Below are 57,671 nucleotides of genomic sequence, written 5' to 3' on the forward strand. Positions count from 1 at the left end.
AAGGATCTGCGCGGCAACCTGACCGAGAATTTTTACGATTCCGGCCACATGATCTACCTCGATCCGTGCTCGCTCAAACGCGTCCACGATGATGTTTCCGCGTTCCTGAAGGATCGTCCAGAAAACTGATTTTTCGTATTTTTCCCGGTGCTTGCGCCGGGAAAAACATCTTGAGTCGCCAGCCGCGTCTAAAGATCACTTGATATTATTTAACACGCTAAATATATGAGTCGCATCATTGCACGGGAGAACTCGCAAAGTGGATAAGCGCTCGCTCGCTCTCGCACAGATTTCCGCATATTCCAGCGCTCCGCTGGGACATTTCATCGCCGGTGTCCCGGTCGCGGGGCAGGGGGAAGCGTTCGACGTGTTCGAACCCGCCACCGGTGCCGTTCTCGGCCAGGCCCGCGATGCCACGCAGCAGGAACTGGATGCTGCCGTCGCCGCGGCGAAGGAAGCCTTCCCCGCCTGGGCTGCCACACCGGCCAACGAACGCCGCAAGATCCTGAACCGCGTTGCGGACCTGATCGTGGCGCGCGCCGATGAAATCGCGGCGGTCGAATGCCTCGATGCGGGGCAGGCATGGCGTTTCATGTCGAAGGCGGCCATTCGCGGTGCCGACAACTTCCGCTTCTTCGCCGATCGCGCGCCCTCCGCGGCGGACGGTCAGGCGCTGCCCTCGGCCAATCACCTGAACTACACCACGCGTTCCCCGATCGGGCCGGTGGCGGTGATCACGCCGTGGAACACGCCGTTCATGCTGTCGACGTGGAAGATCGCGCCGGCGCTCGCGGCGGGCTGCACCGTGGTTCACAAGCCGGCCGAATGGTCGCCCTATTCGGCGCGCATGCTGGTCGAGATCGCCCATGAAGCGGGGCTGCCCGCAGGCGTGTTCAATGCCGTCAACGGGCTTGGCGAGACCACCGGCAAGCGTCTGACCGAGCACCCGGACATCAAGGCCATCGCTTTCGTGGGCGAATCCCGCACGGGTTCGGCGATCATGAAGCAGGGCGCCGATACGCTGAAGCGCGTGCATTTCGAGTTGGGCGGCAAGAACCCGGTGATCGTGTTCGACGATGCCGATCTCGATGCCGCGCTCGATGCCGCGATCTTCATGATCTACTCGCTCAACGGCCAGCGCTGCACGTCATCCTCGCGCCTGCTGGTGCAGAGCTCGATCTATGATGCGTTCATCGCCAAGGCTGCCGAGCGCGTAAAGAAGCTGAAGGTGGGCGATCCCTTCGATCCGGCCACCGAAGTGGGTCCGCTGATCCATCGCCGCCACTTCGAGAAAGTGTCGAGCTACATGGGGATCGCCACCGAGGACGGTGCGCGCATCGCCGCGGGCGGCGCGCCGGTTGCTGGCGCCGAGGGCTATTTCTTCCAGCCGACGCTGTTCGCCGATGCGACGCAATCCATGCGCGTCGCGCAGGAAGAGATCTTCGGCCCGGTGCTCACCGCCATTCCCTTCGAGGACGAGGCCGATGCGATCGCCAAGGCCAACGACGTGGAATATGGCCTCGCCGGTTATCTGTGGACCCGCGATGTCGGGCGCGCTCTGCGCGTTTCCGAGGCGCTCGAAGCAGGCATGGTCTGGGTCAACAGCGAGAATGTGCGCCATCTGCCCACGCCCTTCGGCGGCGTGAAAGCCAGTGGCATCGGCCGTGACGGCGGCGACTGGAGCTTCGATTTCTACATGGAAACGAAGAACGTCGCGCTGGCCAAGGGCACGCACAAGGTGCCGCGCCTGGGGGTATGATCCGGTGGCCAGCACTCTCAAACCGGCCGCGTGCCTGATCGACGGTGAGTGGGTGACGGGAGCCGATGTGCGGCCCGTCACCAACCCGGCCGACGACAGCGCGGTGGGCCACGTCCCCTGGCTGGGCGCGGAAGCTGCGCAGCATGCGGTAGCGGCTGCCGAGCGCGCCTTGCCGGCATGGCGGGCCCGCACCGCGGCCGACCGCGCCGCGATCCTGATGCGGTTTCACGCGCTGATCCTGTTCAACGAGCAGGCGCTGGCGGAAATCCTGACGGCGGAACAGGGCAAGCCGCTGGCCGAGGCGCTGGGTGAAATCCGCTATGCGGCGAGCTTCATCCAGTGGTTCGCGGAAGAGGGCAAGCGAGCCTATGGCGATGTCATCCCCTCAGCGGATCCCGACAAGCGCATCGTCGTCCTGAAACAGCCGGTGGGCGTGGTGGCGGCGATCACGCCGTGGAACTTCCCGGCGGCGATGGTCACGCGCAAGATCGGACCGGCGCTGGCGGCAGGGTGCACAGTGGTGCTGAAGCCGGCGGAGCAGACCCCGATGACCGCCCTGGCGCTCGGCGTCCTGGCGCAGCAGGCGGGGGTTCCGGCCGGCGCGCTCAATATCGTCTGCGGCGAACCGGGTGAAATCGGCAAAGTGCTGACGAGCAGCCCGTCAGTCCGCAAGCTGACCTTCACCGGCTCCACCGAAGTGGGCGCATTGCTCTATGCCCAGTGCGCGCCCGGCATCAAGAAACTGAGCCTCGAACTCGGCGGAAACGCGCCGTTCATCGTCTTTGACGATGCGGACATCGACGCGGCGGTTCAGGGCGCGATGCTCTCCAAGTTCCGCAACGCCGGCCAGACCTGCGTCTGTGCCAACCGCTTTTTCGTGCAGGCCGGGGTCCATGACCGTTTTGTCGAAGCCTTCGCCGAGGCGGCGGCGGGGCTGGTGGTCGCGCCCGGGAACGAGCCCGGCGCCGCGATCGGCCCGCTGGTCGACGATGCGGCGGTGGAAAAAGTGCGCGCGCATATCTCCGATGCCGTCTGCCAGGGCGCCAGCGTCGTGACCGGCGGTGACGTGTCCGACAGGGGCGGGCGGTTCTTCCGCCCAACCGTGCTGGCAGGTGTGCATGGCGCGATGAAGGCGGCACAGCACGAAACCTTCGGACCTCTGGCGCCGGTCATCCGCTTCGAAAGCGAGGAAGAGGTGATCGCGCAGGCCAATGCCACGCCCTTCGGTCTCGCCGCCTATTTCTATTCGCGCGACATTGGCCGCGTCTGGCGTGTTGCCGAGGCGATCGAGGCGGGAATGGTCGGGGTCAATACGGGCCTGATCTCCACCGAAGTTGCCCCGTTCGGCGGGATCAAGGCTTCCGGGCTGGGGCGGGAAGGCTCGCGCTACGGCCTCGACGACTATCTGGAAATCAAGACGTTGAGTCTGGCGCTGTGACCAGGCCGCCTGAAATGCTCGAAAATCGAAACGGGAGGGACAACGATGACCGTTAGCGGTTCCATCTATGGCGTCGTGTTGAACGACCGCGCGGAACGGGAGGGCATGCAGCCCCAGTTCGCGCAGAAACCTTATCAGGCCCCGCCGGAAGCGCCGGTGGTCTACATGAAGGCGCGCCAATGCGTGGCGCGCGGTGAGGCACGGCTTCCCGAGGGAAAAAGCGTGCGTGCCGGTGCCACGCTGGCCCTGCTCTTTGCCCGCGACGCCTGCCGCGTCGATGCTGCGAATGCGCTGGCCTGCGTCGGCGGGGTGGCGCTCGCGCTCGATCTCTCGTTGCCGCAGGAGAATTATTACCGCCCGGCCATTGCCCAGAGCAACCGGGACGGTTTCCTGCAGCTTGGCGCCTTCGTCGCTCCCGTCTGGCCGGAAGAGATCGTCACGCGGATCGACGGCGTGGAAGCGCATCGCTGGCGGCTGGACCGGCTCGTCAGGCCCGCAGCCGACCTTATCGCCGCGCTTTCCGGTTTCATGACCCTGCGCGCGGGAGACGTGCTGCTGATCGGGCTGCCCGGCGATGCGCCGATGATCGGCGCCGGACAGGATGCACTGGTGGAAGCGGCGGGGCTGCCCGCGCTTTCGGTCCGTATGGAAGCGGAGATTGCAGCATGAAGCGCGCACGCATTGCCCATCGCGGTCGCGACCTCTGGGTGACTGTCAGCGACGATGGCCAGCGGCTGACGCTGCCCGACGGCACGAGCCTTCCGGCGCAAGGCGCGCACTGGCTGCCGCCGGTTCAGCCCGGTGCGGCGGCTTATGCGCTCGGCCTGAATTACGCGGATCACAACAAGGAGCTGGGTTTCGCGCCCAAGCTGGCGACGCCGCTGATCTTCATGAAGGGCGGCAATTGCTTCGTCGGCCACGACGGCGACACGCCGCGCCCCGCCGATGGCAACCAGATGCACCCGGAGTGCGAGCTGGTGGCCGTGATCGGCACGCCGGCGCGCAAGGTCCGTTCAGAAGACGCGCTCGATCACGTGCTCGGCTACACGATCGCGAACGATTACGCGATCCGCGAGTATCTGGAGAACTACTATCGCCCCAATGCGCGGGTGAAGAACCGTGACGCAACGACGCCGATCGGTCCCTGGATCGTCGATGCGGCGGACGTTCCCGACCCGCAGGCCCTGGCCATGTCCACCAAGGTCAACGGCGTTCGGGTGCAGGCCGGTTCGACTGCCGACATGATCCTGAGCGTGGCCGATCTGATCGCCTATCTTTCCGACATCACCACGCTGATGCCGGGGGACCTGATCCTGACCGGCACGCCGCACGGCGTCCATTTTTGCGCTGCCGGAGACACGGTTACCAGCGAGATCGAGAAGATCGGGCGCCTCACGAACCATCTGGTGACAGCATGAGCCTCTATACCCTTTCCAAGCTGCTCTACGAGCTCAACCGCAGCGACGAGGCGAAAGCCCGCTTCCAGGCGGACCGCGAAAGTTTCACGCATGAGTTCGCCCTCGACGACGAGGAACGTTCGGCCATTCTGGAGGGCGATATCGGCCTTCTCTACGTGCTGGGCGTCAATGGGCAGATCCTCATGCACTTCGCCGCGCTCATCGGTGTCGAATGGGCGGACTATCTCCAGCAGATGCGCGACGGCGTGACGCGGTACGGACCGGTCCGTGCCGGGCTCTACGCGATGACCACGCGTTCCGACGAAAAGGTGGCAGGTCTATGACTCTGGTATATTCTGGCGTGTGCAGCCACGGGCCGGGGATCACCGGCCGTGCGGACCTGGCGGACCCGGCGCTGCGCGATCCGTTCTACGCGGCATTCCATGCGATGCGCGACGAGATCGCCGCGACCAAGCCCGACGCGCTGATCGTGCTGGCGGCCGAGCATTTCGCCAACTTCTTCATGGACAAGATGCCGTCCTTCGCGATCGGCATGGGCGAAAGCTATACCGGACCGATCGAGGACCCGGACTGGCTGAAGATTCCGCACCGAGCAGTGAAGGGCGATCCCGATCTCTCGCGCCGCATCATTGCCGAAATGATGCAGACCGTGGACCTGACCTATTGCGAGGAATGGCGCTTCGATCACGGCATCATGGTGCCGCTGCACTTCCTCGATCCGGCCAACGAGCTGACCGTGATCCCGGCGAACATAAACTGCCAGGGGCCGCCGCTAGCGCCGCTGCACCGGGCCTGGGCATTCGGAGAGGCGCTGCGCCGCGCCGCTGATGCCGTGCCGGAACGGATTGCGCTGGTCGCCACCGGGGGTATCTCCCACTGGCCGGCGACCCCGGACAGCGGCAAGATCAACGAGGAATGGGACCGCGAATTCATGCGGCGCTGGGTCGCCTGCGACAAGGACGCGATGCTCTCCTACACCGACGAGGAAACCTACCGCGACGGCGGGCAGGGCGGTTTCGAGATCCGCGCCTTCATCGCCGCTGCCGCCGCCGCGCAGGGGCAGGGCACGCTGCATTTCTACACGCCGATTCCGATCTTCGCGGTCGGCTGCACCATCGCCAGCATGGAAATTGCCTGAGGAGGACAGTGCGCCATGGCCCACGCAACCGTGGAATGGACCGATAATCTGGAAGGCGAGTTCGACCTCAAGGCACTGCTTTCGCTGATCGCGGAAGAAATGCGCGAGCGCTCGGACGGTGTCTTCCCCGTAGGCGGCATTCGCGTGCGCGCGATCAGGCTGACGGACTATGTCATCGCCGACGGGAAGGGGGCGGACGACGCCTTCATCAATATCGACGTGAAGATGGGGGCGGGGCGTTCCGAAGCGTTCCGCAAGGCCTTCTTCCAGCAGATGTTCGATGCCGTGAAGGCGCAGCTTGGCGATCTGTTCGAACGCCGCCCGCTCGCGCTCTCGCTCTACGTCGAGGAAGCGGAAGGGTGGAAGCACAACACCATCCATGCCCGGTTGAAGAAAGCAGGATAATGGCTCTTTCCCCGAAGATCATAGACGAACTCGCCGCGCGGCTGGATGTCGCCGAAAAGACCCGCACGCAGGTGGGGCAGTTCTCGCTGGAACATCCGGAGATGACGCTGGAGGACGGCTATGCCGTCAGCCGCGCCTGGGTGCGTCACAAACTGGCCGAAGGGCGCAGCGTCATCGGGCACAAGATCGGCCTGACCAGCCGGGCGATGCAGCGCTCGTCGAACGTCGACGAGCCGGACTTCGGCACGCTGCTGGACGACATGCTGTTCCTCGACGGGCACGACATTCCGATGGACCGCTTCATCGAACCGCGCGTGGAAGTGGAACTGGCCTTTATCCTCAAGCAGCCGCTCAAGGGGCCGGGCTGCACGCTCTACGACGTGCTCAACGCCACCGACTACGTGACGCCGGCGATCGAGATCATCGATGCGCGCATCGAGCGCATCGACAAGGCAACGGGCAAGACCCGCAAGGTGTTCGACACGATTTCGGACAATGCCGCCAATGCCGGGATCGTGCTGGGCGGACGGCCGGTGAAGCCCGATGCGGTGGACCTGCGCTGGGTTTCAGCGCTGCTCTATCGCAATGGCGTGATCGAGGAATCGGGCGTCGCGGCGGCGGTTCTGAACCACCCGGCGAACGGTCCCGCCTGGCTCGCCAACAAGATCGCGCCGCATGGCGAGCAGTTGGAGCCCGGCCAGATCGTGCTGGGCGGCAGCTTCACCGCACCGGTCTTCGCCCGCGCTGGGGACAGCTTCCATGTCGATTACGGCCCGCTGGGCAGCATTTCGGTGAGGTTCGTATGACGAGCGCGAACACCTTCATCGCCCGGCTTGGCGAAGGGCAGGCGCTGCTGGGGCTCTGGCAGGCGCTGGCCAATCCCTATACGGCGGAGATCTGCGCCGGTGCCGGATACGACTGGCTGCTCTTCGATGGCGAACATGCGCCCAACACCAGCCAGACCCTGCTGGCGCAGCTGCAGGCCGTCGCCCCGTATGACGTGGAGCCGATTGCCCGCGTGCCGGTAGGCGAACCGGTTGCGATCAAGCAGTATCTGGACATCGGTTTTGCAACGCTGCTGGTTCCAATGGTGGACAGCGCCGCCCAGGCCGAAGCGGTCGTTGCCGCCTCGCGCTTTCCGCCTCTCGGCGTGCGCGGCGTGGCCAGTGCGACCAGCCGCGCCTCGGGTTTCGGTGCGCGGGCGGATTATCTTGCCCGCGCCCATGAGCGGGTCGCGCTGATCGCGCAGATCGAGAGCCGTGCCGGGCTCGATGCGATCGATGCGATTGCCGCCGTGGAAGGGATCGACGCCCTGTTTATCGGGCCGGCCGATCTGGCCGCCTCGCTCGGCCATCTGGGGCAGCCGGGGCATCCCGAAGTGCAGGATGCGGTCGCGCATGCGCTCGCCCGGATCACCGCGGCCGGAAAGCCTGCCGGCATCTTCGCGCTCTCTCCCGAAGATGCTCGCGCCAAGATCGCCGACGGCTTCGCCTTCGTGTCGGTCGGCACCGACATCGGCCTTCTCGCCAAGGGAAGCACGGCCCTGCTGGAGCAGGCGAAGGGATAGCCGCCACACGCACCCGGAAAATGAGGGGCGATCCGGCCGAAAGCCGGCTCGGAGCGCCACTTGCAAAACATGTGAAGCAAATATATAACGCGTTAAATTAATTGCGGGCGAGCGAATCCGCTGCGAGAACAACGCGTTGGATGAAGGGGAATAACCATGCTGAGCGCATATTCGATGCCCGAAGGGCAGTACGAGGCGGGACTGACCGAGGTCGGGCGTGGAACGCCGATGGGCGAACTGCTCCGCCGCTACTGGCATCCGGTCGGCCTCGTCGAGGACGCCTGCGCTACCCCCCGCCAGATCAAGGTGCTGGGCGAGGACCTCATCCTCTTTCGCGACGGCAGCGGCAGGCCGGGTCTGCTGCACCCGCGCTGCGCCCATCGCGGATCGTCGCTACTGTATGGCCGCACGGAAGAGCGCGGCATTCGCTGCTGCTATCATGGCTGGCTGTTCGACGTGGACGGCAATTGCCTCGAGCAGCCCTGCGAGCCGAAGCAGGGCGCGGCGTCCTGTTCGAGGGTCCAGCAGCCGGGCTATCCGGTCGAGGAGCGCTACGGTCTGATCTTCGCCTACATGGGGCCGCTTGAGCGCAAGCCGGAACTGCCGCGTTACAACGTGCTGGAAAATCTGGAGCCGGGCGAGATCATCGAGGCCGACGACAACAGCATCGGCAGCGGTGGCCCGGTGATCGTGCCGTGCAACTGGCTGCAGCATTTCGAGAACGTGATGGACCCGTTCCACGTGCCGATCCTGCACGGGTCCTTCAGTGGCCTGCAGTTCAACGCGCAGATGGGCCTGATGCCCGTCGTGAAGTTCAGCGAAACCGATCGCGGCATCCTGTCCATTCAGCGCCGTGAACTGGGCGAAGGCAAGGTGCACCGGCGCGTGACCGAAGCCGTGATGCCGACCGTGCGGGCCGTGGCCAGCCCGCGCGCCAAGAAGGACGGTCCCTGCACGCTGCTGGGCTGGGTCCTGCCGATCGACGATACGCACTTTCGCATCTATTCCGCTGGCCGCGTGACTGAACCCGGCACGCTCAAGACCATTCGCACGCACCACAACGGCAAGCTCTGGCATGATCTGACCGAAGCGGAGCACCGCGATTTCCCCGGCGATTACGAAGCGCACGTCAGCCAGGGAGACATCACTTTGCATTCGGCCGAACATCTCGTGACCTCCGATCGCGGCATCGGAATGCTGCGCCGGATGTTGCGCCAGCAGGCCAAGGCGGTGGCCGAGGGGCACGATCCCATCGGTACGATATTCGATTCCGCCAAGGCCCTCGTCGAGCTCGATGCGGGAACGGAAGTTGTTGAGGAAAGTGCTGCCAATGCGTGAGATCAAGGGCGGCTACATCGATGGCCGATGGACCGAAAGCGCCGCGTCTGGCCGTATCGACGTCACGAACCCGGCGACCGGGCAAGTCATCGGCCGCGCGCCGCTGGGCTGCAAGGACGATGTCGCGTTCGCAGTGGCTGCGGCCAGCAATGCCTTTGCCGACTGGGCCGCGCTTCCGGTAGCGGAACGTATCGCCATCCTGCGTCGCGCGCGTGACGGCATAGCGGCGCGCGGCGAGGAGATGGCGACGCTGATTACCGAGCAGATGGGCACGCCCATCGGCTTTTCGAAAGCGGCGCAGATCGGCCTTCCGCTGCGCAATTTCGACGTGACGCTCGCGGCGATGGAAGACATCGCCGGGGAAGAGGTGTCGCTGGGCCGTTCGCGCATCGTGCGCGATCCGGTCGGCGTTGTCGCGGCGATCACGCCGTGGAACTTTCCGCTGCACCAGATCGTCGCCAAAGTCGTGCCGGCCTTGCTTGCAGGTTGCACGGTCGTCCTCAAGCCGAGCGAACTCACGCCCTTCGATGCGGCTGTTTTCGCGGAAATCCTGCACGATGCAGGTGTGCCGGCGGGCGTCTTCAACCTGATCTTCGGGGGCGCCGATACCGGGGCGGCACTTGTCGAGCATCGCGATGTCGACATGGTCAGCTTTACCGGTTCGACCCGCGCGGGGCGCTCCATTGCCGCAGTTGCGGGCGGCAAGCTGAAGAAGGTGTCGCTCGAACTCGGCGGCAAGTCGGCGAACATCCTGCTCGACGATGTGGACTTCGACAAGGTGGTCCCCGCCGTACTGGGGCAGTGTTTCGTCAATGCCGGACAGACCTGCGCGGCGCTGACCCGGCTCATCGTTCCGGCACGGCACAAGGAACGGGTGGAGCAGCTGGCGGCACAGTTCATCGAGGCCTGGCAGCCCGGCGATCCCTCCCAGCCGGACACGCCGATGGGGCCGCTGGCGTCCTCGACGCAGCAGGCGCGCGTGAAGCGCAAGGTTGCCGTGGCCCAGATCGAAGGCGCGCGGATCGTTGCCGGTGGAGGCGAACTGCCGGAAAGCCTCTCTGACGGGGCATACATGGCACCTGTCGTACTGTCCGACGTGCATCCCGACATGGAAATCGCACGCGAGGAAGTGTTCGGGCCGGTCCTGTGCATTCTCACCCATGAAGGGGACGAGGACGCGGCGCGCATGGCTAACGATAGCGAATACGGGCTTTCCGGCGGCGTCTGGTCGGCGGACGAGGAAAGAGCCGTTGCCGTCGCACGCCGCATGCGCACGGGACAGGTCGTGCTCAACGGCGCGATGCTGGATCTCGAAGCACCGTTCGGCGGCGTGAAGCAATCCGGGCTGGGGCGCGAATACGGCCGCCACGGCATCGAGGAATTTTTCAATCTGAAAGCGATCACGCGTCCCTGACGCGGCGAGGCGAGGTTTACGCATGAAAGACTACGGTAATCCGCTCACCCACGTGGTTTCCATCCCGCCCTATCCTCCGGGGCGGCCCACCGATGCCGTCGCGCGCGAATTCGGTCTCGATCCCGCGAGCATCGTCAAGCTGGCGTCGAACGAAAGTCCGCACGGTGTCGCGCCGGGCGTGATCGCGGCCCTGGCCGAGGTCGATGCGGCATCGAACATCTATCCCGATTTCGATTGTTACGACCTGCGCCACGCCATTGCCGCCGATGTCGGCATGGCACCCGATCAGGTCCTGCCCGGTGCAGGATCGAGCGAGATCATCCTGCTGGCAGCTCGCGCCTATCTGGACGGCACGCGCAAGGCGATCATTCCGCAATACGGGTTCCAGTCGTACGAAGGTGCGGTGCGCTCCGTCGGTGCCACGCCGGTCTTCGTGCCGGTGAAGGACTGGGTGCCCGATATCGATGCGATGCTGGCGGCCGTCGATGACGACGTGCATCTCGTCTATCTCGCGTCGCCCAACAATCCGACTGGCACGGTGCTGCCGCGCGCCGAGATCGAACGCTTCGCACAGGCTCTGCCGCCGCACGTGCTGCTGGTGCTCGACGAGGCCTATCGTGAATTCCTGGCGCCCGAGGATCGTCCCGATATCGCGCGCCTGTTCCAGATGCGTCGCAACCTCATCGTCATGCGCACGTTCTCCAAGATCCACGGGCTGGCCGGTCTGCGCGTCGGCTATGGGCTGGGCGACGGCGAGCTGCTGCAGGTCCTGCGCAGGTTGCAATTGCCCTTTTCGGTCAGTGCCCAGGCTCAGGCCGCGGCGATCGCGTCGCTCAGCGACAGCACTTTCCTCGAGCGCAACCGGGTTGAAAACGAGAGCGAGCGTGCACGCGTGGCCGCCGCGCTCGAGAAGGCCGGTGTGCGGATCCTGCCCTCGGGCGGCAACTTCCTCCTGCTCGAAGTCGGCGACGGCCCCGCCATCAGCCGCGAATTGATGCGGCGCGGCGTGATCATCCGGCCCGTCGCGAATTACGGCCTGCCGACGTGGATCCGCGCCACGATCGGCCTCCCGCGCGAAAACGACGTGTTCCTCGGCGCGCTGGACGAAGTGCTGCGCGCCGCCGGGTGAGCACCGGCCGTTTCCCAGTTTCCAGTTCCTGAAATCGAAAGACCCGAATGACACATTATCAAGCCGTGGAGCGAACCGGCGGGCAGGCCCTCGTCGCACAATTGATCGAAGAGGGCGTGGAGCACGTGTTCGGCATTCCCGGCGTCCAGCTCGACTGGGCGGTGGAGGCCCTGCGCGAGGCGAAGGAACGCATCCGTTTCGTCGTCCCGCGCCATGAACAGGCCGCATCCTACATGGCCGATGGCTATGCCCGTTCGACCGGGCGCGAAGGCGTGTGCATGGTGGTGCCCGGGCCGGGCGTGCTGAATGCGCTTTCGGGCATCTCCACGTCGCTCGCCTGCAATTCGCGCGTGCTGATGATCGCGGGTCAGATCACCTCCGAGAAGATCGGCAAGGGCTTTGGCCTGCTGCACGAATTGCCCGACCAGTCCGGTGTGCTCAAGTCGCTGACCAAGTGGCACGGCATGGCGACGCGGCCGGAGGACATCCCGGCGCTGGTGCATGAGGCTTTCGTCCAGCTTCGTTCCGGGCGCCCCCGCCCCGTCGCGATCGAGGTGCCGCCGGACGTGCTGGAAGCTAAGGCGGAGATCGCCCTGCTCCCGCGCGCGCAGGAGAGCCGGACCGAGCCCGATGCTGGCCTGATCGCGCAGGCCGCCGCCATGCTGGGCGGCGCGCGTCTGCCGGTGATCTATGCGGGCGGCGGCGTCATGGCTTCCGGTGCGACCGAAGCCGTTCGCGCGCTGGCCGAGCGGCTGCAGGCCCCGGTGCTCATGACCGAGGGCGGGCGCGGGACGCTGGATGACAGGCACGAACTGGCACTGACCAGCCTTGGCGGCCGGGTACTGCTGCCGCATACCGACGTGCTGCTGGTTGCAGGCAGCCGCTTCGTCGACGGGATCGCCCGTCCGGCGTTCACCAGCGATGGCTGCAAGATCATCTACCTCAACATCGAAGCCGGAGACATGGCCGGGCCGCGCCAGTCGGGGCTGGCGATCGAAGCTGACGTGCTGACGGGTGTGGAAGCGCTGCTCGCAGCGCTGCCCGAGGGCATCGAGGCACCGAGCCGGGCTGGCATTGCCGATGCTGTGCGCCAGTGGTGCGATACCCAGGTCTCCGCCATCGCGCCGCAGAAGGATTATGTCGCCGCCCTGCGTGGCACCATGGCCGACGACGACATTCTCGTGAGCGAGCTGACCCAGATCGGTTACTACGCCAATATCGCCTTCCCCGTGCACGGTGCGCGCAAGCTGATCACGCCGGGCTATCAGGGCACGCTGGGCTACGGTTTCAACACCGCGCTGGGCGTGGCGGTTGGCAATCCCGCACAACGTGTGGTTTCGATCAATGGTGACGGCGGCTTTGCCTGGGGGATGCAGGAGCTCTCGACCCTGGCGCGCGACGGGCTCGACCTGTCGCTCGTCATCTTCGTCGATGGCCGCTATGGCAATGTCCATCGCATCCAGAAGCGCACGTTCGGGGAGACTTTCGTCACCGATCTGCGTAACCCCGACTTTCTGAAGCTTGCGGCCGCCTACGACATTCCGGCGGAAGCCGTCGATACGCCGGAAGGGTTGGCGCAAGCGCTCCGGAAAGCCAAGGAGCGGGGTGGGCCCGCGCTGATCGCGGTGCGCGTGGAAGAGATGCCCAGCCCCTGGGCGCTGATCCACCCGTTCGTCCCGCCGGTAAGCCCGCCGCCGCCAAACCCGCTCGGATGAGCCAGAGAAACGAAGAAGCACACACGTGAACGGTCCGGGGAAAAGCGGTATGGAAAATCAGATAGACAGGGACGGCGGCCGCGCTGCGTCCGGGTACCGCTATGGATGGTACACCACGGCAGTGCTGATGGTGGGCTATACCTTCTCGTTCCTGGACCGTCAGATCCTCAATCTCATGGTCGGCCCGATCAAGGCGGACCTGGGCATTTCCGATGTCCAGTTTGCCATTCTGACGGGCGGCGCGTTCGGCATATTCTATACGATCATGGGGCTGCCGATCGGGTGGCTGGCCGATCGCTATCCGCGCAAGTGGATCATATCCGGCGGCATCGCGGCATGGAGCCTGATGACGGCGATGTGCGGTCTGGCGCGGACGTTCCCGCAGCTTGTTCTGGCCCGGATCGGTGTCGGCGTGGGGGAGGCGACATTGTCGCCATCGGCCCATTCGATGCTGTCCGATCTGTTCGACAAGACGCGCCTGCCAAAGGCCATGAGCCTCTATACTATCGGCATCTACATCGGTGCCGGCATCGCGATGATCGTCGGCGGCACCGTCGTGGGCATGATCGACCGTACCCCGGACGTCGTTTTGCCCGTGCTCGGCCACATGCGGTCCTGGCACATGGTGTTCATCGCCGTGGGTCTGCCGGGTCTGCTGGTTGCGCTCTGGGTGGCGACCTTGCGCGAACCCAAGCGGATGTTGCGTCGTGACGAGACGGAAGAGTTGACGACGCAGGGTTTCTCGCTGCGCCGCATCTGGGCTTTTCTGTCCGACCAGCCGCTGATGTCGGTTTCGCTGTTCCTGGGCGCGGCGACCTTTTCGGTTCTGAGTTATACCGACAACTGGTTTCCCGAACTGTTCATCCGCAGCTGGGGCTGGGGGCCGCAGCGCACGGGGCTGGTGATCGGTTCCGTATCGCTCATCGCCGGGCCGCTGGGAATGCTGTCCGCGGGCTGGTGGTCCAGCCGGATGATCGCGCGCGGACAAGCGGACGGCTGCCTGCGTCTCACGGCTTATGCCGCAGCAGCCATTGCCGGACCGGCGGTCCTGATGCCGCTGATGCCCAACCCGATGCTGATGGCCATTCTGGTCGTGCCGATCAAGTTCCTCGGCGGGTTCACGCCGGTGCTGATCCCGGCCGCCATCCAGATGATCGCACCGGTCGAACTGCGTGCACAGCTCGGCGCGTTCTTCATGTTCACCGTCGGGATCGTCGGCGTTTCCTTCGGGCCGATCCTGCCGGCCGTGCTGAACGACTACGTGTTTCACGACGAGATGGCGCTCCATTATTCGCTGGCCCTGACAGCCGCGGTCGTGGCGCCTCTGGCCTTCGTGCTGCTGTCGATCGGGATGCGTCAGTATCGCGAGCGCCTGGCGGTGCTGGAGCGTAGCGAGGCTGCTGCCAGGAAAGGAGGCCCACTTGCGATTCGCTGCCTGCAGAGGCGGTGACCGTGCGCGGTGGCCCTTTGCAGCGGAAATATAATAAGTCTTTGAAAAACAAAAATATAAAATAGAATTCGCTGATATATTTATCACGTTAAACTCTCTTGCGAGAAACATATAACGTGTTAAACTATTTCAATCTGATGACCATTTTGCCATGGAGATGTCATCCTGGGCCAGGCCGTCAGATCCAGTTTCAACGATACCGCCAGCGCCATCGCGCGACGAGAAAAAGGGGGGTAAAATGAACTTGAGACAGTCACTTGGCGTTCTGATGACGGGCGCCGCATGCATCACTGTTCCGGCCTATGCGCAGTCTGCACCGGAAGAAATCGGTTCGAACGAAATCGTGGTGACCGCGCTGAAGCGGGAAAACCAGAAGATCCAGGATGTCCCGACCAGCATCGCGGTGCTCGGCCAGGACCAGCTCGAAACCCGCGGCGTCGCGGAATTTTCCGACTTCGCGCGCAGCGTGGCCGGCCTCAACTTCATCGACAGCGGTGCCGGCGACAAGCGCTACATCCTGCGTGGCATCAACGCCGCGGGTGAGGCACAGACGGCGGTCTATTACGACAACATCCCGATGACCGGCATCGGCGGCGCCGCCACCGACTTCGGCGGCCGTCAGCCAGACCTCCAGCTCTACGACGTGAAGCAGATCGAAGTTCTGCGCGGCCCGCAGGGCACGCTCTACGGGTCGAACTCCCAGTCGGGCGTGATCCGCTTCGTGACCAACAAGGCGGATCCGAGCAAGTTCGAAGCCACGGCCCAGGGCGAGCTTTCGACCACCAAGGACGGCGGCGAGAATTTTGCGATTCGCGCCATGCTCAACGTCCCGGTCGTGCAGGACCTGCTGGCGGTGCGCGTCGTCGGCTACACCGAGGACTACTCCGGGTTCGTCGACAACATCTATCGCGACGAGAAGGACTTCAACGATACGCAGCGCGAGGGCATTCGCGCCAGCGTCGTCCTGACGCCGGACGACAAGACGACCATCACCGGGCAATACTTCTACCAGAAGCTGAAGACCGGCGGCCGTGCCTACACGCGTCCCTACGACATCTGGATTCCGGCGAACGATACGGAGAACGGCAATTTCTTCCCGGCTGCCGGCGAGCGGTCCATTTCGCAGATCGGTCGCGAGGAGCGCCGCGATGAGATCAATATCTACGCGCTGACGGCCGAACGCGACATCGAATGGGCAACCGTGACGGCGTCGGGCTCCTATTTCGATCGCAACGTGACCGACAACACGGATAACGGTCCTTCGTTCCGCTATTTCGAGTATCTGCAGCGCATCGGTGAGTTCCCCGACGTTGCCATCCCGGAAGGCAGCATTTCCTATTCGCCCCAGAAGTCGAAGATGTGGTCGGGCGAGCTGCGTATGGCGACCAAGCTGGACGGTCCGGTCAACGGTGTTGTCGGCGTCTTCTATTCCGACCGCGACAACAAGTTCATGACCGCCACGACGGTCGTCGACCCGATCAGCGGCTATTCGGACTTCACGCAGGACTTCATCTCCCAGCGCAAGTTCGCCGACAAGACCAAGGACCTGGCCGTTTTCGGCGAGGTCACAGTGGACCTGACAGATCGCCTGTCCGTTACCGGCGGGGCGCGCTGGTTCCAGACCAAGCGTTCGCTGGTATCGGAAACGATCGTGCCCTTCTTCGGGCTGGGCGCGCCCGGCACGACCTCGGCCAAGGCCAAGAATACCGATACCATCTTCAAGGGTGTGATCTCCTACAAGATCACCCCGGATGCCATGGTCTATGCGCAATATGCGGAAGGGTATCGTTCGGGCGGCACCAACGCTTCGTCCTATTCGGGCGTGCCGGCGCAGTATGATCCGGACTCGACCGTCAACTACGAGATCGGTGCCAAGACGAGCTGGCTGAACAACGCGCTGACCTTCAATGTCGCCGCGTACCTGATCGACCTCCAGGACCTGCAGGTCGAGCAGCGCTTCGGACCGGGCGGCGCCTTCTCGGGCGTCGGCAACATCGACGGCAAGGCCGCGCGTTCGAAGGGTGTTGAGGTTGACCTGACCGCGCGGCCGTTCCACGGCACCACCCTGGTCTTCGCGGGCAACTACACCGATGCCAAGCTGACCCGCGACATTGGCGAGCTGGGCAACGATGCCCTGAAGGGAACGCGCCTCACCCGCGTGCCGAAGGTGAACTTCAGCGTCTCGGGCGATCAGGAGTTCCCCGTGTCGAGCACGGTGGACGGCTCGGTCGGCTTCTCGGTCAGCCACACCGGCCGGATCCAGAACAGCTATTACGATAGCGACTTCAACCTGCCGACCAAGAGCTACACACTGGTGGACTTGCGCGGCCAGGTTCGCTTCGAGCACTTCCGGCTCGACCTCTACGTGAACAACCTGTTCGACAAGGCGGCCGAACTGACCGTGTTCAACACGATCAACGATCCCTACGTCGTCCTGGCCAACAGGCCTCGCACAATCGGCGCGCGCTTCAGCTACAACTTCTGAAGTTCGTGATAGATTGGCCGGCCCGGATGTCCCTTCCGGGCCGGTTTTGCTTGTACCGAGGATATCCCATGCGCCTGCGCTTCCTTCTGCTGCCTGCCTTGATGACAATCGCCGCGCCCGTTGCGGCCGAGGACACAACGCTGAACGAGGAGGTGCGTTCGCGCGCCGATCAGGTCGAGCAGAAGGTAATCGCCTGGCGACGGGACATTCACGAACACCCGGAACTCGCGAACCGGGAATTTCGCACCTCGGAGCTGGTTGCCCGCCACCTCAAGGCGCTGAAATTCGATGAAGTGCGCAGGCATGTCGCCCATACCGGCGTCATCGGCGTCCTGAAGGGCGGAAAGCCGGGCCCCGTGATCGCGCTGCGCGCCGACATGGATGCCTTGCCGATTGTCGAGCGCACCGGACTGCCCTTTGCGTCCAAGGTCAAGACGATGCGCGGCGACCACGAGGTCGGCGTGATGCACGCCTGCGGCCATGATGCCCATACGGCGATGCTGATGGGGGTGGCCGAAGTCCTCTCGGCGATGCGCGAGGACATTGCGGGCACGATACTTTTCATCTTCCAGCCGGCCGAGGAAGGCGTTCCCGACGGCGAGGAGGGCGGCTCCAAGCTCATCCTCAAGGAAGGCGCGCTCGACGGTGCATACCGGCCCGAGGTGATTTTCGGCCAGCACATCTGGCCGGGCGAGGCGGGCACTGTCTTCTACCGTCCGCGCGGGCAGATGGCGGCGGCCGATCGCCTGCGTATCAAGGTGACGGGCGTCCAGAGCCACGGCTCGCAGCCCTGGCACGGCGTGGATCCGGTTATCACGTCGGCGCAGATCATGATGGCGCTGCAACTCATTCCCAGCCGCCAGCTCAACGTTTCCAAGGCCCCGGCGGTCATCACCATCGGCCAGATCGAGGGCGGGACGGCCAGCAACATCATGCCCGAAAGCGTGGAGATGGCCGGCACCATCCGCACTTTCGATCCGGACATGCGGGAGGACCTGCTGGCCCGCGTGAAACGCACGGTGGAAAGCATCGCGGCGTCGGCGGGCGCCAAGGCGGAAGTGGACATCGCCTCGTATGCCCCCGTGGTCTACAACGATCCTGATCTCGTGAAGCGTATGGAACCGACTTTGCGCAAGGCCGCAGGCGATCACTTGCAGGAAATGGGCCTGGTGATGGGATCGGAGGATTTCGCCCATTACATGAAGGACATTCCCGGCCTGTTCTATTTCCTGGGCGTCAACATGCCGGAAGCCGAGCGGAACGGGCCGGTTTCCGATGTGCACTCTCCCACTTTTATGCTGAACGAGGCCGCGCTCAAGCAGGGCGTCGTGACCATGAGCATGCTGGCGCTGGAATATCCGTCGACGGCGCAGGAGAGAGGAAACCATTGATGGCCGAGGCGGCCTGAAAGGGCGTCCGTCGGCTAACTTGACGGCGTCGCGTGGCGGGTCAGCCAGTACATGGGATAGACGCCGTATCCCTTGGCCAGCTCGATCCTGCCGACATACCTGCAGCGGTGTCTGCCCGGCGATTCGAGCGCAAGAATGGCAGCGAAGGGCTCGGTGACGAAAACCTCGCCGGGCGGTGTGACTGGCTCGATACGGGCGGCGCGGGAGACTTCCGTGCCATAGAAGTTCAATTGGCCGGTAATGTGGTCGATCATGCGGTAGGCGGGGCCGTAATGCGCGCCGACCCGCATGCCGCTGCCCTGGGCGAGGCCCAGCGTGGTATAGTCGAAACCGCGAAGCCGGTCCTGAAGCTGCAACGCGATGTCCGCTGCGGCCTCGGCGCTGGCGGCGACGGCATAGAGCGCGTCTCCCCAGCTGTTCTTGGTCAGGACATCGTCGCTGTGCTCGTCGAGAACATCGGCGATGCTGCGCATTACGCCATTCCAGAACGGCGGCAGCGCTTCTTCGGGTAGCTTCGAGAAACCGGGGAAATCGGTGAAGATGATCGCTGTCAGCGTGCGTTCGTCGCCCACGCAATCGCGGGCCGGCGGGCGCTTCAGGTTACGATCGACCTCGCCGGGGTCGATGATGAATGTCTCCCCGCCATGCTTGCGCCAGACCGACACGTCGGCACCCGTCCCGGCCGGGCCATCGGAGCCCTTGCCGTCCCACACCGCCAATTGGAGAGCGGTATCGCCCAGATGTTGGCTGCGCAGCGTCGCCAGTCCCATGGCCACCTGACTGGCATAGGCGAATTGCCGAGGGTCGCCGACATAGGCCATTTCGGTCGCCAGTGTCTTGCTGGAGGCGGCTTCCATACAGCGTTCGAAACGGGCGACCCACGCGTCCCCGGCGGGGCGAACCGACTGCTCGACGAAGTCCTCCATGGCAAAGGGCAGGACGATATGAAGTTCGCCCCCGCGCGCCAGCACGGCCTCCGCGATCAAGATGTCGGCGCCGGCCGCCACGGCACCATAGGCGAACCCGATGTTTCGTTCTTCCAGAAACGCGTCGATCCCGGCACGCAATCCGGTTTCCGCCTTGTCGTCGGAAGCGAATATGTGGCCGCAGAAGTGGAGGACGCGCGGCGGTCGGATCGGTGCGAGCAGGCGGGCTGCCTGCTTTTTGTCGAGCCCCATGTGTTCTGTCAGCAGTTCCAGCTGACGGCAGGTCGTGGACGAGGCGCCGTGATCGTTCCCGATCATCTCTGCGGCCTGCCGCAAGCTTGCGGCGCAGTCGTCGATCCGTCCGGTAAGCAGCAAGGCTTCGGAGCGGGTCGCGGCCGTGTAATAATCGGTGGGCCCGGCGACCCGGGGATCGTCCAGGATTTGCGAGGCGATTTCGACGGCCTGCGCCGTCTTCCCGCAAAGCGCGGAAAGACTGGCCGCGTTGATGCCGGGGTAGGGATCACCCGTGTCCGTGAAGATCGCAAGATAGGCGTCCGACGCCGCGTGCAAGGCGGAATCCCTTGCGGAACCGTCCGGCAAGGCCAGCGCGCGGTCCTTCAGCAGGCGCGCTCCGATCGCCTGCTGGTGCGGGTCGTCCGAACGATCCAGACCATAAGCCTGGAAGAGTTCCATCGCCCGATCCGTGTCGCCCATCCGCGCGAGAGCGAGAACCTGCTGATGTCGGACACCCAGAGAATCGTCACCCTGCGCCATGGCCGATACGGCCTCGTCATAGGCGGTTATCAGATCGCCGCGGGCGATGGCGGCCTTTGCACGCTTGGCGGCGGGCGTCATCACGCAATCCTTTCTCCGTATCGGGCCTTTTCGATACCGGGCGGTGCATCTTGCGCGTCTGCGTCAGTCCGGAAGCGCAAGTCCCTCCGTTTCGCGGGCCAGCGCGCTGCGCTTTCGCAGGATCTTCATGGTGATGATAACGGCGGGGACGAACAGGGCGGCGATGCCGAAACAGATCCAGAAGACATCTGCCAGCGCTCCCCTGCCATTCATCAACTGGCTCAACGGTTCCCAGCAGAACCAGATGGCGACAAACCACAGAAGCGCGCAGATATAGAGGGCGAGGCGATGGCCCAGAACGATGCCAAGGCCCGCCAGTCCGCCATCGTCGAAGCCCGAGTTGCTGCCCGATGCGGCCCGGAAGCGCGACAGTTCCGTCTCGGCTTCCCGCAGCCCGTTTCGCGTATCCTCAAGCTCGCCGCGCAGTCGAACGAGTTCTCGGGCATTGGTGGTGATCTCCGTCGACCTTGCCCTGGACGCATCGACATGCTCGGCAAGCTCCGCTTCCAGCGCAGCGCGCTTGGTGCGCTCGCTGGCGAGTTGCTGCCGCATGTCCGGCATCGCGCGCTCGACGATGCCGTCGATGGCGTCCGGGGCCAGCGGGTCGTCGGGATGCCTGGCAAGCCAGCGTTTCCAGTCGTCGAGGCTGCCTTCGGTGCAGATGCGGGCATATTCGGCAAGGCCCGGCCGGCCCGTCAGTTCGCCGATGCGTGAGAGGATGCCGAGCCAGGTTGCATGGGCGGTGCCCTGCGCGCCGTCGGGAAGCACTTCGGCCTGAACCGACCGGAATTCCAGCGGGAGCTGGCAAGGTTCGAGCTGGACGGCGACAAGACCGCTCCGCTCCTTCCCGGTGCGCGCTTCATTGCGCACCCAGTCGGAATCGACGGACTGCCCTGACCACAGGACGAGAAGGGCGGTGCATGCCTCGATCTCGCGCTCTATCTCGCGATCGAATGACGATCCCGCACCGATTCCGGTATCGGACCAGACGCTGACCTTCAGATCCTCAAGCGCCTTGCGGATCGCGGAACAACGCTCCCTGTCACTCCGCGAATAGCTGATGAAAATGTCTGCCATGTTCCCCGCCGCCAACTATCTTCGCCAAACTGGATAGCACTCGCAGTGCCGCAAGGACAATTGGCGCCAAGAATATATTGGAATGCGAGGCGGGTGCTGATCGGAATTAGCTTCTTCGGGCGGGAAGCTGACCAGATTGCGGCATGAGGAAAATGACAAAGCCTGATAATAATTGGCATCGTGGCGACTAGCCGCACTGTCGGCTTTCGCGAGTGGGGGGTGCGGCAGGCTCAGGAGATGAGCCGCTTCTGATGGGAAGAGTCGATATTTTCCGCAGGTTTAATCTGATCCTCCGATAACAATGACGAGAAAAATCGATTCTGCGCAGATGCCGGCAAGCAGTAGCCCTGCTGCGACGCATGGAACGTTATCGACAATGTCATCGACAAGGAGAGGGTATGATGAACAGGACTTCCGTATCGATGTTCGCGGTTCTCGCTGCCGCGATGGTGCCCGCAGTCATGGCTGGCCCGGCCCACGCCGAGGAAAAGGCCATGTCCAACCAGGACTGGTGGCCTAACCGTCTGGACCTGGCGGCGCTGCGACAAAATGATCCCGGTTCAAATCCTTACGGGGCCGACTTCGACTATGCTGCGGAGTTCGCCACGCTCGACCTCGCTGCGGTCAAGGAAGACATCCGCAAGGTTCTGACCACGTCGCAGCCATGGTGGCCGGCGGATTACGGCCACTACGGTCCTTTCTTCATTCGCATGGCCTGGCACAGTGCCGGCACCTACCGCGTCGGTGACGGGCGCGGCGGTTCCGACGGCGGCGAACAGCGCTTCGAGCCCCTCAATTCGTGGCCGGACAATATCAGCCTGGACAAGGCTCGGCGGCTCGTCTGGCCGATCAAGCAGAAATACGGCCGCAAGCTGTCGTGGGGCGACCTGATGGTGCTCGCCGGCAATGTCGCGCTTGAAGACATGGGTTTTGAAACCATCGGTTTTGCGGGCGGTCGTGTCGATGCCTGGGAGCCCGACTTGGTGTTTTGGGGCCCCGAGACGAAAATGCTCGGGGCGGACCGCTTCGACAAGGACGGCAAGCTCAAGGGGGCGCTCGCGGCGACCCAGATGGGCCTGATCTACGTCAACCCCGAAGGGCCGGGGGGTAATCCCGATCCGCTGGCCGCGGCCAAGGCCATTCGCGTGGCATTCGGCAACATGGCCATGAACGACGAGGAGACCATCGCGCTGATTGCCGGTGGCCACACCTTCGGAAAGGCGCATGGCGCGCACAAGCCGGAGGAATGCGTCGGAGCCGATCCAACCGGAGCGGGTATCGAACAGCAGGGCCTTGGCTGGAAGAACACGTGCGGCAAGGGCAATGCCGAGGACACCGTGTCGAGTGGTCTGGAAGGTGCCTGGTCGGCAAATCCGATCGCTTTCACGACGCAGTACTTCGACAACCTTTTCGGCTTTGAATGGGTGAAGACCAAGAGCCCGGCCGGCGCCACGCAGTGGATGCCGTCCGATCCCGCCGCGTCCGGCATGGTTCCCGATGCGCACGTCGCGGGCAAGACCCATGCCCCGATGATGTTCACCACCGACATCGCGCTCAAGGAAGACCCGGGCTTTCGCAAGATCTCGCAACGCTTTCACGATGATCCGTCGGAATTCTCCAAGGCCTTTGCACGGGCCTGGTTCAAGCTGACGCATCGCGACATGGGGCCGCGCGCCCGCTATCTCGGCAGCGACGTTCCCAAGGAAACGTTCACCTGGCAGGATCCCTTGCCCAAGGCCGGTTATGCGATGATCGATGCGGCCGACGCGGACCAGCTCAAGGCCAGGATACTGGCAACCGGGCTGAGCGGGCGTGAACTGGTGAAGGCGGCATGGGCCTCGGCCTCGACCTTCCGCGGCAGCGACATGCGGGGCGGTGCAGATGGTGCGCGCGTCCGGCTCGATCCGGCGAAGGACTGGGCCGTCAACGACCCGGCTGAACTGGCCAGGGTGCTCGGCAAGCTTGAAGCCGTGCAAAAGGCGTTCAACGGTTCTGCCGGGGATGGGAAGGAGGTCTCGCTTGCCGACCTGATCGTGCTGGGCGGCAATGCCGCGATCGAGCAGGCGGCGAAGAAGGCGGGGTACGATGTGACGGTGCCGTTCACGCCCGGCCGTGTCGATGCCACGCAGGATCAGACCGACGTCGTATCCTATGAATATCTGCGCCCCCGCGCCGATGGCTTCCGCAACTACTATGGCGGGGATAGTGACAGGTCGCCGGCCGAGATGCTGGTCGACAAGGCCGACATGCTGGACCTGACGGTACCGGAGATGACCGTGCTCGTCGGTGGCATGCGCGTCCTTGGCGCCAACAGCGCGAACGTCGCGCACGGCGTCTTCACCGACCGTTCGGGCACGCTCAGCAACGACTTCTTCGTCAACCTGCTGGACATGTCGACCAAGTGGTCGAAGTCGTCGAAGTCCATGGGGCTCTACGAAGGCCATGATCGTGCCACCGGAAAGCTGAAGTGGACGGCCACTCCGGTGGACCTGATCTTCGGCTCCAACTCGGAGCTACGCGCGGTTTCCGAAGTCTACGCCTCGAACGATGCTGGCGAGATGTTCGTCAACGACTTCGTAGCTGCCTGGAACAAGGTCATGAACAACGATCGCTTCTGATATTGGCGAAGGGCGCGCCCCGGCACTGAACGCAATCAGTGCCGGGGTTCGTTCCCGAACGCCGGGACTTCGGGATAAGCCTCGAGTACCGGCCCCAGCACGTCCTCCAGCGGGCCGAGCCATCGGGCATAGTTCGTCCAGTGGTCGATCCCGGCGGTGAAGATTGGCTGGCGGACCTGTTCGGAACTGGCGGTCCGCACGGCGCGGTCGTTGTTGTAGAATTCGAGGCAGGCCTGTTCGAAAGGCAGGTCGAGGTGGTCCAGCAGGCGCCGGATCTCGTGCTCGGTGTTTTTCACCATGTCTTCGTAGATCACCCGGTGGACCGCGCCGGGCTGGGCCGCGTCATAGGCAGCCATGAGGCGCACATAGTCGCCGTAGTAGCGGCCGATGTCGGTGAGGTCGTAGGTGAAGGTCTGCCCTCGCGCGAAATGCTGTTTCCAGCCCGAGAAGCAACAGGACAGCGGGTGCCTGCGCGCATCGATGATCTTCGCGTTCGGCAGGATCAGCCTGATGAGGCCGACGTGCTGCCAGTTGTTGGGCATCTTGTCGATGAAATGCGGCTTGTCCGTCTGGCGGTGCACGCGGGTTCGCTCGATATATTCCTCGCCCAGCCGCGATCGGTCCATGGGCGTGAGGGAGGAAACCATCGCCTGAAAATCGGGGAACTCGCCTTCGTCCACGCGTGACTGCAGGCGGCCGGCAATGATCATCATTTCCGGCAGTTCCATCGTCCCTTCGACGCGGCTGTGGCTGGAGAGGATCTGCTCGACCAGCGTCGAGCCGGAACGCGGCAGGCCGACGATGAAGACGGGATCGGGCGCGGGACAGCCGCCGGCCCCCATTCCCGCGAGGAACGGGGCGGTAAAGGTGTCCGCCGTGGCCTTGCATTCGGCGGAAAAGCCCTCGGCATCGTGGAGCACCAGTGCGCGGCGCAGGCGATTGCCTTGCTCGTAGTGGCGGAACGAAGCGGGATAATCCCGGGCATCCTCGAAGGCCTTGCCCAGCGAGAAATGGAGGTGGAAGAGATCTTCCTGGATGTTCGGATCATCCGGCTGGAGGGACGCGAGCGCCTGTTCCATCGCGGCAATGTCTTCCGCGCCCAGCTTCACCGTCTTCAGGTTGGCCAGGCTCCACCAGGCCTCGCCCATGGTCGGCCGGTGGGTTGCCGCCTGGCGATAGGCATGAATCGCTTCGGTCTGCTTGCCCTGCGTCTTCAGCACATGGCCGAGATTTTGCCAGACCTGCGAGTGGTCGGGCTTCACGGCGAGAAGCTCTTCGTAGATTTTCTGCGCACGCTCCTGCTCACCCAGGCGGACGAGCACGGAGGCCTTCAGGAGGTCGTGGCCGGGGCTCCGCATCGGGGAGCCGACCAGTACTTCGACATGTTCCAGCGCCTCCGGCAGGCGGTTGCTTTGGAGCAGGAGGCGGATCAGGAAATCGCGCGCCAGATCGAAACCGGGCGCAAGGTGTACCGCGCGCTCGACCCATGTCAGCGCGTTGGTCATGTCTCCGCGTCGCCAGTTGATTTCCCCGAGCAGGCGGCACGCGGGTGGATCGTCCGGCACGCGTTCGAGCCGCGTCTTCAGGATCGCCTCGCCCTCGTCGAAGCGGCTTTCGTTCATGGCCATCGCGGCCTTGAGCAGGCCGGGGTCGCGGGAAGAGGCATGGACGCCGGAAAGGTCCGCGCGCCAGGCTTCCTCGGCGCGCCCGACCTTGCGAAGTTCCCCCGCCAGCAGGAACCAGCCGCTGGCCACTGCCGGTTGTTTCCGGGTCAGGTCCTGGAGCGCGGAGATGGCCTGACGGGTCTCGCCTGCTTCGCTTGCCGCCTGCGCGAATTCCCAGATTGCGCCCAGTATGTTCGGTTGTCTGCGGACCAGTTCGGCAAGCATTGGCATTGCGGCGCGTGGCTCGCCCATCCTGCGCAGGGCCTGCCCTTCGACAAGGATCGCATGGGGATGATCCGGTGCTGCCCGCAGGATCTCCCGCGCGCCGGCGCATGCGGCCTGCGGATCGGAATCGAGCTGGCGGATGGCCTCGGCCAAAGCGTGTTCCAGCGATCGGCCGGGACCGGTCATTTGCTTGTCTGCTGAACGCAACGCCACTCTGTCTCCTGGTTCTGCAATCGCGAAATTCGACGTGCCCGGACATCCTTGGTCAGGGGGTTGGCAACGTTTGTATTCTGCACTGCAACAATGGTGTTGACAACCGTTGATTCGATGTCATGTTCAGATTTCGGACAGTTGTTCTAGATTCGGTTTTTCAGATTAAGATATTGGTTTTAAAAATAATAATGTGAGTGCGGCGGGTCTGCTCGCACTTGAGCCGGGTTAGGGGCCGGCGAACTTGGGAGGTTGTCTGACCCTGCGCGGGCAAGCGCTTTTTTTGCGCGCGCGATAGGGACGCAAGGGCAGTGCGTGGCCATGCGAGCCGAAACCTAATTCGGCCGGGTCAGGACAAAACCAAGGGGGTTAGAATGAAAACCGCTCAACGTTCTTTATCCAAGCGAACTCTCGTTCTTCTGAGTTCGTCGACTATTCTCGCAGGGATGACTTTTGGAACCTCGGCGCATGCCGCCGAGGATGCACTGGCAGCCGATGCTGCTGTGGAGGCCGATGCTGAATCGACCGAATCCACCCTTGGCGACATCGTCGTGACCGCAACCCGCACGGCACAGAGCGTGCAGAAGGTGCCGATCTCGATGCAGGCGCTGGCGACGGCCAAGCTGGAACAGCGGCAGGTCAAGAGCATGTCGGACTTTGCCAACCTGCTGCCCTCGGTCTCCTTCGATGGCCTTGGTCCGGGCCGTCAGAACCCCTATTTCCGAGGCATCGTGCCTGCCGGCGGCCGATATGACGCAACCGGCTATTACATCGACGACATGCCTATGATGTCGCTCAGCGCGGGCATCACCAGCGGCTTCCCGGACATCCACGTTTACGACCTCGAACGTGTCGAAGCGCTCGCGGGCCCGCAAGGCACGCTTTACGGCGCCGGGTCCCTTGCCGGCACGATACGCTTCATTACCAAGAAGCCCGTAATCGGCAAATTCGAGTTCGGATACGATCTCGAGGTCAACAAGTACGACGCGGGCGATTTCGGCGGCGTGGCCCAGGCCTATGTGAACATCCCGGCCACCGACAATCTGGCGATCCGCGCCATGGGTTTCTATCGGCACGATGGCGGTTATATCGACAACGTCCCGGGTACGCTCACGTACAACTTGGGCGACGACAATCCTCTGACTACCTATACGATGACCAACGAGGAGTTCGTCAAGGACAACTACAACCCGCTCTATTCCTACGGCGCCCGCGTTCAGGCCCTTTGGGAAGTGGCGCCGGGCTGGGACATCACTCCGCAGATCACCGCCCAAGAGCAGATCGCCTACGGTTATTTCAACTACGACGCATCCACCGAAATCACGGGTGATCACCAGAACCCCGGCGGCGATCTCGTCGTCCACGACTATGAAGAGACCCGCCAGCTCGACAGGTGGTTCCAGGCATCGCTGGCCATTCACGGCCATATCGGCGACTTCGACCTGGTTTCGTCCACCGGCTACTACAAGCGCCGGATCAAGCTGATCAACGACTATACTTACTATACCGTCGCTTACGATCAGTTCTCGTACTACGAAAATTATCTCCAGTTCTTCGACCGTAATGGCGAGGTCATCAACCCGACGCAGTATACGAAGGGCAATTCGTTCCAGGATAAGTTCAACCAGGAAATCCGCATTACAACGCCGAAGAGCTGGCCGTTCGACGTGACGGTGGGCGGCTTCTATCAATGGCAGAAGAACAAGATCAACAATGACTATGCCACGCATGGTCTGGACGACATCATCGGATACACCGCTGGCGGTTCCTATTCCGAAGGGGGTAACACCACGACTCTCGACGGTTTCGGGATTCCGATCGCAGATGGTGGCACCATGATCACTCTTCCCGCTGCCCTGAGGCGCGAAGCCTTCTACCTGAGTGAGTCCAATCTGACCTTGAAGGACTCGGCGCTCTTCGCCGAGGGCCATTATGAGATCGTGCCGAACCTGACGCTCACGGCCGGCCTGCGCTATTTCTGGACGGAATCCGCGTTGATCGGCTGGGGCGGCATTGCGGGTAAGGCGCGAAATTCGTCTTCTGCCTGGTATTTCCCGACCAGTTCGGTCGGCTGCCCGGTTCCGTTCACGGATCGACTGGACTGCGTCAGCACCAACCCGCTCGCGGCAGACAAGACCAACCGGTACAAGGAAGATGGCGAAACGCACAAGGTGGCTCTGACCTGGCAAATCGAGCCCAGCAAGATGGTGTACTTCAACTACTCGACCGGTTTTCGACCGGGCGGTGCGAACTCGCCTGTCAGTATCCGCGGCACTGCGGTTCCCGCGCCTTCCTACAAGGCCGAAACGCTGACCAACTTCGAGTTCGGCTTCAAGACGACGTGGGCCAACATCTTCAGGTTGAACGCGGCCGTCTATTACGAACAGTGGAAGGACATTCAGTACGGGGTGCAGGTGATCGGCGCGGCCGGTGGCGGCTTTACCGGCAACGCGGGTGACGCTCGTGTCTATGGTGTCGAATTCGACGCTGACCTCAAGCTGGGCGACGTCACCATTTCGACCTCGGGAGCCTATACCGACGCCGCGCTGGATGGCAATTTCTGCGCCTATCACATTGTTGGAGAGGCCGGCTTCGCGCAGTACGACTCGTGTACCGAGGAAGACGGGAATATTGCTGCCAAATCCGGCACGCGCCTTCCGCGTCAGCCGAAGTTCAAGGGCAATACCTCGGTCAGGTATGAAACCGACCTGTCCAATGAGCTCTCCGGTTATGTCCAGGGCGTGGCCTATTACCAGACCGGGGCAACGCAGGACCTGAATGAGACGTATGCCGAACTGCTGGGCGATACGAGTGGCTTCACGTCGTTCGACCTCTCCTTCGGCCTGAAGAAAGACGGATGGGGAGCTGAGATCTTCGTTCAGAATGTGTTCGACAAGCGTGGCTGGCTTACGAAGAACACGTTCTGTCAGATCCAGGTCTGCGAACATTCCTCGCGTGTCTACCCGATCAAGCCCCGCTTCATGGGCATTCGGTTCGGGCAGAAATTCTAAGTTCCTGACGGAAAGACTCTTCGGCCCGCTGCGGATATTCCGCAGCGGGCCTCTTTTTTTTAAGCGCGAAGTTTCGAAGCTGGCGGTTCGCGGCCGGCTTATGCGCAGAGCGCGGCGCGCACGGCCTCGATACGGCTGTCGCCGGCAATCGGCGCATCCAGACGCTCGAGCGCGCAGGCGACAAAGCCTGACATCTGCGCGGTCGCGAAGCTGATGCCATGGATGTTGCGGCGAAGCGCAACGCCTGGAATGGGCCTGGGGTATCCGGACGCGAAGAAGCACCCGGACCCGTCGGTTGCCGGGCGGTAGGTTTCGCGCGGGCAGTCCCAGTCGAGGTCGACGGCCAGAACGCCTTCCAGCGCCCCGGGATAGCAGGGGGGGCCGCCGACGGCGCGGGGGGCCACGACGATCACGCCTTTTTCTTCTGCCCTTTCGATCGCGGCGGCAAAGCTCGGGGCATGGGCCGGATTGGTCGAACCCAGGCTCAGGTTCACGATGTCCACGCCCTGTTCGATGGCCCAGTCGATTGCGGTGATCAGGGCATGGCCGGTGGTCTTCAGCCCCTCATGGAATACCCGGATGGGTATGCACGAGGCTTCGGGCGCCTTCTCCTGGATCGCGGCTGTCACGGCGGTTCCGTGTCCAAGCCGATCGAGCGTTGCGTCGTCCACTGCATCGATGGTTCCATCGCCGCGAACGCTTATACCCGGAAGCAGGCGCGAAGCCTCGATATGGCTGTGTTGCGGGTGGATGCCGCTGTCGATGACGGCGATGCGAACGCCGCGTCCTGTCGCTGCAATGCTCATTTCAGTGCGTCCGCCCGAGCACTTCCTCGGCCTTCCTGACGGCGACCTTTCCATCGTTCAGGGTGATCGTCATGTCGGCAATTTCCGCGAGCGCGGGCTTGTGGGTGATGACGACGATCGTGGCCGAGGGCAGGGCCTGTCGCAGCCCTTGCGCGACAAGGCGCTCCGTCTCGGCGTCGAGGGCCGCCGTCGGCTCGTCGAGCAGCAGCACGGAAGGGCGGCGCAACAGGGCGCGGGCGAGCGCGACGCGATGCCGTTCGCCCGCGGACAGGGCCTGACCGCGCTCGCCCGTGCGCGTGGCGAGACCCTCGGGCAGGCGGGCGATCAGCGGGCCCAGGCCGGCCAGCCGCGCGGCTTCGGCAATATCCTGGTCCGATGCGTCCGGCCAGGCGAAGGCGATGTTGTTCGCCAGGCTGTCGTTGAACAGGTGCGGTGCCTGATCGACGAGCACGATCGCACGCCGCAGATCGTCGAGCCTGAGCGCGCGCAAATCGGTTCCGTCGGCTTCGACGCGGCCTTCGTCGGGGTCGAGAAAGCGGACCATCAGATCGGCCATGCTCGACTTGCCGGTGCCGCTCGGCCCCAGGATCGCGCAGAAGCGGCCTGCCGGGATGAACAGGTCGACCGCGTCGAGAATGGTCCTGCCGTCGTGGCGGAACGTCACGTTATCGAAGCGAAGGCCTTCGTGCAGCCCGTCGAAGGGCAGGGCGTCGGGGCTGTCGGTTACGTCGGGACGGGTGTCGAACAGGGTGAAGATGCGGCCCAGCGATACCCGCGCCGAGGCCAGGCCCGATACCAGCCCCATCAGCACCTGGATCGGGGAGAAGAGCCGGGACTGGTAGGTCATGAATGCCACCAGCGTGCCGATCGTCATCTTGCCGGCAAAGATCTGCGCGCCGCCATAGAGAATGATCGCGGAACTCGATGCGGTCAGCAGCGTGCCGGGCAAGGCGCCCGCCGTGAACGAGGTAAGCTGCATTTTCAGCATGGCCGAAACGAAAGCGTCGTTGCGCTTGCGGAACCGGCCGATTTCGTGGGGTTCTGCACTCAGGGAGGTGACGGTGCGCATGCCCATGACGGTATCGACCAGCAGGCTGCCGAGATCCGCGCCCCTTTCGCGCATCACCCGCGTCAGCGCCGTCAGCTTGCGCTGATAATGAACGAAGAGGGCGATGCACAGGGGGATGACGACGACGCCGATCACGAACATCACCGGATCGAGCCACAGCATCATCACCACGCAGCCGACGAGCATGAGCACGTTGCTGAGAACCGAAAGGAGGGAGTCCGCCGTCACGCGCTGGATGTCGCTGACATCGCTGTTGATCCGCGACATGAGGTCGCCGAGGCGAAAGCGTGCGTAGAAGCGCGGTGAAAGCCGCTGCAGATGCCGCAGCAGGCTGGCGCGGATGTCGAACAGCATGTCCGCGGACGCCGAGACGTAGCGATAACTGGAAAGCATGTTCAGCGCGAAGCCGCCCAGCGAGACCAGGATCATGGCTCCTGCGATCTGGATCAGCGCCTGCATGTCGCCACGGAGCAGCGCCTTGTCGATCATCAGCTTCGACAGATAGGGCTGCATGAGATTGAGCGATGTAGACAGTAGGCTGAGCACGAGGACAAGAGCCAGCGGCCGGTAATAGGGGCGAAGGAACGGCACCAGCCTGCGGTAGCTTGACCAGCCCGGTATCTCGTCGGTTGCGGGCGGCCCGCCCTGTCCGCCTGCCCCGGGAATCATGCCGCCAGTTCCCGTCGCACGAGCCGGAAGCCTTCCAGCGTATACCGCGGCGGTGGCTCACGTTCGAGCCGGGCGCTGCATGCCGCGAAACCGTCGGCCAGTGCCTCCTGCTGCGCGCGCCACCAGGGGCCGGTCCCGCCGGAGGTGTAGAATTCCGAAGACAGGCGCAGATGGCGCCGCATGGCTGCCGTCATCATCGCCCGGTAATGGCCGATCAGCGGCGCGCTGTCCTCTCCTTCGTGACAGGCACGGACGATGGCCGAGGCCAGGATCGCCTGCCGGACGGCCAGCGCGGTCCCGTCGCCGCAAATCGGGTCGAACGCCATGGATGTGGATCCGCACAATAGTGTGCCCTGATCGGCCATGACGGAAAGCATGCGCGGCGTCGTGTCGAATTGGGCCACGCGATCCGCGTCCACAGCGATGCGCGGGGCGAGGTATCGGCTCTGCCCCATAAGCTGTGCGCAGCCCGCACCGATGGCAAGCAGCCAGCCGCTGCTGGCGGAGGACGGGATCATGAACAGCCACCCGTCCTCCACCGCCTCGATCCAGCAGGCATCGGCATCGTCTGGCTCGAGCAGGCGGACCGGTGCGGTTTCACCCGTACGATTGCCGAAACGAACGATCGGGGTGTCGGCGACGGGGTGTGTGGTGCTGATGGTGAATATCGGCTGGCCCGGCATTCCGGTATCGCCGGACGGCGCGAAATCCAGGTCGCCGGCACCGAGCATCGCCGCCTGATGGGGCAGGGAAACCGGATCCTGTCCGCCCCAGGCTACAATCCGCCGGGTTATGCGGGGCCTGTCCGAGAACAGGTCGGGCAGTCCCAGCGTTTCCCGCAGAAGCGCCCGCGCGGCATCGCTGAGCATCAGCGCGGGCACCGCCGCTCTCGCATCGGGCATCCAGCGGACGGTTGCGCCAGCCTGGCCGAGCAAATGGTCGCAACACGCAGCCGCCACGCCGCCGCCGGTGATGTCAACCGTCCACGTCACGCTCAGGGCAGGGTCAGGAGGCCCGCCATGGTGATGTCGTTCGTCAGTTCCCAATCTTGCTCAAACTTCAGTGTCTTCGCGTCGTAGACGGCGATGTCGTAGCCGGCGCCGTAGATATACAGCTTCTGGCCATCGCGCGACATGCCGAAATAGAAGCGCGAACGGCAGGGGAATTCGGCCTTGTCGAGCGCGGTATTGGTCGTCAGGTCGAAATGCCAGAACTCGCAGCGCTTGTTCCCGTACTTGCCCATGACGGCGACGGTATAGCCGTCCTTGCCGTCGGGCGACACTTCCAGCCCGGCCATCTGCTCGGGCGCAGGACCGATGGGCTTGAAGTCGAACGTACGCGCCTTGAGGTCGAACCTGGCGACGCCGAACACCTTGTTGTGGATGTAGGGATCCTGCGAATTGAAGACCGAAACGAAGACGCCCGGCTCGCGCAGCGTTTCAAGACCGCCGCCCATGCCGACGTCCTGCATTCCCGGGAAATCGGGCTTTTCGAGGTCGAGCCGCTCGACCACCTTGAGGTCGCTGGTGTCGACGATCAGGACCTTCTTGTCGAAGACATAGAGCGTCTTGCCGTCGGGCGCCATGGCCAGCCGCGTGCGGTAGCCCGGGCCTTCGTCCTTGGGATCGAAGTCGACCGCCTTGACGACCTGCCCGGTCTTCAGATCGACCTTCATGAAACGCGGCTTGCTGAGCCGGTAGAGGTCGACTTCCTTGTCGATGCGCTTGCCGATGATGTAGAAATAGCGCCCGCTCGGATCGGGCACGCCGCCCGAGAAGCGGTAGCGCGTTGCCGGGTTGTTGAGGCTCAGCTTCGAAATGATCTTGCGCGAGGCGGTGTCCATCACCTCGATGCCGCCCGTGGTCAGCGTCGTGATGTAGATCCGCTTGCCGTCGGCAGAGAACTGCAGGTGGGTCGGAAGTCCCGTATCCAGCGTGATCTTCTGCTCAACCTTGCCCGTGGTGTCGTCGACCATCTGGATCTGGTCGGGATAGCCGCCAAGCACGATCGTGGCAGCCTGGGCCGAAACGGCGGCGGTGGTGGCGCAAAGCGCCGCGAGTGCAAGGCGAAACGTCTTCATGCTGAGGTCTCTTCCTCGTGAAATGCGTCTGGGCGGATGCGGTCCGTCGATCAGGGGAAGACGAGGTCCAGGTTGCGCCAGTCCTTGGTGGCAACGGCGCAATTGCTGGCCCAGTCGGGCGAGTAGTTGACGTGATCGGGAACCTGCACCGGCCAGAAGCAGGTGACGTAGCAGTCGTAGATGTCGCGTTCGACCGGCTGGCACAGACCCGCCGTGCCGCCCGCCGCATCGACTTCCCAGCCCGGCGAGAAGGAAAGGGTGCAGCCCATGGGGACGTGGGGTTTGGGTGCCTGCTGCAGGGCAACCACATCCTCCTCCATCAGGGATGCGGTCTCATCGATCCGGGCTGCCTTCCGGTTGACGGGGCGAAGATGCTTCATGACAGACCCTTTCGTGCTGCAAAGCGTTCAAGGAATTGGGGATTTTGTACACTGACCGCGCCGTAGATGCGCAGGCAGGTGTCGGTCCATTCGCGAATCCAGTCGCAATAGTGCAAGTTGGCGTGACCGGTGTCGCCATAGCGAACGAAGGCTTCGTGATGGCATCCGCCGGCACAGAGCGGCCGTGCCCAGCAGCTCTGGCACTCGTACTTCGCACCGACGTGCCCGCGCGAGAGGAAGTCTTCCCGTTTCTCGGCGTCGATGTCGGTCGAGATATGCCCGAGCGTGTGTGTGTCCGCGTCGGTGAAGCGGTGACAGGGCGAAAGGTCACCCGAAGGGCTGACGCCCAGCAGGCCGAGCCCGGCGCCGCACGGGTGTGACTTGTTGACGCCCTGAAGCAGTTCACCGATCGTCTCGCTGACGTTCGTGAAGCCGTGCATCTGTCCGCGCAGGGCATGTTCGAGCCATTCGTCGGCCAGTTCGTGGAACTGGCTCAGGACATCGTCCATGCCGTTGTCGTCGATCATGTAGTCGCGCTCGCCCGAATTGGTGACGGGCGCGAAACCCACTTCGTGAAAGCCGAGATCGTCCTTCAGGTGGCGGTAGATACGGATCACGTCGGTGACGCCGTTGGTCAGCGTGACGCGCGCGGTGATTGCACGGGTCTTGTGGCTTTCGATCAGCTTGCGCAAGCGCGGCTCGATGACGGCGTAGCTGCCCTTGCCGGACTTGTAGACGCGGTGCTTGTCCTGAAGGTCGGGCGGGCCGTCCATACTGACGGTCACGCCGATCTCGTAGTCTGACAGGAAGGCGATGATCTCGTCGGTAAGCAGCGTCGCGTTGGTCGTCAGGCTGAAGCCGATGGTGCGGTTCTGCGCTTCGGCCTGCTCGCGTGCATAGAGGACGACCTCGCGCAGCAGCTTGAAGTTCATCAGCGTCTCGCCGCCGAAGAACGTGATGTGGACAGCCTGGCGGCCGGTCGACTTGCGCAGGAGGAAGTCCACCGAGGTCCTGGCCGTTTCCAGCGACATGAACTTGGGCTTGCCCTGCGGAGTCGCGATCTTGTCGGCGCCGAATTCATAGCAATAGGTGCAGGCCAAGTTGCACTGGTTGGTGATGTTGAGCACCAGCGCCTGCAAGGGGAAGTCGGCCGGCGGCGTTTCCGGCTTGGGCGCGAGGGCGGGGCTCATCGCGTCGGAGACGATCCCATGCACGAAAAGCAGTTCGCGGATCAGTTCCTCGGCATCCTGGTGCGAGTAGCCGCTTTCCAGCAGCGCCGCGACAAGGTCTCCGTGGCTCAGGCTCTCGTCTTCGAGCCGGCGCAGCACGGCATGCGCACCTTCGTCCAGGGCGAAGATGGCCCCCGCGGAAACGAGATACATGAACGGTTGTTCGCCCGCCTGGAATTCATGCATCTCACCCAGCCGGTAGCGACCCGAAGGGATGGTGGTCATCTCGTTCATTGCGACACCTCCGGCTGATCCCAGCGCTTGTAGGCCGGCACGGTGGTTACGAGGTAGGCCTGCCCGGTCAGAGGCTTGCCTTCCTTGTCCTTCAGTGTCTTGGCAGTGGCGACGATCCAGACTTCGCCATAGTTGTTGCGGCTGAAGCGGCGTTCAGGGTTGGGGCCCTCGACGTTCGGCGTGAAAAAGCCGGATGCGTCGAGCTGGCCGACGAACTTGACGTCGTTGTCGTATGTGACCGTCGGGAATTCCTTCATCGCCCAGTTCGCGTCGACAGGCATGATCGGGAAGTCGTCGTCGGTGCCCGGCTTGCCATCGGGCCCCTTGGACCAGGCCATGGCCTCGAACTGTTCGTAGCCCTTGCCGTACTTGATGCCGCCCAGGTGAGCGAGCGCAGTCTCGGGCGAGACCTTCATGTAGTCCACGGTGTCATAGACCGGCAGGGCCTTGGCCAGGACAACGCCGTTCAGCGCGACGTCGTGCAGGCCGACAATGGCATCCGGCGCGACATCGACGGTCGCGACGGCTTCGCCCGGCGAGAGGACGGAGACCTGACGCACCGTCACGCCATCACCGATGTCGAGATCGCCCGCCGCCATGCCAGAGGGAAGGTCTGCCCCGTAGATGTGGAGCTGCGCGCCCTTGGTGCCGGTCTTCACGCCCAGCGGGGAGACTGCGGCAAGGACCGGGCCTCCAGTGGCACGCGTCATCTTCACGTCCAGGCCGAATTCCTGATATTCACCCCAGTACCAGCGGCCTTCGGCGCTCGACTGGTCGGGCGAGAACCACATGGTCTCGCGCAGGGGAGTGGCCAGATCGTCGGGCTTCGCCGGCTTGCTGCCGCTGATGGACGTACCGCGCCAGGAATAGCCGGCATAGACGAGGCCCTTGCCCGAGCGCGACATCGTCTTGCCGGTGTCGAGGGAACGCAATGTCGTGGTGGTGGCGAAGTCGTCGCTGGCCGGTGCGATCGTCATTTCGCCGACGAAGCGGCCCTGTCCGCGCAGCTTGCCGGAAATGACCCACTTGCCTGCCAGCTTGGGCGTGCGGATGCGCGGACGCCAGTCCGTCCATGCCTTGCTGTGGAGATCGGCTTCCTTGCTGAGCCACGCCAGCGCGACCTCGCCGGTCGTCACGGGCTTCGCGGACGGGCTGGCACCTGCGGGTTGCTCTGCGGCGGGGTGGCCCATCTGGACCTCGGCCTGGGGATAGAGCGCCTTGTGCATGTTCTGCAGCAGGCCCCACTCGCGGTGGCTGCGACGCGAGGACATGGGCTGTGCAAAGGCATGGCAGGATGCGCAGGCCGTATGCACGGTCTCGTTGGGAATGATCGTCTCGTCCTGGATGCGGTGCTCTGTCAGGTACATGACCGGCTTGGCTTCTTCCGGGGCCAGCCCGTGCCAGGTGCCGAGATACTTGACCACCGAGCGCGCTTCCTGCGGTGTGATCGACAGGCCGTTGAGCTTGACCATCCGCTTGATGGCCTGCGACCAGCCTTCGGGCGTGGCGCGGATCCACGAAATGCGCGAGAGATTGCCCTTGTCGTCGGGCACGTGGCAGGAGCCGCACTTCTCGATCGTCAACGCATCGGTGACGGGTATGCCGACTTCCTTCTCCGTCCAGTCGGCAGGATCGAGATCCGCCTCGGCATCCGCGCGCACCTGAGCGACGACGATCGAGGCGGAAAAGATGGTCGATGCCAGCAGCGGGGCGAGGTAGAGCTTGCGCCGCCCGCCCATGTTCAGCGCGCTGCGCAGACGTTGCCCCAGCGGGGCCGGGGTGAGAGCTTCGTTTGCTGTGCTGCCGCACTGCGTGCCGTCAACATCCCTGCGCGCAACGGTCATGTCTGAATGCCCCCAAAGATCAGAAATCCGCGGACTTTAGCGTCCAACAATTCAAATATAGGACGCATGTCAAAATTAGGTCAAGCGACAATTTTGTGCAGGTGCGAATAATCTTGCGGGGGCGGTCGTCGTGCAGATCAAAGCGCGGATTTCGGCGCGTGTCGCCTCGCTTCGGAGGCGGCGTTGACTGTGCCTGTGTGTCTGGACGGAGGGGTTGGGAACGACGTCGTGCCCGTCACGAATCGCTGCCGGATGCACAAGCGGGCGGACTAGTACCGGACGTCGGTCAGGAACTGTTCGAGCGGCTCGGGCCGTGCTTTCCAGAAGCGCATCCTGAGGGACCTCGCCTCGGCGAACAGCAGCATCAGGCAGGCCGTGGCAATCGCCAGTACGGCGGCGGACAGCAATCCGGCATGCCCGAACAGTCCGGTGGCGACGGACCCTGCAAGCGGTCCGAGGATCATGCCGAGGGCGTGGGTGCACGCGACGAAGCGCCGGAACAGGCTGTCCTTGCTGGCGGCGCTGGCAAGGCCCGAGCTGCGCACGATGATCGCGGTTGATCCGATGTTGAGCAGGATGATGGCGATGATGAAGGACAATGCATCGCCGCTTTGCGTCGCGGCGATCGGGGTCAGCAGGGAAAGGCCCGCCAGAAGCCCGGTTACCGGGGGTGGTACGAGAGGCTGTTCGCGCATGACCAGAACGGCGGTCGCCGCGCCGGCCAGCGAGCCCAGGGCCACGGCCTGGCCAATCACGGCTTCCGAAATGCCGGCCTTCACCGCAAGCGCGCCGGAAAATGTCCAGACCATCATCGTGGCGCAGATGAAGAGCAGGGTCGCCCCGGCCGTAGCCCAGGCCTGAAGATCGGTTTCCTCGTCGCCGTTCTGTGGCTCGCGCAGCGTGGACTGTGCCTCGTACTTCACCGTGGAACGCGCGAAAAGCATGACGAGGACCAGTGCGGCGATCGGAGCCGCCGCCAGTGCGCTCAGGGCGGTCGTTGGTCCGGCGGCATCGGCTATCGCGGGAAGGGCTAGGGCAATGCCGGACGACAGCATCAACTGGCACAGGAACACGGCGCCATAGGCCCCGTGCGGGCGGTTGGTCGCCGCATGGCTCATGGCCTGGGTGTAGAGCACGCCCATCGCGGCGCCATAGAGGCCGCGGATGGCGAGCAGGGCGGTGAAATGGGCGGTGTGTGCGGTGGCCAGGGCGGCGAGCGCGGCGATCCCCGCCGCCAGCGCGAAACCCGCCAGCGGAAGGCGCGTGCCCCAGCGCCACGTCATCAGCGAGCCGATTGCCATGCCCGACTGCGTGGCGCTCACGACCCAGCCGTGAAAATCCGGTTTCAGCCCATGGGCGGCGGAAAGCAGTGTAAGGAAGACCGGATCGATGCCTGGCTGGAGACAGCCGACGCAGGCCAGAATGACGGCAGGAAGAATCAGACGTTCACCAGACGTTCGAAGCACCGGACACCCCCACAAACAGAATCGCGGCGCTCAAGGCACCGTGCCTGCAGGACGTCCCCTCCGATTCGTTCAGGTTAAACGTTTTGTCAGGGCGGCAATGTCACCCGGCTTCATCGATTTGACAAGATCAATGAACCATGACGCTGAAATCGCGGTGATCGCCGGCATCTTGTCGTTCCAGGGCTTGTTGTAGCCAAGGAACGGCGTGGTTCCTTCCATGGAGGCGCTGATGAAGATCGAAAGCGTGTGCACTTCATCGGCGCTCAGCGCGGGGTTTATGCGCTGGACATATTCGCCGATAACATCGTGAACTTTCGCGTAGAAGCTGCGCACCCGCTCGGCGATGAAGTTGTTGTGATTGGCGAGCGCCCACAGTTCGGTGAACAGATGCGTGGTGCGCTTGGAGCAGATGTCGTCCAGGCAGATGACGATGACCAGCCTGAGGCGGTCCTCATCGGAGAGTTCCGGCTGGCGCACACTGAGCTCCAGCTTGTTTTCGTAGTTCTCCATGATGTCGTCCAGCAGGACCTGGACGAGCATTTCCTTCTTGGGGAAGTGATAGCTGACATTCCCGACACGCAGGCCGCATGTCGTGGCGACGCGGCGAATGGTGAATGCTTCGGCGCCTTCTTCGATCAGAACGCTGAGCGCTGCCTTGAGAATGGCATCGACTGTTTCAGTTCCGCGCGAGTATATTCCAGGCCGGGTTGGCGCAGTTTCGGTATCAGCCATACGCTCCCTTACGCCCCCTTTCGTCCATCGGCCACCCCTATTCAGCCTGAACCGGCGTGACTGGCGCGGCAATTGCCGCTTGACGAAACTTTGATGAGTGTCCAAATTTCGCGCGATTTCCGCTGGGTTTATGGAGTTTCGATGCCGGTTACAATGTCCAAGCGTATCCAGGGCGTTATCGCGGCGTCCGGATTGTTCTGTGCAAGCTACGTTTTGCCTGCATACGCAACTGGCGTTAAAGTATATTCATCCCGCTGTGCCGCGTGCCACAAGGCGGATGGGGCGGGTGTGCCCGGTCAGTTTCCCCGCCTCAAGGGGCGCGTCGGCAAGATCGCTGCGACCAAGGATGGGCGGACCTATCTGATCCATGTGCTGCTGTTCGGCCTGTTTGGCCCCATCGATGTCGATGGTCGGCAGGTGCGCGGGATGATGCCGCCCATGGGGACCCTCGGCGATCAGGACGTTGCGGATACGCTCAACTTCGCGGTGGAGCTGGAAAAGCCGAAAAAGGCGGTGGCGCCGTTCACGGCGGCCGAAGTCAAGGCCGTGCGCGACGCCGGGCGTCTGACCGCTTCCGAGGTGGCCAAGCAGCGTGCGGAACTGGCTGCAAAGGGTTTGGTGCACTAACACCCGCCGGGCTGCGCCCCGGCAGAGACGATTTCGCCGGTAACGGCAATGTAAGGATGACATGACGATGGATCTGACGGTCAATCGGGTAAAACACAGCGTTACGGCAGACCCTGAAAAGCCGCTTCTGTGGGTGTTGCGCGAGGATTTGCATCTGCTTGGCGCGAAGTTCGGTTGCGGGGCGGGCCTTTGCGGGGCCTGCACCGTGCTGCTGGACGGGCAGCCCGTGCGATCCTGTCTGACGCCGGTCGGGGCCGTCGGGGAGGCGGCCGTCACCACCATCGAGGATGTCGCCTCGCAGCCTGCGGGTCAGTATGTGCTCGATGCATGGGCCGATCTTGACGTGCCGCAGTGCGGCTATTGCCAGGCGGGGCAGATCGTTTCGGCGACCTGGCTGCTCGGGCAGATGCCGGACCCGCAGGATGAAGACATCGACGCCGCAATGAGCGGGAACATCTGCCGCTGCTCCACTTATCTGCGCATCCGCAAGGCCATCAAGGCCGCTGCCAAGGCTCAGGGCAAGGGAGAGGCGGCATGAACGCGCCGTTCGAGATCAGCCGTCGGTCGTTCCTTTCGGCTTCGCTGCTGGCCGGCGCGGTTCTGAGCTTCCAGGCGCGGCTGGCGCTGGCGGGCGATGGCGCCACGGGTGGTGAGGACGAGACCGTGCTCAATGCCTTCGTGCGCATCAATCCCGACAACAGCGTGATCATCGGCGCAAAGAACCCGGAAATCGGGCAGGGCGTGAAGACCATGCTGCCCATGCTGATAGCCGAGGAACTGGATGTCGACTGGGACCAGGTCCATATCGAGCAGACCCTGGCCGACGACAAGCTCTACGGGCGCCAGAGTGCGGGGGGTAGCCGCTCCACGCCGGTGAACTGGCTGCCCATGCGGCAAACCGGCGCTGCCGCTCGGCAGATGCTGGTGACGGCCGCTGCGGCGCAATGGGGCGTGGCGCCGGCATCGGTGACGACTGCCAAGGGAATGGTTCATCACGAGCCGTCGGGCCGCTCCGCGACATATGCGTCGCTGGCCGAGGCCGCCTCGGCGATCGAGCCGCCCGCGCTCGACACGGTGCCGCTCAAGCCGGACGATTCGTTCCGGATCATCGGCACGTCCCGGCGGGGTGTCGACACGCCCGCGATTCTCCAGGGCAAGCCGCTGTTCGGGATCGACACCGAGCTTCCCGGGATGGTCTATGCGGCGATCGAGGCCTGCCCGGTCTTCCTGGGCACCATCGGCTCGTTCGACGACGCTGCCGTGAAGGCGATCAAGGGCGTCATCGCCGTCGTCCCGATCAACAGCGGCATCTTGCCCAAGGGCAAGTTCGATACGCTGGCCATCGTCGCCGACAGCTGGTGGACTGCCCAGCAGGCCCGCAGCCAGCTGAAGGTCGAGTGGGATCTCGGGGATCTGAAGCAGTTCTCGACCGAAGCCTACGCGGCGCAGGCCGATGCAGCGCTGGAAGGGGCGCCGCAGGGTGACATTCTGAAGAAGGGCGATGTCGAGGCCGGTCTCGCCGGTGCCGTGAAGACGGTTTCAGCGCGCTACGACTATCCGTTTCTCGCCCATTGCACGCTCGAACCGCAGAACTGCACCGGCCTGTTCGAGGACGGGGCGCTCACGCTCTGGGCGCCGTCGCAGTCGCCGGGAAGCGGGCGCAGGCAGGTTTCCGACATCCTGGACCTGCCGCAGGACGCCATTACCATCCACATGACGCGGATCGGCGGCGGTTTCGGCAGGCGGTTGATGGCCGACTACATGGTTCAGGTCGCCCAGATCGCCCGGGCCGTGCCGGGCAAGCCGGTCAAGATGATCTATGCGCGCGCCGACGACGTCCGGCACGACTACTATCGCCCGGCCGGATGGCACGCCCTGACGGCGGGGCTGGACAAGGATGGCCGGCTCGTTGCCCTCAGGGACCACTTCGTCAGCTTCGGCGCAGACGGGCAGCCCATCCGGGCCGCCGAGATGGAGGAAACCGAGTTTCCGGCCCAACTCCTGCCCGATGTCCATTTCGGCGTGTCCTATCTGGCCACGAACCTTCCCACCGGCTGGCTGCGTGCGCCAACGTCTAACGCCATGGCCTTCGTCTTCCAGTCCTTCCTCGATGAGCTTGCTGAGGCTGCGGGGGTGGACCTGCCGACATTCGTCCTGGGCCTGCTCGGCGAGGACCGGTTGCTCCCGGCGGTGGGGCGGGCGCCCCAGTTCAACACTGGCCGGGCCCGCGCGGTGATCGAGGAAGTCTGCAAGTTCGCGGGCTGGGACGGCAAGCGCCCGACCGGTGCGAGCGGCAAGGGCCGTGGGTTCGGTTTCTATTTCAGCCATGCGGGCTATTTCGCCGAAGTGCTGGACGTGGCGGTTTCCGAGGCGGGCGACATCGTGGTCGAGAAAGTCCACGTGGTCGGGGACATCGGCAGCCATGTGATCAATCCGATCAATGCGGAAAGCCAGGTGCAGGGGTCGGTTCTGGATGGCCTGGCCCAGTCCATGATCGGGCAGAAGATCGACCAGTCCGAAGGCGCGATCGTCCAGGAGAATTTCGACAGCTTCCCGCTCCTGCGTATCGAGACGGCGCCGCGCGAAGTGGTCGTGAAATTCGTGACTTCGCCCTATCCGCCTACAGGTCTGGGTGAGCCGGCGCTTCCGCCCGTCATTCCCGCGCTGACGAACGCGATCTATGCGGCCACCGGCAAGAGGGTCCGGTCGCTGCCGATCAGCCTGGACAATGCGGTAGCCTGACAGGCGCGAGCAACCTGCTCTTCGGACTTGTCCGCAATTGTTCGGGCAGGCCCGATAGAGCGGTATCGAAGCTGTCCGGGGTGAGGGCGGTTACTCGCCCGGTGCGCTCATCCTATACACATTCGGGTAGCCTTTCCGCGCGCGTGGCCAGCAGCGGAGTATGGCTCCTCTTGTTCTCCTGGGACCAAGGCTCATCCATTGGTCCATGGCGCGGCTGCCTTGCTCTTCCTCTCGTCGATGTCTCGGATGGCGCGCCCTGTACTGTGCGGGTGAGCGGGGCACTTGCCTGTGTTCGGGAGGCCGAGGCCTGTGCATGCAAGGTAGTCGATGGTCTTCTGCTTTCGTGAGCTCACTTGGTTCTCTGCGTGAAAAATTGAGATAATTTCATATTCCAATTTCAAAAAATATGAGTATGCGTGCCGAGGCATGGCATCTAGTGAAGAGGAGTGGGGCTTGGCCTTGAGTCAGCGGGAGGCGAAAGGTTTCACGGAACGTCGAATGCTCAGTGTCGCAAAGGGGGTTCTTCTGGATTGGGATGGCTGCATCGCCGTCGACAATCGTATCCTTTCCAGCGCGAAGCATCTCATCGCGCAGCATGCGGATCGCGTGGCGATCGTCTCCAACAATTCAACGCACCTGCCCGCCGATCTCGAAGAGATTCTGGCCCGGCACGGCATTGCATTTGCGCGCGAACGTATCTTCCTCGCCGGCGTCGAGGCGCTGCGCGATGTCGCGCGGTCCGGCGCCGGGCGCGTGCTGCTGCTGGCGGCGCCCAAGATGCGGAACTTCGCTCGTACGCTGGGCCTGCGTCTCGTGCGGGACCATCCCGATGTCGTGGTGCTGATGCGCGATGCGCGCTTCACGTACGGCAAGCTGGAAAGGGCGGCGAATGCCTTGCGGCAGGGGGTGCCGCTGGTCGTTGCCAATGCCGACCGGACGCATCCCGGTCCGGGTGGGCGGGTGGTGCCGGAAACCGGTTCACTGCTGGCTGCGCTCATGGCCTGCTCCGGCGACCTGGCTCTCGAGCCGCGCGTGATCGGCAAGCCGGGGCCGCTGCTTTTCGAGCGGGCTTGCGACGGGCTTGCAATCGCGCCCGGACAGGCGGTGATGATCGGCGACAACCCGGAAACGGATGGGGCAGGGGCATCGCGCCTCGGAATGACGCCGATCCTGATCGGGGGCTCTTCCTCGCTTGGCCTCGAAGACCTGCTCGAGCCGGTTGTCGCGTAAGGTCAGAAGCGCTTTATCGAGAGGACGTCGAAGGTCTTCTTGAGCACGTCGGTGGCGTGGTCGTAGTCGGCAAGTGCAAGGCCCGCGATCAGGGCGTCGATCACGCAAAGCTGTGCGATCCGGCTTGTCATCGCTTCCGTGCGAAAGCGCGTTTCGCGCGCCATCGTGAACAGGACGATGTCCGAATAGGCCTGGATCGGGGAGCGGGCGAAGTTGGTAACGACGATTGTTCGTGCGCCGGCCTCCTTTGCCAGCTTTGTCGTCACGACGGTCTCGTGCGTGGCCCCGCTGTGCGAGATGGTGATCACCGCGACGTCCGGATCGCACCGCGAGGCGCTGATGGCCTGTATGTGGCTGTCGGTGACCGCGCGTGCGTTGAGGCCGATGCGGAGCATCCGGTAGTGCGTGTCCTCGGCGATTGGCGCGGACGAGCCGATGCCGTAGATTTCCACGCGCTTTGCCGAGCGAACGGCTTCCACCGCGCGGGCGAGCGCATCCGCGTCAAGCACCGAAAGCGTATCCCGCAGCGCCTGGATTCCGGAATGGAAGACCTTGCGGCAGACGGTTTCCATGTCGTCGGCGCGATCAAGGTCCTCGTGAATGAACTGGACCGGCTGCACGATTTCCTGCGCGAGGCTCAACTTCATCTGCTGGAAGCCGGACAGGCCGATGCTGCGACAGAAGTTGATGACGCTACCTTCGCTGACGCCGGTGGCTTCCGAAAGTTCGGTCACCGACATGCCGACGATGTCCTCGGGCCGTTCCAGGATGAATTCCGCGATGCGCTGGGCGCTCTTGGCCATGGTCGGCAGGGCGACCCTGATTCGGCCCAGTGCGTTGTCGACAGGTCTGACATCGCCCTGACCGCTCCGGCTCTGCTGCGATTTCGACGAATTCACCACTGACTTTCTCCGTAGCGTCGCATTTGCCCACCATGCATGCTCAGGCCGCTGCGTTCCAGAGTTGAATTTTACTCAATCCGCTAATTCCCGGTCGGGCGGTGCGCTTTCTGGCCGATGTGCCTCTATGTGCGCTCAACTGAAAGTGGGTATAATTCAATTATATTACGATCTAAAAATGAGAAATGTTCACCCAACTGTCATATCGAATCTCTAGGGCGTCGACGTCGGCAGAACGGACCGGGCCAGAGGAGCGCTTCTCACGGGAAGCGGGGAGCGGACCGGGCTCTGCGCGAGATGAACTTCCATTCGGGGGCAAAGACGGTGAAGAAGCGTAGCAAACATCAATTCGCATATGTTCTGGCGGCAGAGGTTCTGCTGTTCGCGGCTCCGGTCCATGCTGCCGAAGCGGCTGGTGCCGAGACGGCTGCGGAACCGTCGGGGGCGATCGTCGTCACCGGTGAAACCGTCGAAGCCACGCAGATCGCGGAAGAGGCCGTCGAGTACGGCAACTACGTCCAGATCGTTGCTGCCGAGCAGATCGAAGCTACCGGCGCGAGCAACTTTGCGGAACTGGCGCAGTTCCTCATCAAGGGGGCCAACATCGGCTATTCGCCGGACGAGGGCGAATACACCATTCGCCTGGACGGCGGCGGCGACCGCGACACCCTCGTCGTCCTCGACGGCGTGCCGCTTTACGACCGTGGTCCGGCGCTTGAGCAGATCTGGGGTACGACGACGATCGATCCCCACATGATCGAACGCGTGGAAGTGTTCCGCGGCGGCAACAGCCTGTTCTTCGGTTCGAACGGTGGCATCGGTGTCGTCAGCATCGTGACCAAGCGCCCCGATGGCACCAACAAGGTGGAGCTCGGCGCCAGCTACGGTTCGTTCAACTCGCGCGAACTCTGGGGCAATGCCCGCGGAACGCTCGACAGCGATGGCCGGATCAGCGCCATGGTCTATGGCAGCATGCAGAACACGGACGGCCCGCGTCTCTTCAACCCGGACGACTTCGTCGACAACGTCGCGGCGGCGGGCGCCATCCACAAGTACCCGCTCAACCGCAACAATATCGGCATCAAGTTCCTGTTCCAGCCGACCGAGGACACCGAGATCCGGCTCAACGGCCAGTACACGCAGATCGAGTTCGACGACGCCTTTCCCGACAACGAGATCCTGTCTCCGAACCGCGTGCGCTATCCGATCATCGACGGCGGCGTGACGCACCGCTGGTCAGACAAGCTGCTGACCGAGTTCACCGCGTACTGGAGCAATCCCAAGCTCAACAACACCGAGACTTATGCCGAGATCTGCCGGCAGGAAGAGGGCTGCATCGATCCGAGCACCGGTGCCGAGATCGCCTTCGGCGACGCGACCGGCCGCTCCATTCCCTACAAGAACAAGGGCTTCGGAGACGACTCCAAGGTCAGCGCGTTCATGGAGTATGGTCTGAACCTGCGCAACACGCTCACGCTGCCGAAGCTGGGGCAGGCGGTCTTCGGTGTTCAGCGCACGTCGTACCGCAACGACTCCGACCCGGTGTTCCCGATCAGCCGCGACTGGACCACGACCACCGGCGTCTATGCCGATCTGCGGCCGACGCTGCCTTTCAGCCCGAACACGCACATCAGCCTGGCCGGCCGCGTCGACTTCTCCAAGGCCTTCGACTCCAAGTTCATCTGGAAAGTCGGCATGCGTCAGCCGATCGGTGCCTTCTACGTCCGCGCCAACGGCGGTACGTCCTACAGCCTGCCCAAGACCAACGAACTGTTCGCGGACAGCGAAACGCTGGTCGGCAATCCCAACCTGAAGCCGGAAACCACCGAGACATATAACGGTGCGGTCGGCTTCACGAAGTCCTTCGGTGAGGTCAGCATCAACGGCGAGGTCGGCATTTTCCACACCGACATCACCAATCGCATCCAGTCAACTTCGGGTCTGACGCCCAACACCTACTACAATAACGACGCCCTGACGCAGATCCGCGGGCTTACCGCGGAACTGAACCTGAATATCGGGCAGCAGTGGTCCTTCAATGTCGGGTACACCCGCCAGAAGGCCCACCTCAAGGGTTCTGATCTGCAGATCAACGAAACGCCCGAATACATGATCCAGGGCACGGCATCCTGGCATTCGCCCGACAACCGGTTCCACGTGAACCTGTTCCCCCGCTATCAGGGCCCCGAATACGCGACGGGCGGCCTGAACAGGAGCCTGCGCTACAATTTCGGCAACTACCTCGTCGTGAACGGCTCGATCGCCTACTGGGCAGGCGATGAAAAGCAGCACCGCTTCCAGCTGCGTCTCGTGAATATTTTCGACGAGAAGTATGCCGAGCGCTACGGGTACGGGAACATGCGCTACAGTTCCGCCTTCATTCGCGGCGAGCTCTCTTCGAGCGATCCCGAATACTACAAGGGCTACCCGTTCGAGGGGAAACCGCGCAGCGTGTTCTTCTCCTACACCACCAGCTTCTGAGCCTCCTGGAGATCCGGGCGGAAATGCTTCCGCCCGGATCAATTTTCGGAACCGTCGTGCCTGCCTTCCGCACCCCGTGCCAACCTTCACCTTCTTGTCATGCGGGCCGCCTAGCGACCGGCGCGCGCGTGTGCGCGGTACAGGGGAATTGATAATGCGAAGGATCTTTGCTCGGGCGTTGGCGATACTGGCGCTGGCCGGTCTGGCGGCCTGTTCGGCCCAGGAAGACGGGGGCAAGGCCGCTCCGCTTCATGTTCTGCTGATCCCCGCCGACGGCGGCACCGAAAGCGGGACGCTGGCTGACTACAAGCCCGTGTTCCAGGCGGTGGGCAAGACTGCGGGCATCGATTTCGATCTCAAGGTGGCGCAGTCCTATGGCGCCGTCGTCGAGGCACTGTGCAACGGGACGGCGGATGTCGCCTTTGTCGGACCGGTCACTTACCTGCAGGCAAGGAAACGCGGCTGCGCCCAATTGCTGGCCGTGGCCGTGGAGAACGGCAAGTCGGAATATTATGCAGGCATTTTCGCGCGCAAGGATGGACCGATCCGCGCGATCGACGACCTTCGTGGACGGAGCATCGCGCTCGGCGACGTGAACTCCACGTCCTCGTTTGTCATTCCGGTCGCGATGCTGGTCGAGGCGAAGCTCGATCCGGTAACGCAGTTGGGGGCCCTGCGGCTGACAGGCAGCCATGCCAACAGCCTTGCAGCCTTGCTGGAAAACCGCGTCGATGCCGCGGCACTTTCGTTCGATTCCTTCGAGAAGGCGGTGCGTGAAGGCGTGCCGGGGGTGCAGGACGTGCGCGTCGTCGCGCGCAGCGAGCCCATTCCCTATCCGCCGCTGGTCATGAACAGCAAGCTGCCCGACGCGCTCAAGGAGAAGCTGCGTCAGGCCTTTGCCGATGTGGCCAAGGCGCCGGGCATCCGCCCGGAAATGATCCGTGGCTACGGCGGCAAGCAGGTCGATGGTTACGACGCGCGGTTCCCGGCGGAACGCTTCGATGATGCCGCGCGCAAGATGGCCCTCGTGAGCGACGAGCTGAAGGGCGAGATTCTCAAGAAATCGGCCGAGCGCTGAAAGGGCGGGCATGGAAATCCACTTCCAGAACATCGGCAAGGTATGGCCTGACGGAACGCCCGCGCTGCACGAGGTGGAACTGACCGTGCCGGCCGGCCAGTTCTGCGTCCTGCTCGGGCACTCCGGGGCGGGAAAATCGACCCTGCTGCGCTGCGTCAACGGGCTGGAGACGCCCACCAGCGGCGGCGTCTGCATCGACGGTCAGCCGGTCGACCGGACGTCTCTGCCGGCCTTGCGCCGCAGGATCGCCATGGTGCACCAGCACTTCGGACTGGTTCCCCGGGCCAGCGGTGCCGCGAATGTCATGGCCGGCGCGGTCCCGGTCATGCCGCTCTGGCGGGTTCTCACCGGGCTCTATCCCGCAGCCTCCAGGCGCAGGGTCTGCGATCTGCTGAAGGCGGTCGGTCTGGATGAAGTGCATCTGCGGCGCCGTGCCGAGCAGCTTTCCGGCGGCCAGCAGCAGCGCCTCGGGCTGGCGCGTGCCTTCATGCTGGATCCGGCCATCCTCCTGGCCGACGAGCCGGTGGCCAGCCTCGATCCCGCACTTGCGCGGGAGGTGCTCGGATTGCTCAAGGCGCAGGCGCGCGAGCATGGCTCGACCGTGCTGTGCAGCCTGCATCAGCTCGATCTTGCCCGCGCCTTTGCCGATCGCATCGTGGCGCTGCACCGGGGGCGGGTGATCTTCGACGGCGCGCCGGATACCCTCAACACGCGCGACCTCGCCGTCATCTACGCCCGGGACGATGTCCCCCTGACCGACGGTGTCCTGCCGCTGAAGGAGGCGGTATGAAGGCCGCGGTTCCGGCGGTCGATCCCGCCGGCTGGGCATATCCGCAACCCTTCGGCTGGCGCAGCCTGTTCGTGGTGATCGCGGCCTTTGCGGTGCTCTTCTACACGGGCGGACGCGTGGAAGCAGGGCGGATGCTTTCGCTGACCGGCGCCGCGCTGATGGGCGACAAGGCGGCGGAAGGCGGGCAGGGGAATGTTCTGGCGCGGCTGTTCCCCCTGCAGGTCTCCGAACGGCAGGACATTGCGCGCATCGCGAACTTCGATCCCGCGTACCTGCCGCTCTTCGCCCATCTGGAAGAGGTCCGGACCAGCGAGCAGGCTCTTGATCCCGAGACGCTGGAGATGAAGACGCGGACGGTGACCCGGACATATCTGGTCAAGCCGTTCGGCTATCTGCGTCACGTGGCCATCAAGGTTCTGGAAACGCTCGAGATTGCCCTTTGGGGCACGGTCATCGGCGTGCTTGTCGGCCTGCCGCTCGCCCTTCTGGGCGCGAGCAACGTCACGCCTTACGGTGGTGTGCGTTTCCTGGCCCGTTCGGTCGTCAGCTTTCTGCGCGCCATGCCCGAACTGATCAGCGCGCTCTTCCTGGTGATCGCCTATGGCTTCGGCCCGATCGCCGGCTTCATGGCGCTGGGCCTGCATGCCGCAGGCGTGCTCGGCAAGTTCTACGCGGACGACATGGAGAATGCCGACCGCCGGCCGCAGGAGGCGCTGGCGGCGATCGGGGCGGGGCGCATCGCCATCTGGCGTCTGGCGATCGTGCCGCAGGTCATGCCGCAATACATCGGCGCGACGCTCTATGTCCTCGATCGCAACGTGCGCATGGCGACCGTCATCGGCCTCGTCGGGGCCGGGGGCATCGGCCAGGAACTGAAGGGCCGCTACGACATGTACGAATACGGGCATGTCGGCACGATCCTGATCGCCATTTTCCTGGTCGTCCTCGCTCTCGACCAGATTTCCGCCCACTTGCGACGGCGCTTTCTCTGACACGCAGCATCCCATCCCGCAGGAGTTGATCCATGGTGACGAACAACAGGCGTGAGTTTCTCAAGGCCGTCGGCGCGCTCGGCACGGCGGCTTCCGTCCCCGCCAGCATCGACCGTGCGCTTGCCCTGCCGGCCCGCCGCGTCACCGGCACGCTCCAGGACGTGAAGCACATCGTCATCCTGATGCAGGAGAACCGCTCCTTCGATCACTACTTCGGGACGATGAAGGGCGTTCGCGGCTTTGGCGACCGGCACACGGTGCCACTGCCGGAAGGGCGCTCGGTGTGGGAGCAGTTCAATGGCGCCCGCGTGCTGCCGCCCTTCCATCTCGATACCGAGGCGACCAACGCCATGAAGATCCCCGGCACGCCGCACTCCTTCGCCGACGCGCAGGCGGCCTGGAACCAGGGCAGCTTCGGGCTCTGGCCGAAGTTCAAGACCGACTATTCGATGGGCTACTTCAAGCGCGAGGACATTCCCTTCCAGTTCGCGCTGGCCGAGGCCTTCACCATCTGCGACGCCTATCACTGCTCGGTCACCTCGGGCACGGACCCGAACCGCATTGTCTTCTGGTCTGGTTCCAGCTTCGATCCGCAGGAACGCGTGCGCGGCGTCAACTGCCGCGATGACAAGTCGGAACCCAACAACCTGCGCTGCTGGATCAAGGGTGCTTTGCCCGAACCGGGCTATACCTATGCCGGCAACGCGCTGGAATGGCCTTCCATCCCCGAGGTTCTGGAACAACAGGGCATCGACTGGCGCATCTATCAGGACCCCAACGACAACTGGACCGGCGCGATGCACGGGGGCCTTGCCTTCAAGGGCTTCCGCACCTGCAAGCCGGGCGAAGGCCTGTACGAGCGGGGCATGCGGCACTGGTCGCTCGAGCGGCTGGAGCAGGACGTGAGGGATGGCACGCTGCCGGCGGTCTCCTGGGTCCTTCCGCCCCGCGAATGGTCGGAGCATCCTTCGGCCTCGACCCCGATCGAAGGGGCCGAGTTCACGGCGCGCGTCCTCGATGCACTCACCGCCAATCCGGATGTCTGGGGCAGCACCGTCTTCTTCCAGACCTTCGATGAAAACGACGGGCTTTTCGACCATGTGCCGCCGCCCGCGCCGCCGTCCTTCAACAAGGATGGCACACTGGCCGGCAAGGCGACCTTCAGTCTCGATGGCGAATACTTCGACGATCACGAGGACAGGTACACCTCGCGCGACGACAACGTCACCGGCACCACGCGTCCCTGGGGGCTGGGGCCGCGTGTGCCGATGTACGTGGTCTCGCCGTGGAGCAAGGGTGGCTGGGTCAATTCCGAAACCTTCGATCACACCTCGGTCGGTCGGTTCCTGGAAAAGCGGTTCGGCATCACCATTCCCGCGATCAGCCCCTGGCATCGCGCGATGTGCGGCGATCTTACCTCGTGTTTCGATTTCAGCCTGGAAGGGGACCGGGCCTTTCCGCGCATGCCGGACACCAGGGGTTCGAAAGAGACCCTGCAGCGCCATTTGCAGCGCCCGAAGATCCTGCCTCCGCGTGCCGCCGAGCACTTGTTACAGGAGCAGGGGCTGCGTCGCTCGCGCGCCTTGCCCTACGTGCTGCACGTCGATGCGGAAACGACGGCGGACACTGGCGCGATCACGCTTCGCTTCGTCAACGAAGGCAGCGCCGGCGCCGTATTCCACGTCTACGACAGGCATCATCTCGACCGGTTGCCGAGGCGCTATTGCACGGAAGCGGGCAAGACGCTGGAGGATACCTGGATGAGCGAGGGGGAGGAAGGTTTCGATCTCCTCGTCCTCGGGCCCAACGGTTTCATGCGTTCCTTCGCCATGGGAAGTGGTGCCGGCACGCCGAAGATGGTCGTGCGCCACGATCCGAAGGGCAAGGCTCTGTTGCTGGTCGTCGAGAATCCCGGAACCCGTTCGATCGCCCTGACAATCGGCCGCGACCAGTATGGCGCGAACGAGGCGCGCACGATCAACATTGCTGCGGGAGCATGGCAACATCTGCGCTGGCCGGTCGAAAAGACCGAACGCTGGTATGACTTTGTCGTCGATGCTCCCGGCTATTCCACGCGGCTGGCGGGCCGTATCGAGGATGGCAGCCATGGGGTGAGCGATCCGCTCCTGTTCAGCTGATGCCCCCTGGCGTGGCGGCGGTAACCATCGAGATGAAATCCGGAAACATTTCGTAACCGTTTCGAACAAAGCGCGAAATGGAGGTCCCCTTATCTAGCGGCAACACATCCGCAGATGGAGACTGACATGATTTCCGCTTTCCTTCTGGCTGTCGCAGGCCTTTCCGTTCCCGCCGCCACGCCTGCCGCCATCCCTGTCGCCGCATACGGCGCCAATACGGTGAAGCACCTCAAGGGCCATCCCCCGCTTCCGGCCCGCGCCGAAGGCAGCAAGTCGGTGAACCTGCCGGCCGCTTGCCATCCCGATCCCACGAAGAGCCGGGTTTGCCGTCATCATCTGGTCCAGGCCGAGCAGCAGCGCCGTGAAACGCGGGCGCTCGCCGACGCCAGCGACATGACCGGAGGAGAGGCCGCGCAGTGATCGCCCTTCGGGCGATCCTGGCGGCAGGTCTTGCACTGGGCGGGGCCGGCTCGGCGGCTGCATACGACGAGCTGCCCCGTGGGCTTGCAAGGCTTACCCCGGCAGAAGTCGTCCAGCGCATCCGCGTCGAGGACGAAGCGCTAGAGCCGCATATCGTGGTTTCGACCGAGAAGGCCTGGGATCGTGGCCGAGGCATCGAAGGGGCGCATGCCCGCGATGTCCACTTGCGCGCGCTGGTCGATCGCAAGAGCGGCGCGGTGCGCTGGCAGGTCTGGCACGAGCTGGTCGTCCCCGATCGTCGACCCGACATGGTCGGCGTCAGTTACCATGCGGGCGGCCGTCTCGAACAGGCGGACATCCTTGTCGCCGAGCACTGGCTGGACGATTGCCCCGGCACGGACGAGCCTGTCGTGTCCTGCAACAGGTACGCCCGCTTCGTCTTCGAGGTGCCCGATCACGTGGTGGAAGAAATCGCCGGTGCCTATCGTCCTGAAAGTCGCGATCCGTGGCGGTTGCGCTTCAAGGACGAAAACGGCGGCTCGATCACCGGCGGCCTGGCTCCGGCCGAGGCGGCAGGGCTCATCGAGGTCGTCGATCGGGTGCGTGGCCGAGACAAGGGCTGAGCCAGCCAGGCGGCTGGCTATGGATAACCCCTTAATTTGCGACGGGCGCGGTTTGCCTGACCGCGCCCCCGCACCTATATGAAAGCGAAGTAGTCCACAGACGATGCCGATCGCCCCGAACCTCCGCGTCCCCCATGACACCATGACACCGCCACCCACTATCCTGCTGGTCGAGGACGACGGTGCATTGAGAACGCTGACGGCGCGCGCCCTGCGCCAAAGCGGTTTCAATGTGCTGACTGCCGCGACGGGTGCGGAAATGTGGATCACGCTGCGGGAAACCACCGTCCAGCTTGTCGTGCTCGACATCATGTTGCCCGGCACCAGCGGTTTCGACCTGTTCCGCCGGCTGCGACGCGAAAGCGACGTGCCGATCATTTTCGTGAGTGCTCGCGGAAGCGAAGAGGATCGCGTGCTCGGGCTGGAACTGGGCGCTGACGATTATCTTGCCAAGCCGTTCAGCACGCGTGAACTGGCCGCACGGGTCAGCGCGGTTCTGCGGCGCGGTGGCGGGTACGGATACGAAAATGTCTCCGACGGCGCGGCCGATGGACGGGCTCCGGACGTCATCCGCTTCGACGGCTGGCAGGTTTCGCTGGCCCGGCGCGAGCTGCGTTCCCCCAGCGGCGCGATCGTCGACCTGACAGGCGCGGAGTTCGACCTGCTTTCGACCTTCCTCGGCTACCCGCAGCGGGTGCTGGGGCGTGAGCGGCTGATGGAATTGTCCCGTTCGCGTGTCGGGGACAGTTCCGACCGGAGCATCGACGTGCTGGTTAGCCGCCTTCGCCGCAAGCTGCAGGCCGAAGGATCGCCGAGTCCGATCGTTACCGTGCGAGGCGTAGGCTACATGTTCAAGGCGGAAGTGGCCCGCGCCTGATGGCCGGCAGGATGATGGCCTTGTTTCGGCGCCTGGGATTGCCAGAGCGGCTGCTGGGCATCCTCCTGCTTGTCATCATCGTCGATTTCGTTGCCAATTCCGTCCTGTTCGATCGGGCCAATTCGTTCGAATTGCGGCGCGATGATGCCGAACGCATTGCCGAAAACCTGGTGCTGGCAACCCGCACGCTCGAACGGGCCGCGCCCGATGCCCGCGAGGTTCTCGCGCAGACATTGAGCACGAGTCGCTTTTCCCTGGACTGGATGGCGCCCGGGGATCGCCCGCGGGGATCGCTCGGCCTTGCCAACTTGCGGGCGCAGGTTGTCGAAATCGAACCCGAACTGGCCTATGCCGATCTCGAGCTGCATCTCGAAAACGTGCCCGGGAAAGGAAACATCGGCGGATCGCTCCAGCTTTCCGACCGCAGCCTCCTGCGTTTCAACACGCATGCGCATGCCGCGTGGAAGCTGACGGTAGGGCGTGTCGTCAGCATGCTCCTGCCCACGCTGCTGCTGATTGTTCTGGCCTGGATCCTGCTGCGTGCGACTCTCCGGCCCTTGCGTAACCTGATCGGTGCGACGCGTCATCTGGGATCGGGGCTGCCGCAGCCCGTTCCCGAGCGCGGCCCGGACGAACTTCGCAGCCTGATCCGCGCGCTCAACGAAATGCAGGAACGCATCCACCAGTCGCTGGCGGATCGGACGCAGACCATGCTGGCGATCGGCCATGACCTCAAGACGCCGCTTTCGCGCATGCAGCTTCGTCTCGACGACAGCGCCGTCGATTCCGAAGTGCGGGAAGGGCTGACTCACGACATCGACGAGATGCGCATGCTTCTCGAATCGTTGCAGGCCTACGTGGACAGCGACGGGCGCAACATTCCGCCCGAGTTGATCGACATTGCCGTCATGGCCGAAACGCTGGTTGATACGGCCACCGATCATGGCGCCGATGCAACGTATTCGGGCGCATCCAGCCTTGAAGTCCGCGTCCGGCCGGTTGCGATCCGGCGCGCACTTTCGAACCTTCTGGAAAACGCGATCCACTATGGCGGCAATGCAAGGGTTCACGTGAAGCGGGATGGCGGCGCTGCGGAAATCGTCGTCGAAGACGATGGTCCCGGCATCCCCGAAGACCGCATAGCCGACGCGCTGCAGCCTTTCGTCCGGCTCGACACGGCGCGCACCCGCGACACGGCGGGCATGGGGCTGGGCTTGCCGATCGTGCGCAAGGCCGTGCGCATGGAAGGCGGGACCCTGGACTTGCGCAACCGGCCGGAGGGTGGCCTTCGTGCGACCATCCGTTTGCCGCTGGCGAAGGATTAGCAGGACGCTGCGTCGCAGCAAAACTTCGTAACACTCGCGAAGAACACAGGAAAATAGTGCGCCCTAACTCCTGAACAACGCTGGCGGCATCGTGCGGCCGGCACGCAACGTTCAAGAGAAAGGTGACCGACGTGAACGAATTGATCGGCCGCGTTTTCCATTTCGAGAAATCGATCTTCCCCGCCCATGGCGAACTGTTCGGCAAGCTGACCACCCATGGTCAGGAGCCCAAGGCTCTCATGATCTCGTGCGCGGATTCGCGCATCGTGCCGGAACAGATCATGCAGGCGCAGCCCGGCGACCTGTTCGTGTGTCGCAATGCGGGCAACATCGTTCCGCCCTATTCCACGCTGAACGGCGGTGTGACCTCTACCGTCGAATATGCCGTCGCAGTGCTCGGCGTGCGCGACATCATCGTGTGCGGCCATTCGGACTGCGGCGCGATGAAGGCGCTCAGCGATCCGACCGGGCTCGAGGCCATGCCCAACGTTGCCGCGTGGCTGCGTCATGGCGCGGCGGCCGAGCACATCGTGAGTACTTGCCACGGCGAGCTCGACGGCAAGGAACGCGTCCGCGCGATCAGCCTCGAAAACATCGTTGCCCAGATCGGTCATCTGCGTACGCATCCCGCGGTGGCTGCCGCGATCGCGCGTGGCGCGATGACGCTGCACGGCTGGTTCGTCGACATCCACGCCGGCCAGGTGCTGGGCCTCGACGGGGATTCCGGCGAGTTCGTGCCGCTGCGCGAGGATCGCGACCTGCCGGTTGCGCTGGCGGCCCGCACCCGTATCGCCACCGAGTTCGCGGAGGCCGCCGAATGAGCGCGACCCTCGCGGCTACGGGCGAGGGGCGCAGTGGTCTCTTCGCCCATTTCGGACGGGATTTCACTGCGTCCATCGTTGTCTTCCTGGTCGCGATGCCGCTGTGCATGGGCATCGCGATCGCCTCAGGCGTGCCGCCGGAAAAGGGGCTCGTTACCGGCATTATCGGCGGTCTCGTCGTCGGCCTGATCGCCGGCTCGCCGCTGCAGGTCAGCGGCCCCGCCGCAGGCCTTGCGGTCATCGTCTTCGAGTTCGTGCGCGAGAACGGGCTCGAGGCGCTCGGCCCGGTGCTGCTGCTGGCCGGTGTGCTGCAGGTGGTCGCCGGCGCCCTGAAGCTCGGCGGCCTGTTCCGCGCGATCAGCCCGGCCGTCGTGCACGGCATGCTCGCCGGCATCGGCGCGCTGATCGTGATCGGTCAGTTCCACATCCTGTTCGACGAAAAGCCGATGTCCAGCGGTCTCGAGAACATGGCCATGATGCCCGCGCGCGTTCTCGGCCTCGATTTCAGCGATGTTGCCGCGACCGAACTCGCGCTGGCGCTTGGCCTGCTCACCATCGGCGTGATGATCGGCTGGGAAAAGCTGCGTCCCAAGTCGATGGGGCTCGTTCCCGGTGCACTGCTCGGCGTGATGGCCGCAACTGCGGTGGCGTGGGGCATGAACCTCGACGTTGCGCGCATCCAGGTGCCCGAATCGATCGGTGCGGCCTTCGCGCTGCCGACTTCGATGGAATGGTTCGCCCCGCTCGCCAGCCCGACGCTGATCGTGGCAGCGCTTGCCATCGCCTTCATCGCCAGTGCCGAGACGCTGCTTTCGGCCGCCGCAGTCGATCGCATGCATGATGGCGTGCGCACCAAGTACGACAAGGA

Annotated in this window: 47 protein-coding genes (2 of these 47 only partly in view); 34 read left to right on the plus strand and 13 right to left on the minus strand. The window is 64.0% G+C overall.

Features of this window, described 5'->3' with window-relative positions:
- The 17 genes from NZK81_RS17935 to NZK81_RS18015 form a co-directional block, all read left to right on the plus strand.
- On the plus strand, positions 1-129 hold the 3' portion of the coding sequence (locus NZK81_RS17935) for a S10 family peptidase (protein ID WP_260047462.1). It extends 1,413 nt beyond the left edge of the window; only the last 129 of its 1,542 coding nucleotides appear in the window; its start codon lies beyond the left edge, outside the window; it ends in the stop codon at positions 127-129.
- Positions 130-259: 130 nt separating this feature from the next.
- Positions 260-1,759 carry a 5-carboxymethyl-2-hydroxymuconate semialdehyde dehydrogenase gene (gene hpaE / locus NZK81_RS17940; RefSeq protein ID WP_260047463.1) on the plus strand — a complete coding sequence of 500 codons (1,500 nt, stop codon included), beginning with the start codon at positions 260-262 and terminating at the stop codon, positions 1,757-1,759.
- Between the two features lie 4 nt (positions 1,760-1,763).
- On the plus strand, positions 1,764-3,197 hold the full coding sequence (locus NZK81_RS17945; RefSeq protein ID WP_260047464.1) for an NAD-dependent succinate-semialdehyde dehydrogenase: 1,434 nt from the start codon (positions 1,764-1,766) through the stop codon (positions 3,195-3,197).
- 45 nt (positions 3,198-3,242) lie between these two features.
- Positions 3,243-3,866, plus strand: a complete 624-nt coding sequence (locus tag NZK81_RS17950) for a fumarylacetoacetate hydrolase family protein (protein WP_260047465.1) — start codon at positions 3,243-3,245, stop codon at positions 3,864-3,866.
- Entirely contained in the window at positions 3,863-4,615 is a 753-nt protein-coding gene (locus NZK81_RS17955; RefSeq protein ID WP_260047466.1) for a fumarylacetoacetate hydrolase family protein, read from the plus strand. Before NZK81_RS17950 ends, NZK81_RS17955 begins: the two co-directional genes overlap by 4 nt.
- The gene (locus NZK81_RS17960; protein WP_260047467.1) at positions 4,612-4,938 is read left to right on the plus strand and encodes an aromatic ring-opening dioxygenase subunit LigA; all 327 of its coding nucleotides are present in this window, start codon (positions 4,612-4,614) and stop codon (positions 4,936-4,938) included. Before NZK81_RS17955 ends, NZK81_RS17960 begins: the two co-directional genes overlap by 4 nt.
- Positions 4,935-5,753 carry a DODA-type extradiol aromatic ring-opening family dioxygenase gene (locus tag NZK81_RS17965; RefSeq protein WP_260047468.1) on the plus strand — a complete coding sequence of 273 codons (819 nt, stop codon included), beginning with the start codon at positions 4,935-4,937 and terminating at the stop codon, positions 5,751-5,753. Before NZK81_RS17960 ends, NZK81_RS17965 begins: the two co-directional genes overlap by 4 nt.
- A 15-nt stretch (positions 5,754-5,768) precedes the next feature.
- Positions 5,769-6,158, plus strand: coding sequence for a 5-carboxymethyl-2-hydroxymuconate Delta-isomerase (locus NZK81_RS17970; protein ID WP_260047469.1), 390 nt, complete (start codon positions 5,769-5,771; stop codon positions 6,156-6,158).
- Positions 6,158-6,964, plus strand: coding sequence for a 2-oxo-hept-4-ene-1,7-dioate hydratase (gene hpaH, locus NZK81_RS17975; protein ID WP_260047470.1), 807 nt, complete (start codon positions 6,158-6,160; stop codon positions 6,962-6,964). Before NZK81_RS17970 ends, hpaH begins: the two co-directional genes overlap by 1 nt.
- Complete coding sequence (locus NZK81_RS17980; protein WP_260047471.1) at positions 6,961-7,725, plus strand: HpcH/HpaI aldolase family protein; 765 nt, start codon at positions 6,961-6,963, stop codon at positions 7,723-7,725. Before hpaH ends, NZK81_RS17980 begins: the two co-directional genes overlap by 4 nt.
- A 156-nt stretch (positions 7,726-7,881) precedes the next feature.
- Positions 7,882-9,063, plus strand: coding sequence for an aromatic ring-hydroxylating dioxygenase subunit alpha (locus NZK81_RS17985; RefSeq protein WP_260047472.1), 1,182 nt, complete (start codon positions 7,882-7,884; stop codon positions 9,061-9,063).
- Complete coding sequence (locus NZK81_RS17990) at positions 9,056-10,477, plus strand: aldehyde dehydrogenase family protein (RefSeq protein WP_260047473.1); 1,422 nt, start codon at positions 9,056-9,058, stop codon at positions 10,475-10,477. The genes NZK81_RS17985 and NZK81_RS17990 overlap by 8 nt, the downstream gene beginning before the upstream one ends.
- Before the next feature lie 22 nt (positions 10,478-10,499).
- The gene (gene hisC / locus NZK81_RS17995; RefSeq protein ID WP_260047474.1) at positions 10,500-11,606 is read left to right on the plus strand and encodes a histidinol-phosphate transaminase; all 1,107 of its coding nucleotides are present in this window, start codon (positions 10,500-10,502) and stop codon (positions 11,604-11,606) included.
- Positions 11,607-11,653: 47 nt separating this feature from the next.
- On the plus strand, positions 11,654-13,321 hold the full coding sequence (locus NZK81_RS18000) for a thiamine pyrophosphate-binding protein (protein WP_260047475.1): 1,668 nt from the start codon (positions 11,654-11,656) through the stop codon (positions 13,319-13,321).
- A 49-nt stretch (positions 13,322-13,370) separates the two neighbouring features.
- On the plus strand, positions 13,371-14,771 hold the full coding sequence (locus NZK81_RS18005) for a spinster family MFS transporter (protein WP_260047476.1): 1,401 nt from the start codon (positions 13,371-13,373) through the stop codon (positions 14,769-14,771).
- Positions 14,772-15,039: 268 nt separating this feature from the next.
- Positions 15,040-17,256, plus strand: coding sequence for a TonB-dependent receptor (locus tag NZK81_RS18010; RefSeq protein ID WP_260047477.1), 2,217 nt, complete (start codon positions 15,040-15,042; stop codon positions 17,254-17,256).
- Positions 17,257-17,324: 68 nt separating this feature from the next.
- Complete coding sequence (locus NZK81_RS18015; protein WP_260047478.1) at positions 17,325-18,647, plus strand: amidohydrolase; 1,323 nt, start codon at positions 17,325-17,327, stop codon at positions 18,645-18,647.
- Between the two features lie 32 nt (positions 18,648-18,679).
- Here the strand turns inward: NZK81_RS18015 and NZK81_RS18020 are convergent, their stop codons facing one another.
- Together NZK81_RS18020 and NZK81_RS18025 are read right to left on the minus strand one after the other, a co-directional pair.
- A complete protein-coding gene (locus tag NZK81_RS18020) occupies positions 18,680-20,446 on the minus strand; it encodes a tetratricopeptide repeat-containing protein (protein ID WP_260047479.1) in 1,767 nt (588 codons plus the stop codon).
- A gap of 63 nt (positions 20,447-20,509) precedes the next feature.
- The gene (locus tag NZK81_RS18025; RefSeq protein WP_260047480.1) at positions 20,510-21,523 is read right to left on the minus strand and encodes a toll/interleukin-1 receptor domain-containing protein; all 1,014 of its coding nucleotides are present in this window, start codon (positions 21,521-21,523) and stop codon (positions 20,510-20,512) included.
- A gap of 401 nt (positions 21,524-21,924) precedes the next feature.
- Here NZK81_RS18025 and katG point away from each other — a divergent pair, with 401 nt between their 5' ends.
- On the plus strand, positions 21,925-24,141 hold the full coding sequence (katG, locus tag NZK81_RS18030; protein WP_311202111.1) for a catalase/peroxidase HPI: 2,217 nt from the start codon (positions 21,925-21,927) through the stop codon (positions 24,139-24,141).
- 35 nt (positions 24,142-24,176) lie between these two features.
- Here the strand turns inward: katG and NZK81_RS18035 are convergent, their stop codons facing one another.
- Positions 24,177-26,216 carry a tetratricopeptide repeat-containing sulfotransferase family protein gene (locus NZK81_RS18035; protein ID WP_260047481.1) on the minus strand — a complete coding sequence of 680 codons (2,040 nt, stop codon included), beginning with the start codon at positions 26,214-26,216 and terminating at the stop codon, positions 24,177-24,179.
- Positions 26,217-26,686: 470 nt separating this feature from the next.
- Between NZK81_RS18035 and NZK81_RS18040 the strand changes: the two genes are divergently transcribed.
- On the plus strand, positions 26,687-29,251 hold the full coding sequence (locus NZK81_RS18040; RefSeq protein WP_260047482.1) for a TonB-dependent receptor: 2,565 nt from the start codon (positions 26,687-26,689) through the stop codon (positions 29,249-29,251).
- Positions 29,252-29,349: 98 nt separating this feature from the next.
- On the opposite strand, the gene qhpE is transcribed toward NZK81_RS18040, so the two are convergent.
- From qhpE to NZK81_RS18085, 9 genes are all read right to left on the minus strand, one after another.
- A complete protein-coding gene (qhpE, locus tag NZK81_RS18045) occupies positions 29,350-30,057 on the minus strand; it encodes a subtilisin-like serine protease QhpE (RefSeq protein WP_260047483.1) in 708 nt (235 codons plus the stop codon).
- A 1-nt stretch (position 30,058) separates the two neighbouring features.
- On the minus strand, positions 30,059-31,795 hold the full coding sequence (locus NZK81_RS18050) for an ABC transporter ATP-binding protein (RefSeq protein WP_260047484.1): 1,737 nt from the start codon (positions 31,793-31,795) through the stop codon (positions 30,059-30,061).
- Positions 31,792-32,787, minus strand: coding sequence for a hypothetical protein (locus NZK81_RS18055; protein ID WP_260047485.1), 996 nt, complete (start codon positions 32,785-32,787; stop codon positions 31,792-31,794). The genes NZK81_RS18050 and NZK81_RS18055 overlap by 4 nt, the downstream gene beginning before the upstream one ends.
- Before the next feature lie 2 nt (positions 32,788-32,789).
- Entirely contained in the window at positions 32,790-33,875 is a 1,086-nt protein-coding gene (locus NZK81_RS18060) for a YncE family protein (protein ID WP_260047486.1), read from the minus strand.
- Positions 33,876-33,925: 50 nt separating this feature from the next.
- On the minus strand, positions 33,926-34,255 hold the full coding sequence (gene qhpC, locus NZK81_RS18065) for a quinohemoprotein amine dehydrogenase subunit gamma (protein WP_260047487.1): 330 nt from the start codon (positions 34,253-34,255) through the stop codon (positions 33,926-33,928).
- On the minus strand, positions 34,252-35,718 hold the full coding sequence (gene peaB, locus NZK81_RS18070) for a quinohemoprotein amine dehydrogenase maturation protein (protein ID WP_260047488.1): 1,467 nt from the start codon (positions 35,716-35,718) through the stop codon (positions 34,252-34,254). Before peaB ends, qhpC begins: the two co-directional genes overlap by 4 nt.
- A complete protein-coding gene (peaA, locus tag NZK81_RS18075) occupies positions 35,715-37,562 on the minus strand; it encodes a quinohemoprotein amine dehydrogenase subunit alpha (protein WP_260047489.1) in 1,848 nt (615 codons plus the stop codon). The genes peaB and peaA overlap by 4 nt, the downstream gene beginning before the upstream one ends.
- Positions 37,563-37,831: 269 nt before the next feature.
- Entirely contained in the window at positions 37,832-39,028 is a 1,197-nt protein-coding gene (locus NZK81_RS18080; RefSeq protein ID WP_260047490.1) for an MFS transporter, read from the minus strand.
- 69 nt (positions 39,029-39,097) lie between these two features.
- Entirely contained in the window at positions 39,098-39,865 is a 768-nt protein-coding gene (locus tag NZK81_RS18085) for a TetR/AcrR family transcriptional regulator (protein ID WP_260047491.1), read from the minus strand.
- Here NZK81_RS18085 and NZK81_RS18090 point away from each other — a divergent pair.
- The 4 genes from NZK81_RS18090 (at position 39,854) to NZK81_RS18105 (ending at position 44,359) form a co-directional block, all read left to right on the plus strand.
- Complete coding sequence (locus tag NZK81_RS18090) at positions 39,854-40,387, plus strand: cytochrome c (RefSeq protein WP_260047492.1); 534 nt, start codon at positions 39,854-39,856, stop codon at positions 40,385-40,387. The two genes, NZK81_RS18085 and NZK81_RS18090, sit on opposite strands and share 12 nt — an antisense overlap.
- A 61-nt stretch (positions 40,388-40,448) precedes the next feature.
- Complete coding sequence (locus NZK81_RS18095; RefSeq protein WP_260047493.1) at positions 40,449-40,925, plus strand: (2Fe-2S)-binding protein; 477 nt, start codon at positions 40,449-40,451, stop codon at positions 40,923-40,925.
- Positions 40,922-43,129: a xanthine dehydrogenase family protein molybdopterin-binding subunit gene (locus tag NZK81_RS18100; RefSeq protein WP_260047494.1), complete on the plus strand. Its 2,208-nt coding sequence runs from the start codon at positions 40,922-40,924 to the stop codon at positions 43,127-43,129. Before NZK81_RS18095 ends, NZK81_RS18100 begins: the two co-directional genes overlap by 4 nt.
- Before the next feature lie 498 nt (positions 43,130-43,627).
- Positions 43,628-44,359, plus strand: coding sequence for an HAD-IIA family hydrolase (locus NZK81_RS18105; protein ID WP_260047495.1), 732 nt, complete (start codon positions 43,628-43,630; stop codon positions 44,357-44,359).
- A 2-nt stretch (positions 44,360-44,361) separates the two neighbouring features.
- On the opposite strand, the gene NZK81_RS18110 is transcribed toward NZK81_RS18105, so the two are convergent.
- Entirely contained in the window at positions 44,362-45,258 is an 897-nt protein-coding gene (locus NZK81_RS18110; RefSeq protein WP_260047496.1) for a MurR/RpiR family transcriptional regulator, read from the minus strand.
- 324 nt (positions 45,259-45,582) lie between these two features.
- Here NZK81_RS18110 and NZK81_RS18115 point away from each other — a divergent pair, with 324 nt between their 5' ends.
- The 11 genes from NZK81_RS18115 to NZK81_RS18165 form a co-directional block, all read left to right on the plus strand.
- Complete coding sequence (locus NZK81_RS18115; RefSeq protein WP_260047497.1) at positions 45,583-47,739, plus strand: TonB-dependent receptor plug domain-containing protein; 2,157 nt, start codon at positions 45,583-45,585, stop codon at positions 47,737-47,739.
- A 154-nt stretch (positions 47,740-47,893) separates the two neighbouring features.
- Complete coding sequence (locus NZK81_RS18120; protein ID WP_260047498.1) at positions 47,894-48,817, plus strand: phosphate/phosphite/phosphonate ABC transporter substrate-binding protein; 924 nt, start codon at positions 47,894-47,896, stop codon at positions 48,815-48,817.
- 10 nt (positions 48,818-48,827) lie between these two features.
- On the plus strand, positions 48,828-49,607 hold the full coding sequence (locus NZK81_RS18125) for a phosphonate ABC transporter ATP-binding protein (RefSeq protein WP_260047499.1): 780 nt from the start codon (positions 48,828-48,830) through the stop codon (positions 49,605-49,607).
- On the plus strand, positions 49,604-50,599 hold the full coding sequence (phnE, locus tag NZK81_RS18130) for a phosphonate ABC transporter, permease protein PhnE (RefSeq protein ID WP_260047500.1): 996 nt from the start codon (positions 49,604-49,606) through the stop codon (positions 50,597-50,599). Before NZK81_RS18125 ends, phnE begins: the two co-directional genes overlap by 4 nt.
- A gap of 32 nt (positions 50,600-50,631) precedes the next feature.
- On the plus strand, positions 50,632-52,737 hold the full coding sequence (locus NZK81_RS18135; RefSeq protein ID WP_260047501.1) for a phosphocholine-specific phospholipase C: 2,106 nt from the start codon (positions 50,632-50,634) through the stop codon (positions 52,735-52,737).
- 126 nt (positions 52,738-52,863) lie between these two features.
- Positions 52,864-53,157 carry a hypothetical protein gene (locus tag NZK81_RS18140; protein ID WP_260047502.1) on the plus strand — a complete coding sequence of 98 codons (294 nt, stop codon included), beginning with the start codon at positions 52,864-52,866 and terminating at the stop codon, positions 53,155-53,157.
- The gene (locus tag NZK81_RS18145; RefSeq protein WP_260047503.1) at positions 53,154-53,780 is read left to right on the plus strand and encodes a hypothetical protein; all 627 of its coding nucleotides are present in this window, start codon (positions 53,154-53,156) and stop codon (positions 53,778-53,780) included. Before NZK81_RS18140 ends, NZK81_RS18145 begins: the two co-directional genes overlap by 4 nt.
- A 142-nt stretch (positions 53,781-53,922) precedes the next feature.
- On the plus strand, positions 53,923-54,657 hold the full coding sequence (locus NZK81_RS18150) for a response regulator transcription factor (protein ID WP_260047504.1): 735 nt from the start codon (positions 53,923-53,925) through the stop codon (positions 54,655-54,657).
- A 14-nt stretch (positions 54,658-54,671) separates the two neighbouring features.
- Positions 54,672-55,982 (plus strand): ATP-binding protein, encoded by a 1,311-nt coding sequence (locus NZK81_RS18155; protein WP_260047518.1) that lies wholly within the window; start codon positions 54,672-54,674, stop codon positions 55,980-55,982.
- Positions 55,983-56,113: 131 nt separating this feature from the next.
- A complete protein-coding gene (locus tag NZK81_RS18160; protein WP_260047519.1) occupies positions 56,114-56,803 on the plus strand; it encodes a carbonic anhydrase in 690 nt (229 codons plus the stop codon).
- Positions 56,800-57,671, plus strand: the 5' portion of a protein-coding gene (locus NZK81_RS18165; protein WP_260047505.1) for a SulP family inorganic anion transporter. The gene runs 670 nt beyond the window's last position; the window shows 872 of its 1,542 coding nt (coding positions 1-872); its start codon is at positions 56,800-56,802; its stop codon lies off the right edge, out of view. The genes NZK81_RS18160 and NZK81_RS18165 overlap by 4 nt, the downstream gene beginning before the upstream one ends.

The organism is Novosphingobium mangrovisedimenti (assembly GCF_025153475.1).
Lineage (GTDB): Bacteria > Pseudomonadota > Alphaproteobacteria > Sphingomonadales > Sphingomonadaceae > Novosphingobium > Novosphingobium mangrovi_A.

What these genes read in the sequence shown, in the direction of transcription:
- qhpE (WP_260047483.1), bottom strand. Translation starts at nt 30,057, where the DNA reads ATGAGCATTGCAGCGACAGGACGCGGCGTTCGCATCGCCGTCATCGAC.
- NZK81_RS18000 (WP_260047475.1), top strand. Translation starts at nt 11,654, where the DNA reads ATGACACATTATCAAGCCGTGGAGCGAACCGGCGGGCAGGCCCTCGTC.
- NZK81_RS17960 (WP_260047467.1), top strand. Translation starts at nt 4,612, where the DNA reads ATGAGCCTCTATACCCTTTCCAAGCTGCTCTACGAGCTCAACCGCAGC.
- NZK81_RS18005 (WP_260047476.1), top strand. Translation starts at nt 13,371, where the DNA reads ATGGAAAATCAGATAGACAGGGACGGCGGCCGCGCTGCGTCCGGGTAC.
- hisC (WP_260047474.1), top strand. Translation starts at nt 10,500, where the DNA reads ATGAAAGACTACGGTAATCCGCTCACCCACGTGGTTTCCATCCCGCCC.
- NZK81_RS17980 (WP_260047471.1), top strand. Translation starts at nt 6,961, where the DNA reads ATGACGAGCGCGAACACCTTCATCGCCCGGCTTGGCGAAGGGCAGGCG.
- NZK81_RS17990 (WP_260047473.1), top strand. Translation starts at nt 9,056, where the DNA reads ATGCGTGAGATCAAGGGCGGCTACATCGATGGCCGATGGACCGAAAGC.
- katG (WP_311202111.1), top strand. Translation starts at nt 21,925, where the DNA reads ATGAACAGGACTTCCGTATCGATGTTCGCGGTTCTCGCTGCCGCGATG.
- NZK81_RS18150 (WP_260047504.1), top strand. Translation starts at nt 53,923, where the DNA reads ATGACACCGCCACCCACTATCCTGCTGGTCGAGGACGACGGTGCATTG.
- NZK81_RS18025 (WP_260047480.1), bottom strand. Translation starts at nt 21,523, where the DNA reads ATGGCAGACATTTTCATCAGCTATTCGCGGAGTGACAGGGAGCGTTGT.
- peaB (WP_260047488.1), bottom strand. Translation starts at nt 35,718, where the DNA reads ATGAACGAGATGACCACCATCCCTTCGGGTCGCTACCGGCTGGGTGAG.
- NZK81_RS18090 (WP_260047492.1), top strand. Translation starts at nt 39,854, where the DNA reads ATGAGTGTCCAAATTTCGCGCGATTTCCGCTGGGTTTATGGAGTTTCG.
- NZK81_RS18120 (WP_260047498.1), top strand. Translation starts at nt 47,894, where the DNA reads ATGCGAAGGATCTTTGCTCGGGCGTTGGCGATACTGGCGCTGGCCGGT.
- phnE (WP_260047500.1), top strand. Translation starts at nt 49,604, where the DNA reads ATGAAGGCCGCGGTTCCGGCGGTCGATCCCGCCGGCTGGGCATATCCG.
- NZK81_RS17955 (WP_260047466.1), top strand. Translation starts at nt 3,863, where the DNA reads ATGAAGCGCGCACGCATTGCCCATCGCGGTCGCGACCTCTGGGTGACT.
- NZK81_RS18100 (WP_260047494.1), top strand. Translation starts at nt 40,922, where the DNA reads ATGAACGCGCCGTTCGAGATCAGCCGTCGGTCGTTCCTTTCGGCTTCG.
- NZK81_RS18060 (WP_260047486.1), bottom strand. Translation starts at nt 33,875, where the DNA reads ATGAAGACGTTTCGCCTTGCACTCGCGGCGCTTTGCGCCACCACCGCC.
- NZK81_RS18035 (WP_260047481.1), bottom strand. Translation starts at nt 26,216, where the DNA reads ATGACCGGTCCCGGCCGATCGCTGGAACACGCTTTGGCCGAGGCCATC.
- qhpC (WP_260047487.1), bottom strand. Translation starts at nt 34,255, where the DNA reads ATGAAGCATCTTCGCCCCGTCAACCGGAAGGCAGCCCGGATCGATGAG.
- NZK81_RS18155 (WP_260047518.1), top strand. Translation starts at nt 54,672, where the DNA reads ATGGCCTTGTTTCGGCGCCTGGGATTGCCAGAGCGGCTGCTGGGCATC.
- NZK81_RS18015 (WP_260047478.1), top strand. Translation starts at nt 17,325, where the DNA reads ATGCGCCTGCGCTTCCTTCTGCTGCCTGCCTTGATGACAATCGCCGCG.
- peaA (WP_260047489.1), bottom strand. Translation starts at nt 37,562, where the DNA reads ATGACCGTTGCGCGCAGGGATGTTGACGGCACGCAGTGCGGCAGCACA.
- NZK81_RS18135 (WP_260047501.1), top strand. Translation starts at nt 50,632, where the DNA reads ATGGTGACGAACAACAGGCGTGAGTTTCTCAAGGCCGTCGGCGCGCTC.
- NZK81_RS18020 (WP_260047479.1), bottom strand. Translation starts at nt 20,446, where the DNA reads ATGACGCCCGCCGCCAAGCGTGCAAAGGCCGCCATCGCCCGCGGCGAT.
- NZK81_RS18040 (WP_260047482.1), top strand. Translation starts at nt 26,687, where the DNA reads ATGACTTTTGGAACCTCGGCGCATGCCGCCGAGGATGCACTGGCAGCC.
- hpaH (WP_260047470.1), top strand. Translation starts at nt 6,158, where the DNA reads ATGGCTCTTTCCCCGAAGATCATAGACGAACTCGCCGCGCGGCTGGAT.
- NZK81_RS17970 (WP_260047469.1), top strand. Translation starts at nt 5,769, where the DNA reads ATGGCCCACGCAACCGTGGAATGGACCGATAATCTGGAAGGCGAGTTC.
- NZK81_RS18050 (WP_260047484.1), bottom strand. Translation starts at nt 31,795, where the DNA reads ATGATTCCCGGGGCAGGCGGACAGGGCGGGCCGCCCGCAACCGACGAG.
- NZK81_RS17985 (WP_260047472.1), top strand. Translation starts at nt 7,882, where the DNA reads ATGCTGAGCGCATATTCGATGCCCGAAGGGCAGTACGAGGCGGGACTG.
- NZK81_RS17965 (WP_260047468.1), top strand. Translation starts at nt 4,935, where the DNA reads ATGACTCTGGTATATTCTGGCGTGTGCAGCCACGGGCCGGGGATCACC.
- NZK81_RS18095 (WP_260047493.1), top strand. Translation starts at nt 40,449, where the DNA reads ATGACGATGGATCTGACGGTCAATCGGGTAAAACACAGCGTTACGGCA.
- NZK81_RS18125 (WP_260047499.1), top strand. Translation starts at nt 48,828, where the DNA reads ATGGAAATCCACTTCCAGAACATCGGCAAGGTATGGCCTGACGGAACG.
- NZK81_RS18010 (WP_260047477.1), top strand. Translation starts at nt 15,040, where the DNA reads ATGACGGGCGCCGCATGCATCACTGTTCCGGCCTATGCGCAGTCTGCA.
- NZK81_RS17950 (WP_260047465.1), top strand. Translation starts at nt 3,243, where the DNA reads ATGACCGTTAGCGGTTCCATCTATGGCGTCGTGTTGAACGACCGCGCG.
- NZK81_RS18105 (WP_260047495.1), top strand. Translation starts at nt 43,628, where the DNA reads ATGCTCAGTGTCGCAAAGGGGGTTCTTCTGGATTGGGATGGCTGCATC.
- NZK81_RS18140 (WP_260047502.1), top strand. Translation starts at nt 52,864, where the DNA reads ATGATTTCCGCTTTCCTTCTGGCTGTCGCAGGCCTTTCCGTTCCCGCC.